Below are 56783 nucleotides of genomic sequence, written 5' to 3'. Positions count from 1 at the left end.
CTCCCGTGGGAGAGGGATTTTCCGCAAAGCGGACATGAAAGGGAGAGGGCAAACCCCTTGCTAACACACAAAAAATGGTGAATCAATGAACAATTAACAATGAACAATTAACAATTAAATCCTGTAGGGGCGGGTTATACCCAAATCTAGAAATCTCATCCATAACTTCCCTAAACCCGCCCCCACCCTATCGCAAAATCACCAAAAATGGTGCGTTAGATTTCATTATACGAGTTTACGATCTAATGAAGTACAGCAAGAAAAGATCCCCCCAACCCCCCTTAAAAAGGGGGGCAGTAAAAGTCCCCCTTTTTAAGGGGGATTTAGGGGGATCGAGATGCTGTAACGCACCCAACAAAATTATTGGAGGAAATCATCATGAAATCACTACCTGGAAAACAAGGATTTTGGGGAACGGTTTTAGGAACCGTCGGAGGTGTCCTGAAATCCATTTTCTTGCCTAACAAAAATATTGCGGATACCCAACGGGAGAATACAGCAATCATGGCTGCCAATCAACGGGAGATTGCGGAAAGGCGCGAGGAGGTGCAACTGGAAATTGCTCACAAGCAGCAACAAATCCAATTGGAAAGTTTGAAATTGCAATATGTGCAGCAAGAACAACGGCGCACATATGATGCGGAACAAGCTGCATTATCGAGGGAGTTTCACGCTCAACAATCTGGTTTAGCCAGATCTCATCAATCCCAAGAAAATCGGCTCTCGCGGGAATTTCAGGCTGAACAATCGGCTATAGCCAGATCTCATCAATCCCAAGAAAATCGGCTCTCGCGGGAATTTCAAGCCGCACAAGCCGAACTCTCTAGGGAACATCAAGAAGCCCTGACTCGATATATTCAAGACTCGGAAAACCGCCGGTTAGCCTCGCGCATCGAACACGAACAGTGGCTAGAGGCGCAACGGCAAGAATTGCAACGGGAACTGCAAAAAAGCCAGCAGGAATTTAGCTTGTTTATGGCATTCTTAACGGCTAAAATCAATCGAGATAATGATGAAGAGCGGCGCATTTTAGATAACCAACCTTGGCGGACTCCACCTAAACCCCTGATGCAATATTATGAGCAATATCAAGACCGTTTGCCGATTCCGCCTTTGGTGGTGGTTTCGCCTCCGGATGTGGAATTTGACCGCTATCCGAATGCGGGTTCTGGACTGCCGCGAATGGCGAATGATATTGAGGATGAATTGAGCAATTTTTTGGGTCGCCATTATCCGGAACGGGACTCGGAACGCCCGGCAAAACCGATTGCGGGACTGTGGGATACCAACCGGATGAAAGATGGGGCGGCGGTGCTTTCCTTACATTATCTGTTTGCGGCTGTGCCGACGATTATTTTAGAGTCGAAAGTGGCGGGGGATTTGCTCAATTTTTCTCTGTTTTCCTGGGATGCGGGACAACGGGATTGGCAGAAGGAATCAGTTTTATTCCAGTTTTCCCACAAGGAGTTTATTTATGAAGCGCAGCGAGAGTTGGCGCGGGAGTGGCAGCAGAAGAAAGAGAAACTCACAGAAGCGGAGGTTAAAGAAGCCATAAGTGATGCTAAAGAAAATGAAATTGACGATCATAACTTACAGAAACTGCTGAGAGAAGAAAAACGCATAGCCTCAAATGTCAAAGTTGCAGTTGAATATCGCCCCACGCCTTCGGGTATTGCGCGGCTGAAGAAATATCTCAGTCAACTCCATTGTCTTGCCGCAGGGATGGCGCTGGATGACTATCATTTGCTGCGTCATGGCACTGTGCCGAAAATGCCGGAGTTGCTGGCTGAGTTTATCAAGGGGATGCCTGACTATGAGATGCAACCGCTCCTGGAAATTGTGCTGACTCACTATCAAGCGTTGATAGAAGCGTCGGCTGAAGTGGGGTTGGATGTGCCGAGTTTGCTGTTGGATGTGGCTTTGGCGTTCTCGAATTTACCCGACTCTAGCCCAAGTCAGCAGTTGATGGCAGCGTCTATTGCCCGTTGGCTTTCCCAGCGCCAACTTCCGGTTACGGGTGAAGCGCTGGAGACTCTGGGGAGTGCCCTGAATATTGCCGATGAGGGGTATGTGGCGAAGTTGAATCGGTGTTTGTCGGTGCTGGGAGACTCGCGGCAACTGGATATTGCCCAATCTTGCTATCGTCGCGGGGTGAAACGTCTGCAAGCGCAAGATTATGAGGGGGCGCGGTATGATTTTGAGCAAACGATTACTCTGGCTCCTCGCGCCATTGCCTATTATCAGCGCGGTTTAGCCTATCAGGGGTTGGGAGAACTCCAAAAGGCAATTACGGATTTGGATAAGGCGGTGAAATTGCAACCGAATCAGGCTAAGTTTCATGAGGCGCGGGGGGATGTTTATCGGCAGTTGGAGGATGTGGAGACAGCGCTGGCGAATTATGCCCAGGCGGTAGAGTTGGGTTCTGAGAGTGCAGCGCAGAAGTATGAGGAGTTGCAACGCTGGTGGACGGATGAGCGACGTAAAGCGAGGGAAGCGGAGGAAGCACGGCAACGAGCGGAAGCGGAACAAAGGAGACGGGAGGAGGAGCGACGGAAGGCACTGAGTATTCCGATTCCAGAAAGTAACCTGACTTTGGAGTTGGTGTATGTGGAGGGGGGGACTTTCCAGATGGGAGGAAATCACGCGGTAACCGTGCCGGAGTTTCGCATGGGCAAGTATCCCATCACTCAGGCTCAGTATCAGGCGGTGATGGGGACTAATCCTTCTCATTTTAAGGGGGATAATCGTCCTGTGGAAAAGGTGAGTTGGCATAAGGCTCAGGCGTTTTGTCAGAAGCTCTCAGAACTGATTAAGCAACCGGTGCGGCTGCCAAGCGAGGCGGAATGGGAGTATGCGGCGCGTGGAGGAAACCGGAGTGAGGGTTATGAGTATGCGGGCAGTAATAACCTGGATGAGGTGGCTTGGTATGGTGGTAATTCTGGCAGCGAAACCCATGATGTGGGGGGGAAGAAGGCGAATGAGTTGGGGATTTATGATATGAGTGGCAATGTGTGGGAGTGGTGCGCGGATGAGTGGCATAGTAACTATACAGACGCACCTAACGATGGGAGTATATGGTCAAATAGTGATGAAGGAAATAAAAACCGGCTGCTTCGTGGGGGTTGTTGGCTCGACAATTCTGATAATTGTCGCTCTCGGTATCGCTACTCGAAGGCGGCGGACCCTGGGAACGGCTACTTCGGTTTTCGCGTGGTTTGTCCCTTGGCGATGACTCCGTAGCCCTTTTCTCTTTATTCCTTTTTTCCTTTACACTTGCGTGGAGGGCGGGTTTACAGGATTGATTTGTGAGTGTTCTAGATTTTGGTGAAACCCGCCCCTACGGGGAATGGTTGATAGATTTTGTAGGGGCAGGTTTAGCCAATAATTGTGTTTCCCATCTGCAACTTTTGTGAACCTGCCCCATTCACGTTTGTCCTGGGGTGGGGGCGGGTTTTGAGGATTGATTGGTGGGTGTTCTGGACTTGGGTAAAACCCGCCCCTACGGGGAATTGCATTTACAGCGCTTTGCGCGGTAATGAGGTACAGCAGGGAAAGATCCCCCCTAACCCCCCTTAAAAAGGGGGGAACCAGAAAGTCCCCCTTTTTAAGGGGGATTTAGGGGGATCAAAATGTACCTCATAGCAGCGAAAACTGCTGTATGTTTGATGAGATTTTAAGAGATATTCGCCAAAAAGTTTCCTCTTATCAGTATGTGATGACGACCCATGCAGAAGAAGAGATGGCTGATGATGGATTAAGCATTTATGATGTTGAACAAGGGATTCTTACGGGTGAAATTCTTGAACGTCAACGAGACCGAAATACTTATGAATCTAAATTCCGAATTCGAGGCACGGGTTTAGACAATCAAGACCTAGAAGTGGTGGTTAAATTGGGTCGGACAGGGAAAGTTGTTATCATTACAGTATATGTTTTGTAGCACTCAAGGATAAAAGATTATGTTCTGTGATATTTGTGGCAATGAAGGAGTTAATATTCAAGAGGTCACCCGAACTTATGGGAAAGGAGAGGATTTATTAATTATTGAAGGGATTCCCATCATCAGTTGTCCCCATTGTGGAGAACGGTATCTGAGTGCAGAAACGTTGCACAAGATTGAATCTATTCAGCAACACCGGCAAGAATTGGCGGTTGCTCGTTCTGTAGAGGTGGCCGGGTTTTCTTAAAACTGGCAACTGTTCATTGAACTACAGAGTGGGGGTGGGTTTAGGGAATTGATTGGTGGGTGTTGTAGATTTGGGTAAAACCCGCCCCTACGGGGATCTGGGTGGTTTTCAATTTTTAATTTTTAATTTTTAATTGAACTACAAAGTGCTGTGGCTAAGGGTTCCGAAAGCTCGATAGGCATAAAATACCCTTGAGGATACAAATAATCTTCTCCAGATTCATCAATCACACGAATCATATCCTGCAAATTGGCTTGCCGATCTGGAAGAGTTTGATAAATTTTCCGTAATTCCAAAGAAGCCGGATAACCTTGATTATTAATGCACACTACAAATTCCATAAACTCATTTACTCCAAAATATATTTAATCTTTATTTCTTTTTTACCAATCCCATGAGCTTCATACCAGTGCAATTCAGCCTCACATATGGTTCCATTCTCTAATTCAATGGTAGCAATCCCCTTTAACTTACGCCAGCGACCCGATCCATAAACTTTTCGCAATCGTTCAAGCTCCCGAATAGAGTTGCCAACAGCAATAATTTCAATATTTTGAATTTCCCCAAATATCTCAAAATTCATTTCAGGAATTTATCTTGCAGATTCGACCAGATATCTCGATTAATTTGCTCTGCCAGATTTTCTGCATCTGTTTCGCTTAACTGGCTACGGTTTCTGATGATTTCTAGTTCCAGATAATCTAAGAATTTTGTCATTCGATCCTGACTGATTAAATTGCGATCGATCTTGACCACAATATCTTGATTCTCAAGTGTTATTTCATATAAGGATTTGTTACTCATCCAAACCTCGCCATTATTGATGGTATTTTAAGGATAACATTGTAGGTAATGTTCGCGAACATGAGGCGAAAGCAATTTCCTGGTGGGGTGGGGGCGAGTTTTGGGAATTGATATCATGTCCAGCTAAACAGTTGTCATTGCGATCGCAGATAATCTAAGAATTTTGTCATTCATTTACTAAAAAGGGGGAGTTGAGCAACTCCCCCTTCAAAATCGACCCCAGGTTCAGGACGAACCAAGGGCAAGGCAATGATGAATCTGCTTTTAGTAAGCTAGACCCATACTGCGGGTGGTTTCCGCGCCTAAGTAAACCCGGATACTTAAAAAGTCAGTCGGACAGGCGGTTTCACAGCGCTTGCAGCCCACACAGTCTTCTGTGCGAGGGGAAGAAGCAATCTGTCCAGCTTTGCATCCATCCCAAGGAACCATTTCCAGCACATCTAAGGGACAAGCACGCACACACTGGGTACAACCAATGCAGGTATCGTAGATTTTTACTGAATGAGACATTGAATAAGAACTCCCAACAACAGTTTGATAGTGATATGCTCTCACACTTTATCGACAAACGATAAGGTGTAGGGGGTTGAGTCGGTTCTAGATGGCTCCAGAGAGCTAACCGAGTCATTGAGAACGGAATGCTTGAGCCGCTCTATGGTTTGACAAGTTTAAGTCAGTCCAGTGTTATACCGGATCAAAGCTTAGTTTAGCGCAGGGGTTCAACTGAAATAAACAAAAGGATGAGAAACTTTAAACAACTTGACAATTGCCGATCGCCGCAAACCCAAGAAAAATCTCCCAATCTCCTGCTCCGACTAGGATAGAGGTTCACTTGTCCCTTCAAGCCTAAAATGAATGGCGATCGCCCCTAGCCCTAAAATTAGGGGAACAGGACTGAAGATTTCACCCCAAGGGTCAAATTTTGGGGGTAAACCGCGATATACTCCTGTCGGTAGTGTGGTTGATTAGTCATGGTAGCAGTAGCAATCTTAGCCGCAGGACGGGGAACTCGGATGAAATCTGAGTTGCCTAAAGTCTTACATCCCCTAGGCGGACGCTCTTTAGTTGAACGGGTACTTGAGAGTTGTCAGTTGATTTCCCCCGTGCGTCAGTTTGCCATTGTCGGATATCGGGGCGATTTGATTCAGGAAGCTCTTGCGGGTGTACCCGGATTAGAGTTTGTCACCCAAAGCCAACAGTTGGGAACCGGTCATGCTGTTCAGCAAATTTTACCCTATCTAGAAGGGTTTACCGGAGATTTACTGGTACTCAATGGAGATGTACCCCTATTACGACCAGAAACCATTCGTAATTTGCTGGAAATCCATCAAACCCAGGGTAACGGAGCGACCATTTTAACCGCTCAACATCCCCATCCTAAAGGCTATGGGCGCGTCTTTTCCGATAGTGATAATCTGCTGCAACAAATTGTGGAAGACCGCGATTGTACGACGGCCCAACGGCAAAATCGGCGGATTAATGCCGGGGTCTATTGTTTTAATTGGCCGCAATTGGCCCAGGTTTTACCCCAGTTAAAGTCAGAAAATGACCAGCAGGAATATTATTTGACGGATGCAGTCAATTATTTAGACCGGGTAATGACGGTGGATGTGGAGGATTATCAGGAGATTTTAGGGATTAATGACCGCAAACAATTAGCTACGGCCCATCAGATTCTTCAAGACCGGATTAAGGAGGAGTGGATGAAGGCGGGGGTGACATTGATCGATCCTGATAGTATTACGATTGATGATACGGTACGGATCGCTTCCGATGTGCTGATTGAGCCGCAAACCCATTTGCGCGGCAATACGGCCATTGGGACGGGTTGTCGCATTGGGCCGGGCAGTTTGATTGAAAATAGTCAGATTGGGGAGCAGGTGACGGTTCTCTATTCGGTGATTAGTGATAGTGTGGTGAACTCGAAGACGAGAATTGGCCCCTATGCCCATTTGCGAGGCCAGGCTGAGATTGGAGAAGGTTGTCGCGTGGGCAATTTTGTGGAGATTAAGAAGTCTGAAGTGGGCGATCGCACGAATATAGCCCATTTATCCTATATTGGAGATGCCCAATTGGGTCAACAGGTGAATGTGGGCGCAGGTACGATTACGGCCAATTATGATGGCTATCAGAAGCATAAGACGACGATCGGCGATCGCACTAAAACTGGCTCGAATAGTGTCTTAGTCGCTCCCATTACCATTGGCGAAGATGTCACCATTGGAGCTGGATCGGTAGTGACCAAAGATGTGCAAAATGATGCTCTAGTCGTGGCTCGCGCTCCCCAAAAAGTGCGTCCCGGATGGCGACCGAAGGGGGTTTCTCAGGATGGAGAGATGGGGGGATAGGGAGATGGGGGGATAGGGAGATCTCCTATTACCCATTACCTATTACCCATTACTTAAATTAAAGTGCTTAACTTAATACTTGGAACATCTGGGCTAAAACTGTGTTAGAAAAGAGGAAGCCTTCTGGATCGCTTAGACAGATCTGACCCGTTGAGGGTAGAGGTTGTCCAGGAAGCCAAGGTTGTCCATTCAGGGTGTAGAGGTTAATCCATCCTTGTTGATAGTAGGGATACCAACTCGGACTCAACTGTTGCAAGGGAGGATAACCAAATCGATTGGTTAAGGTCTTTAAAGATAGACCTTCTGCAAGGCGAAGACCGAGCATGAGAGTTTCTAAGAACTGTTCGGTGTCTGAGAGGGGAGGGGTATCTATCACTCCCCCATCTTGCAGCCATTGATAGTAGGTTTGCCGGGTACGCGGTCGGGTAAATCGGATACCATCGATGTAACTGGCAGCTCCCATGCCCCAACCATAGTAGGGCTGATTGTGCCAATAGACTAGGTTATGGCGACAGTGATATCCAGGAAGGGCATAGTTGGAAATTTCGTAGTGATCGTAACCAGCTTGCCTTAAGATTTGGGAGGTGAGGCGATAGAATTGGGCGCTGGTTTCATCAGTGGGCAGGTTGAGTTTCCCCGATTCATAGCGATGCTCGAAGACGGTCATGGGTTCAACGATCAGATCGTATACTGAGAGGTGGGGCGGGGAAATTTCGAGGGCAATTTGTAGGGTTTGTTGCCATTGTTCTAAGGTTTGTTCGGGTAAACCGGAGATTAAGTCGATACTGAAGTTATCGACTTGCGCTTGATGGATGAGATCGATCGCCTGGTAAATTTCGGTGCTAGTATGCGATCGCCCGCAGAGTTTCAACAGATAATCATCAAAAGATTGTACGCCTAAACTGATGCGGTTGATCCCCAGATCCAGAAACCCTTGCAACTTGTCGAGATCGAAGGTTCCGGGGTCAATTTCCATGGAGATTTCGGCGCTGGAGGCTACCCCAAAGTGGCGATCAAGGGTGGTTAAAAGTTGCTCCAGTTGAGCCACACTGAGTAAGGATGGGGTTCCTCCGCCAAAAAAGACCGTATCCAGGGGTAAACCGGGAGAGGGAGTCTGTTCAATTTCAGCGATCAAGACCTCGATATAGTGGGAAATGGCTGGGGAAGAGTCACCCCAGTGGCGATCGCCCACCACTGAAATAGCAAAATCACAATAGAAGCAGCGACGACGACAGAAGGGAATATGAAGATAAGCTGAACGGGGAATTGCCACAGATGGTTGTTGATGCTCCATGAGATCTAAGCCCCAATTCGGTTTACCCTTTTAATTATCTCTTAATTGAATCGATGGGGTTATCTGACAATCTCTTATAATATAGGTTATCTCTATCCTTTATGAGTATGAGTTTAGGCGGTCTCTGGAGGCCCCTGAATATCGATCCCTTCCCAATCAGGTCAAACTTATGATTGATGCAATTATTATCATATCCTTTATCCTAGCAGGAATCGGTATCGGTTTCTACGGCATTGAATTGCTCCCGACCACGGTTTTAGACCAAGTGAGCAATCAAGATGGTCTGCGATCGGTCACGGCTGGGTTTTCTGCCCTGATTATGGGAGCCGTGGGGCTATTTGTGCAAACCTACTATCGGCGCTTAGAGAGCTTTATGCGACAAATGCCCGTAGAAGTCCTGCTCACCCGTTCCATTGGTTTAGTTGTAGGTTTATTAGTGGCTAACCTGATGTTAGCGCCCCTATTCCTCCTACCCATCCCCCAAGAATTCGGCTTTATTAAACCCCTAGTTGCCGTTTTAGGTAGTATCCTATTTGCTTTCTCCGGAATTTCCCTAGCTGATACCCATGGCCGGTCGTTTTTACGACTGATTAATCCCCATAGTATGGAAAGCTTACTGCTGTCTGAGGGAACTTTAAAACCTGCCACTACTAAAATTTTGGATACCAGTTGTATTATTGATGGTCGATTGGAAGAACTCCTGAGTACCAAGTTTATTGAAGGGCAACTGTTAGTTCCTCAATTTGTCTTACAAGAGTTGCAACTGGTGGCCGATGCGGGTAACGATCAAAAGCGGATTCGGGGCCGTCGGGGTTTAGAAATTCTCAACCGGATTCGGGAAACCTATCCAGACAAAATTGCTATCCATCCAGCCGATTATGAAGATATTTCTACGGTGGATGCTAAGTTAGTCCATTTAGCCCAAGAAATTAATGGCACATTGCTGACTAATGATTACAATCTAAACCAGGTTGCCAGTTTACAGCAGGTTTCTGTCCTTAATATTAATGATTTAGCCCAAGCCATGCGCCCAGCCTATTTACCGGGTGACGATCTGGATTTGAAAATTATTAAGCAAGGTCGGGAACCGGAACAAGGGGTAGGATATTTGGATGATGGCACGATGGTGGTGGTGGAAGAAGGGGGGCAGTATATTGGGGTGGAATTGCGGGTGGTGGTGACGGGTGCGCTGCAAACTTCGGCAGGACGGATGATTTTTGCTCGTCCTCAAGCGACGGCGATCGCCTAGGATGAGGAAATTGGCCCTTTGTGTCTCTATTATTCTGATTGAATTATAAGGGTGCGCCCCTTCTCCGATCATGTTTTCAGTTCATCCCCAAATCGAGTATCCAGAAAGCGACGGTTTACTCTTGGCTGACAATACGATTCAGTTTCGCTATATCACTACCATTCAAGGGGGTTTAGATGCTCTTTATTCAGATAACCCGGATGTATTTATCGCGGGTGATTTGCTGTGGTATCCCATAGAAGGGGATAATGAAACTCGTATCGCTCCAGATGTAATGGTGGCATTCGGGAGACCCAAGGGCGATCGCCGCTCTTATAAACAATGGGAGGAAGGGGGTATTGCTCCCCAAGTCGTCTTTGAAATTGCCTCGCGCAGCAACACGCTCAAGGAACTGGAAGAGACGAAACTCAAGTTTTATAACCGTTATGGAGTCCAAGAGTATTATCTATTCGATCCAGAACGAGGAACGTTAAAAGGATGGATGCAACAGCAAGAGGATGAATTACTTCCTATTCCCTCAATGCAAAATTGGGTTAGTCCTTTGTTAAAGGTACGCTTTCAGGTCACAGAAAGGGGTGAATTGGAGTTGTATACCCCTAGGGGGGAAAGGTTTGCAACTTATGTGGAGGCGATCGCCCAACTGCAACGGGAACGAGAAAGAATTCAAGAATTAGAACAAGCTCAACGTGGAGCGATCGCCCCGTTAGCAGCAATGGGACTCGATGCTGAGGCGATCGCCAATATCCTCTCCTTATCCTTAGAGACTGTGCAGAATTATCTCGATTAATGGCCCCTATTCAATCTCAGCAACATTTGGGTATCCGTGAGGAATTAGGAATCATCGCGCTCTGTCTACTCGCAGGGGTGCTGATGGGAATAACTCCTGCTCCTGTCAATGCCTGGCCCCTAGCCTGGATCGCCCTCATCCCCCTCTGGGTGGTTATTCTTAGCTCCGACTCCTGGAAACGTACCCTTAGCTATGCTCTGGTTTGGGGCATCGGATTTCATGGAGTAGCCCTATTTTGGATGACCGGAATTCATCCGATGACTTGGTTAGGTGTTCCCTGGTTAGCGAGTTTGGCGATCGCCCTGGGGGTCTGGATTTTAATTACCCTCTGGGGCAGCGCCCTGGTTACCCTCTGGGCACTCCTATTGAGCCGTTTTACACAGCACAAAAATAGCCTCTACAGAGTATTATTCGGAACCACTCTCTGGTGTCTCCTCGAAGGACTTTGGAGCCGCTCCGATCTCTGGTGGAGTTCCCTATCTTATACCCAAAGTCCATTTAATTTAGCCATTTTGCATTTAGGACAGCTTTCTGGGCCCAATACTATTACCGCTACTTTAGTCGCTGTTAACGGCTTAGTTGCTGAATTTATTTATCATTACTTCTATCATAAAAAGCAGAAAAAGTCAACTCTAATTTGGGCATTTACCCTCCTCTTTTTTGCCCACACAACCGGTTATTTTCTCTGGCAGACATCCGCAGCCACAAAATCCGGAGAAACCTTCAAAGTTGGCATCATTCAAGGCAATATTCCCAATCGGATCAAATTCTATTCTCAGGGATGGCAAAACGCCTTAGCGGGCTATACCCAAGGATACGAAAAATTAGCCGCCCAAGGCGTTGATATTGTTCTCACCCCCGAAACCGCCTTACCCTTTCTCTGGACGAATCAGAACCGGGGTTATCTCCCTCTCATTCAAGCCATCCGGGAGTGGGGAATTCCGGTGTGGGTGGGTGCATTTGGACAAAAGGGCGATCGCCTCACCAACAGCCTCTTTACCCTTGACGGAACCAGTACAATTATCAGTCAATACAATAAAATTAAACTCGTTCCTCTAGGTGAATATATCCCCTTTGAATCCCTGCTTGGCAAACTGATTAATCGGCTTTCCCCCCTAGACGCAACCCTAGCCAAAGGTTCCCCCCATCAAATCATGGAAACCCCTGTAGGCCAAGCCATTGTCGGCATTTGTTATGATTCCGCATTTTCCCAGATTTTTCGCCGACAAACCGCAGAAGGAGGAGAGTTTATCATCACCGCCTCTAATGATGCCCATTATACCGCCCCCATGCAATGGCAACATCACGCTCAAGACATTCTGCGAGCCATAGAGAGCGATCGTACCACCATTCGAGCCACCAACACCGGCTATTCCGCCATTGTCGAACATAATGGTAAAACCCGGTGGATTTCTAATCGCAACACCTATGAAATTCATGCCGATACCATTGAGCGCCGAACCACCCAAACCTTATATATTCGCTGGGGAGATTGGATTGTCCCCCTACTCTGTGTTCTCACCCTAATCAGTAGTAAGGTAGATTTATAGCAAACCTAAAAAATCAACATTTCTCAAACACAACTGAAAGATTATTAGCGGGCATTTCAATCGTATCTAAATGATACAAATCATGAGTCTTAGCCACCTCAATCACATCCTCTAAATTTCGCACGCCCCAAAGCGGATTAGAAGAGCGTAAAGAGCGATCGAAAGCTGCATTACTCGCCGCCGTATGTTCCCCCTTTTGTTTATAGGGGCCATATAAATATAAAATCCCTTGGGAAGGTAATACCTGTTCAGCACCAGCCATCAACCCTAAGCACACTTCCCAAGGCGAAATATGAATCATATTAATACAAACGATAGCCGTAATTTCTGATTTATGGCCATTTAAATCCCAAGGTATATTTTGGGCATCTAAACAAATCGGAGGACACAAAAAATCACAAGGATCATCCGCTTGCCAAGCCTTGATACTCTCTAGTGACTGGGGATTGCAGTCTGAGGGTAACCAAGATCTCGGTTGTAAGTGAGTGGCAAAAAATACCGCATGTTCCCCCGTTCCACTAGCTACTTCTAGAATTTTTCCCCTAGGGGGTAAGACTTGTTGTAAAATCTCTAAGATCGGTTCTCGGTTCCGTTGAGTTGCGGGGGCGTGTTGTCGTAAATTAGCAGTCATGGATTCAGAATTGAGTTAACTTCAGGTAATCTTAATTTTAAGATTACTTGACTAATATTGACAATCCTTTTTAGCTGTGCCACAGTATGCAAAATCTCACCTAAAAATCCTTATTATGATTTCCCTAAAAAAAAATCGGTTTTTTCTTTGATTTTAGTTGCCCTGGTTTCCACACCTCTGTTAATTAGTTGTAACTCAGCATCCGATTCAGAAATAACCGCTACAGAAGCTGAAAATACAACCCTTAAATCAGGTGAGGCTTGCGCCCCAGAAATAACTGAGATCAAGTTTGGAATTTTAGCGGCTGAATCAGAAGAGACTTTAGACGAAATATGGACTCCCTTATTAGAAAAAATGCAAGAGGCGATCGGCCGCCCAGTTTTACCCTTCTACGGAGACTACAGTAACCTCATTAGTGGCATGGCAGAAGAAGAGATTCTAATCGCTTGGTATGGGGGAAAATCCTATATTGAAGCCGCAGAAAAATCCCAAGCAGAAGCCTTTGCCCAAACCGTCAGCAGTCAAGGTTATTTAGGCTATTATGCCCATTTAATTATGCATAAGGATGATCCCTTGCTGGAGCAAATCGATCTCCAAAAAGGCAATGGCGATCAAGTCGTTTTCCAAAATGGTCAGGATCTCACTTTTGCCTTTAATGACCGTCAATCCACATCGGGTTTTCTCGTTCCTGCCTACTATCTCTTTATTCAAAATAATCTTGAACCCCAAGATATCTTTAAATCGGTATCCTTTTTAGGTTCCCATGAAGATACTGCTTTAGCCGTTGCCAATCAAGAAGTCGATGTGGCAACGAATAACAGTGAAGCCCTACAGCGTCTAAAACAATCGAATCCACAAGCCTATGAAAATATCCGTATAATTTGGACTTCTCCCATTATTCCCGGAGATCCCTTAGCCTATCGTCGAGACTTACCGGAGTGCCTGAAAACGGAAATTAAGGACTTTTTCTATAAATTTACTGACCGAGAAATTCTAGAACCCCTAGTATGGTCAGGATTTGACCCAGCCACAGATCGCACTTGGAATGTGATTCGAGAATTGGAAGTGGCTAGAGAGATTGAAACCGTTAAACAGGATGATACCCTCAGCACAGAGGAAAAAGGGACTAAACTAGAAGCATTGCAACAACGGCTTAAAGAACTTCAGTAAACCATGTCTATCCGTATTAAATTTATCCTGGTTACCCTAGCCTGTTTGGTGGTTGTCATGGCCACTGGCGCTTGGTATATCAATCAATTGCAAACTCAGGTTTTGGAAAAAGAAGCCCAAAACCGGACTGAAATGGTGCTGCATTTTACACAAGCTACTCAAGACTATATGACCTACTCCCTACGACCTGCGGTAGAGCAACTTATAGAGGATTTACCCATTGAGGTTTTATCTGCCAATTTTGCTACTCGTGAAGTCGTTGAGGAGTTTAATTTAGCCTTGCCTGAGTATACTTATAAACCCGCAACTATTAACCCGACTAACCCGATAGATACAGCTAATGAATTTGAAATCAGTATTATTGAAAAATTCCGTCAAAATTCTCAGCTAGAAAAATTAACAGGGTACACAACTTTAGATAATGAAGAACGGTTCTATTCAGCTAGTCCAGTGCAGGTTTTTGCGAGTTGTTTGCGATGCCATGGAGATCCAAAAATTGCGCCAAAACCTATTATTCAACGCTATGGATCTATCAATGGTTTTGGCTGGCAAGTGGGCGATATTGTGGGTGCTTTAATGATTTATGTTCCCATTGCTGATTTGCGGGCTAATTTTGCTGCTACTTTGAATAATTTATGGATAACTTTTGCCCTATTAACTTTAATGGTTACTATGGTGATTTATTTTTGGTTTGGCCAATTGGTTGCTCATCGTTTAACTCGGATTTCTGGAGTGATGAGTCAAACCGCAGCTAATCCTACGTCTAAGTTAACTCTTCATGACCGTACTAAAGATGAAATTGGTCGGATGGCTCGGTCATTTAACCGTATGTCTGAAGGTCTGTATCTTCTCTATACTCAACTTGAAGATAAAGTGCGAGAAAGAACTGCACAGTTAACTGAAGCTAATGCCCAAATTAAAACTTTAAATCATAAACTAAGTGCCGAAAACTCCCGCATGAGTTCGGAGTTGGAAATACTCCAGAAAATGCAAGCGATGATTTTACCTAAGCCCGCAGAGTTATCGAAAATAAAGGATTTGGATATTTCTGGATTTATGCAGCCCGCAGAAGAGATTGGAGGTGATTATTATGATGTTTTAGAAACGGATGGAGGGGTGACTATTGGCATTGGGGATGTAACCGGTCATGGCTTGGAAAGTGGGATTTTAATGGTGATGACACAAACCGCGATTCGGACTCTGAAAGAAAGTGGTGAACAGGATTTGATTAAGTTCGCTGATATCCTTAATCGAACATTGTACGACAATGTGCAGAGGATGGAAGCGGATCGAGATTTAACGTTATCAATTTTGAATTATGAGCAGGGAAAACTACAAATTACCGGACAACATGAGGATGTTATTGTGGTTCGTGAATCTGGAGAAATTGAGCATTTGAGTACGGTTGATTTAGGTATTCCGATTGCTTTTGATCGGGAAATTATGCCGTTTTTAGATCGAGTTTCTCTTGATTTACACCCTGGAGATGGGATGGTTCTTTATACGGATGGAATTACGGAAGCAGAAAATAGACAACAACAGCCCTATGGAGTAGATCGTTTATGTGATGTCATTCATCGCTATTGGAATTTAAACGTTGAAGAGATTAAACAAGCGATCTTAAAGGATTTTTATGAGTTTGTTGACCCTCAAAATTTGGTGGATGATATTACAATTTTAGTGATTAAGAGGAAGGAACAGAACTGAGTCCCGTTAATTGGGATTTATGGGGGTTATAATAACAACAGAAAAGTGAATGGCGATCGCTGATGGTTGCTGATTATTTTTTTTAGTGCTATAATTGAGGATCAGAGGAATTTTGATGTCATATTGCAAGAGGAACAATGACGATTGCAGAAATACGAGAGGATGATTACTGTATTCAATATGATTCCTCATTAACTACAGTATACTTTGAGGGTAAACTGAGTCTCAGAGATCCTTCGGAGTACAGCCCTATCAGTGACTTTCTCGAAAATGTGGTCAATTCTAAATCAGGGGATTTAACTTTAGATCTTCAGAAGCTGGAATTTCTGAATAGTTCTGGAATTCGAGTTCTTTCTAAATTTGTTTCTAATATGAAAAAAAATAAGACAGATATTCAGCTAACGGTGTTAGGCTCGAAAGATATTGCCTGGCAAAGTAAATCTTTGAGAAATTTGCAGAAGTTTATGCCAAATTTAGTTTTGGCGATTGAATAGTCTAAGGGGTTAAGAGAAGGAGGATAAAAAACAAGGTTTTACATTGTTTGTTGGGTTTCACTACATTCTACCCAATCCGTCTATTATCTATCTCGTTTGTTCAATTTATTACTAAGATCTATGGTTAACTCCCTCGATTATCTTGAATTTTCCTCCTCTAGCCAATCTCCCCAGGGTGTAGTCATTTTTCTGCATGGTTGGGGAGCCAATGCTCCGGATTTATACCCGTTAGCTGAATCGCTGAATTTACGGGATTATCATTTTATTTTTCCCAATGCGCCCTTTCTCCATCCGCAAGTTCCGGGGGGCTTGATGTGGTATGACTTAAACTTTCCCAATCCTCAACAACTTGAAGCTTCCTATCAACAGCTTAAGGGGTTTTTAGAAGGCGTATCAGAAGAAATTGGAGTTCCTTTAGAAAAAATAGTTTTAGCTGGATTTTCGCAAGGAGGAGCCATGACTTTGCAAGTGGGGTTTTCTTTACCCTTAGCGGGGTTAATTTGTATGAGTGGTTATTTACATTCAGAAGTTGAGTTTTCTTATCAACCTCCTGTGTTCGTCTTTCATGGTCGTTTTGATCCAGTGGTTCCCGTCGCTAAAGGAAAAAATGCCTGTGAGGAGTTACAAAATAAAGGAATTGCGGTAATCTATGAAGAGTTTGATATGGCCCATCAAATTATTCCCGAAGAGTTGGAGCGGGTGCGCCAAGTTTTGGTTAATTGGTTGGGATAGTGTAGGAATTTGCAGGGGAAGTTACAGATGATGAATGTCAGACAAAGAATCTGGAGTTGGGGGGCGATCGCCGCTTTAGCACTCTCTTTTACGGCTTGCGGATCTTCTCCAGAGGAGATCGGCGCTTCTCCTACTCCCGTCGAACCAGTGACGCTGACTCCAGAAGAAGTGCAAAATTATGCCAAAGTCATTCTAGAAATTGAACCCATCCGCCAAGTGGCCCTTGGCCAAGTGCAAACCTTAGTTGATAGTGGTGTAGCGCCGATTATTATCTGTAACGATCCCCAGAGTCTGGCGGGTTTATCTTCGGAAGTGACAGAAGTTATCGTTAATTTTTGTACTCAATCTAAGGAGATTAATGCTAAATATGGCTTTACTGCTACGCGCTTTAATGATATCACCCGTAGCTTAACGACAGATGCTCAACTGAAAGCCCAAATTGATGGAGCGCTGTTAGTGCAAGTGATGAACCCGGAAACGCCTACTCCAGAAACTCCTACAACGGAAACGCCTACTCCAGAAACCCCTACAACGGAAACTCCTACTCCAGAAACCCCTGAAACGGAAACCCCTGAAACGGAAACCCCTGAAACGGAAACCCCTGAAACGGAAACTCCTGAAACGGAAACCCCTGAAACGGAAACTCCTGAAACGGAAACTCCTACTCCGGCAGCAACAGACTTAGGACAGTGATTTTAAGCTTGGAACTGTTCCATTAACCAAGCGGTAGTTGCTGACTGATTTTCTTGACGCGATCGCACTAAAGCTTGCTCTAGGATCTCTAACTGTAATCCCGGTAACACTTGCGACTCGCGAATCCGTCGAGAACTGCCATCAGGGGCGATCGCAAACGCGATAATTTCCTGCTCTTGCACATTCACAATCCAATATTCGGGAATTCCTAACTCCTCATATTGCAATCGTTTTGCTCCCAAATCATCCCCTAGAGAGGTATCCGAGATTTCAATCGCCAAACTCGGTAAAGGATACACCTCTACATCAATCACCCTCGTTCCCCAAGGAATGACATCTGCATTTTCCCCAATATAATAAGACACATCCGGCTGAAACTCAGATACTCCTGATCGACGATAGGAACAATTATCTTTTGCTGTCATTGGTATGCGCTGATGAGCCGCAAAAAAGGAAAGAGCAAACAAAATTAAAGCATGATCGTTAGAATGATCGGAGCCAGTAGCCATGGTTTCAAATCTCATCCTTCCCTGATAATAATAACTTTTGAGCTTGTCTGATTCTGGGGAATCAGCCTGTTGTACAAACACATCCCAGGGAGCAGATAGCCAAGTATTTAACGGGATTTCTGTAGTTAATTGCAATAGAGTCGTCATATCAATTAAAAATTAAAAATTAAAAATTAAAAAGCGCATCTTCATAGAAAAATGGTATAACCTGCAAGTATGATTAGGTTGATTATAGCTTCACTCCTTGAGGTTGGAGAAATGGAATAAGAATCTGGGCAGTGGCTGGAGCGAGTAATACCCCATTACGATAATGTCCAGTAGCCAGCCATACTCGATCGTGACCGGGAAGTTGACGAATAATGGGAGCGGGTTGGTTGTGGGGACGGGGGCGTAAACCTGACCATTGCTCGGTAATCTTTAAATCTTGGAGTCCTGGACAAAAGGCGATCGCCGCTTCAATCACCCGATCGAGTAACTGCTCATCTGCCATCACCTCACCCTGTTCGTCGGGGAATTCCACCGTAGCGCCCACCCAATAGCGCCCCTCTCCTGAAGGCACGAGATGGATATCATCGCAAGTAACGGCGGGTTGAAACTCCGGATCGCCTAGAATTTGCCCTTCATAGGCGATCGCCTGGCCCAAAACGGGACGAATATCTAGAGGACTCTGCAAATATTGAGCTAAAAACGGACTGCCCAAACCCGCAGCAATAATCACCCGATCCCCTTGCCATGCCTGAGATGCAGTTTGCACCCGATAACCTGTATCCTCTGCCACCAGGTTAACCACTTCCTCCCCAAACTCAAACCGCACCCCTCGAAGTTGAGCCGCCTTAATCAAACATTCGGTTAAAATTCTGGGGTGAACCTGGCGATCTTGGGGAGAATACACCGCTCCCAGACACGGCTCAACCACCAAATGGGGACACCGCTCTTGCAGGGTTTCTCGACTCCAAAGGTGCAACTCCCCTCCTTGACGCTGGCGAATTGCGGCTAACTCCTGCTTTTGCTGCCACTGTTGCTCATCCCTGCATAGCATCAAAATCCCTTGGCGGTTATAGGGAATTGCCTGCTGGCAGAGGGTTTCCAGTTCCGGGATTAAGGTATCGTAGCGGCGAATGCTGGTTTGTCGCATCTGCCAGGCTCTACCCTTGGTTTTCTGGCTAATGTATCCCATCAGCACTCCCAAGGCGGCGCTAGTACAGCCTTGCACTCCAGGGGTGCGATCGATGACGGTAATTTCCACTCCCTCTAGTGAGGAGAGTTCGTAGGCGATCGTTGCCCCAATTACACCACAGCCAATAATCAGAATTTTTGTCATCTCGGATTTTTCCTGTTTTATGGAATGAGCAGCAATTGCAGCTATGTTTCCTTAATCCCTTTTCAGGATAGAGTTTTAGCGGATTTATCGATCGCGTCAAATCTGAAATTTTGTAAAGATTTTCCGATTGAGGGAGCGATCGCCCCCAACGGAGAAACCGGGTTTATGAATCCAGATGTGGGTTGAGCGTCCAAAATTGTGGCACAAACCCGGTTTCTAGTATTTATTGTTCTATCGCCTAAGTAATACAGCGCAAAGCGCTATATCACTTCCGATCCGGTATTTTCGATTTTCCCACCATCTGAAAGACAGAATTCATTGAATAAATGGCGAGAGCTGTCCAAATAAGGCTAAATGAGATCAGGTGGGTGCGGGTGAAGGGTTCATGATAGAGGAATACGGCTAACATCAATTGGAATGTTGGCCCGATATACTGGAGAAATCCCAGGGTTGAGAGGTGTAACTTTTTTGCCGCCAGGTTAAACCAGATTAAGGGAAAAGAGGTGACCACACCACAGCCGATAAACAGGAGAGTTAGGGGTAAACTGAGGCCAAACTGACCGGAGCCGGTTCTGCCCCAATGGAAGACGAGGACAAGGGCAATGGGGGTCATCAGGAGGGTTTCCACAGCTAGTCCGGGCATGGCTTGGATGTCAGCAACTTTACGGATGAGACCGTATAATCCAAAGGTTAAAGCTAGACCGATCGCGATCCAGGGGACTTGTCCGAGTTCCCAAATCAGATTACCCACACCGATCATAGCCAGACTGACGGCGATCCATTTCCAAAGGTTGAGGGGTTCTCGCAGAAATACAAAACCGAGGAAAACACTAAATAGGGGATTAATAAAATAGCCTAAACTGGCTTCTAAAACGCGATCGCTATTCACCCCATAGATATAAATGCCCCAATTGAGGGAGACTAGGGTAGCCGTACCCAGGAGGATTGCCAGGGTTTTGGGCGATCGCCACAACCGCTTGATCTCTGTCAGTCGCTGCTGTATAGTCAACACAGCCAACAGCAGCAGAGCCGACCAAATCATCCGATGACAGAGAATTTCCACGGCTGGCACTTTCTCAAACAGTTTCCAATAGAGGGGCAATAAGCCCCAAGCCCCATAGGCCAAAATGGCATATAGAATGCCGATATTCAACTTCATTAGCACTCTTTGCCTTTAATTTTCAGTCAAGACCTCTTCAAAATCGAAATCCGGAGGAGCCAACACATACACCAGTGTGGGCAAGTTCGCCGTCTTATCATGCAAGGTTTCATAATATTGGGTGTATTGGTGGGCTGGAATTAAATCCGGTTTCGCCAGTCCCAAGAAAATTAAATCCGCATTTTGGGAACTTTCATGGAGGATATCTTCAAACAAGCGCCCTTCAGATACAATAACTTGGGCGATCGCCCCCAAACGCAATTGACCGATAAACTGCTCCAAATTCAACCGTGCAGACTCTGCTGCCGTTTCATCTGTCACAATAATTTTGACAAAAATTTGCGCCTGATGCCAAGCGATATCTATCCGCAACAGATAAGCCAACAGTAGCATCAATCCCCCATTAGCCTGCATTCCCCGCCACCAAATATCAATCCGTCGCCGATTGCCAAACCCTCTTTCTGGATTTTCCCGCAACACGATGACACTACGTTTAGCTTGATGTAATTGGGCGATCGTTTCACAATAGCGATCGCGCTGTTCAGCCGACTTACTATCCCCCAACAATACAGTATTAGGAACCAAAGGCCCCAACCCATAGGTTTCCACCAACCGCACAGCCCCCTCGAAGGGATCGGGGGCTGTAATCACCCGTACCAAGGCTTGCACCCCTCGTTTTTCCACATACTCGCGAATCATCACCTGCAATTCTGACTGCTGAGAAAGATCCCGCGATCCTTCGGGAAGCACGCTAGAAATGGTAATTAACCCCCGATTATGGGTGAGCGCATCGGCAAACTCAATCAGGGGCCAGCGCTTGCGGGGAATACCCGATAAAACTAATAAATGGGGCCGCCAGTTTTTGGGGTCTTCCGCATGATCCAGTTGTAGCAGTCCCTCCCGGAGAATCGCCATCCAAATGCCTCGTCGAGCATCCCCCCAAGTGGCTTCCATTTCTCGTCGTTGCAACCAGAGGAAAATGGCCAGGACAATAATTGCTGCCACTACGGTAGCGACTGCATCAATCAAGAACATGACGGCTAAACAGCCGATCGCCCCTAAAATTGAGAGATACCAAGGCACGCGAAAGGCCGGGCGATAGGATGGACTTTGCAAAAACCCTTCAATCCCTGCCGCAATATTGAGAACCATGTAGGTAGTGAGGAAAAACATCGTTAGAATAGGAGCGATCAGATCCAGGTCTCCTAAACAGACTAAGGCCACTGCTACGCCCAAGGTGACAATGGTTCCTATGCGCGGTTCATCTTCCCGACTGCTTCCCGTTCCCAAAAAGCTCAACCAGTTGGGTAGTACCCCATCTCTGGCTAAGGCTTGCAATACCCTAGGAGCGCCTAAAATACTGCCCAAGGCACTCGATAGGGCGGCTCCCCAAACCCCTAATAAGATGGCAGGGGCCCACCAGGACATTTGTTTCATAATTAGGGGATCGGCAATCAGACTTTCTGCATCAGAGCGCATGGCTAAGATGACAGGCAAGATCATATAGATTACATATCCGGTGGCTACAGCGGCCAGAGTGCCATCGGGGATCGAGCGTACCGGATTTCTCAAGTCTCCTGACATGCTCACCCCGGCCATAATGCCGGTTACTGCGGGAAAGAAGACGGCAAAGACTGTCCAGAAGGGGGCGCTATTGTCTGGAGGCGCTCCAAACCATCCCATGGGGGTGACATCGGGAAGGCCGGAACCCCAGGTAAAAGAGGCTAGGGATAGTAAAATTGCCCCCATGATGAAGTATTGGGCTTTAATGGCGACGCTGGCGGAAGTCAGAGCGACAACGCCGACTAAGATTACAGTGATGATGCCTACATAGAGCTGATTGAGTGTGGGAAAGGTTTTGGCCAAACTTTCGGCAAAACCGATGGTATGCAGGGCAATGGAAAGACTTTGGGCAAAATATAAGGGAATGCCTACTGCTCCTCCGGTTTCAATTCCCAGGGAGCGACTAATCATATAGTATGCGCCTCCGGTGCGGACGACGCGATCGGTGGCAATGGCAGAGATGGATAAGGAGGTTAGGAAGGTAATGGAGGTAGAGAGGGTAACGATCGCCAATGTGGGAATGAGTCCCACACTACCGACAACCCATCCAAACCGCAGATAAGTAATTACTCCTAGGATGGTCAAAATTGAAGGGGTATAGACTCCGCCAAAGGTTCCCAAACCGGTTTTTACTGGCTCATCTGAACCCGATATCTGCGAAACTTCGGCGCTGTTTTTTTTCATAGGAAAAAATGAACAATTAACAATTAACATGAGTCACTAACCGATCCCCCATCTCCCCATCAGCTATTATATGGATTCCAAAAGCCGGTCTTGGGGAAGGAAGGAGCGATCGCTAGGGAGTGAGGCAACCGGTTCAGTGAGGGTAAAATCGCCTCTATTCATCCAATTTTTGAGGGCGATCGCCACTTGACGCGATAGGTGCAAACTCGCTAAGGAAGCGCTACGCACTGAGGTTCCTTCGATGGTAATTTTACCACTTTTGAGTTGGGCATAACTGACTAAACCGAAGGTGGGGCGGTTGCGTCGGGGAATGGAAAAATCGACAATGGGAGCCACTAGGTCTTTATCTTGCACGGCACAACATCTAACGACTTCTTCATTCACCACGGGTAGGGGAATACCCACTCCTAGCATGAGGGAAGGGCCATAGTTTTTAAAGTAACAGCCTCTAACCCATTCTCGGCTCATATTTTTAGCATCTCCCACTAAGGCCAGGGTAGCAGCCGGGCCGATGGGGGTACGATTAGGAAGGCGCTTTTGTAGGGGGAAGTGTTGGGTTCCTTCCCAGGTAATATAACCGATCGCTCCTCCAATAAAGATCCGGGTTCCAATGCCGATCCAGCTTAAGTCAGGGTCATTGAGCAGGGGAGAGAGGGCCCCGGTATTGGCGTATACGGCATTACCGAGACGGGGCAGCAGGGGGCCTAAATAGGTATAGAGGGTGCGATCGCCTCCATTGACTCCGACGATAAAGTTTTGGTAGAGATTGCGAGGATTATAGAGATAAAATTGGTTGATGCTCTCTTTGCTAATGGTGGTTTCAAAGGATTCTCTTGGGTAGCAATCTGTACCTTGTCCTAGGGCACGCAAGGGTAAGGATTTGCCTGCAATCAGGTCTTCGATCACCTGTCCTCCGCCTCGTTCTTTGAGGGTTTCACCTTCTCGCGCTTCAGGGATCTGGGTTGCCCCTAAATAGAGGTCTACCGCTCCAAACCCAGAGTAGGCAGGCACGCCATCAATCCAACACTGACGAATTTTAATCGGTGGATCGGTTTGTCCTAGGTTGATCATTGCTCCGGAAGATTCCATGGGTTCAAAGGTTCCGGTGGCGATCGCATCGACCTGTTTGGCGACTTCAGTTACTGTGCTTTCGGCAACTCTAGCTTTCAGTTCTTCTACGGTAACGATCACCGCTTGTTGGCGGCGAATTTTATCATTGATTTCGGCAACGGTACGCATGGGTTAAGAGATATCCAAGATAGCGATCGAGGGGGCATTCTGGGTGGATAGGGGAGGAGCAGGAAGCATTTCACCTCGAAAATCTAACAGTTGTACGACAATCAAGTAGGCGATCGCCAAAAACAAGGAGATAGCTCCAGTTAGAATAGCCACCAGTTGAGAACGGTTCATGGTGAGGTGATCCCGAATCAGTTTGCAACAGCTATGATAGCCTAATGTGAGATTTTCATCCTTTACTCAATCTCGATCGCAGTGGGAGAGGGATGAGAACTAGGAGGAGATTGGGATTTACGGATACTAGAATACAGGCGATCGCGCCATTCAAAAAAGGGCTGATAGGAAGGATTATCGGCTAATCCGGGAATCCCTTTACCTTGCAAAGATTCAGGGATATTCAGATAATTGCCTTCCGGAAACTTAATTAAAATACTCAGTCCAGCTACGGCTAAATCAGCTAGGGTGGGGCGATCGCACACCAAATAGGGATGATCGACCAAAATTAAACTTAAGGCTTCTAAATCCTGTTTTAAGCTCTCTTGGGCAGTATTAATTTCTTCTGGACTCAGACCTACTCCATAGCCTAAAACTTGAAATAATTCCTTGGGAACTGTGCCCACAAAAGCTTTGACAAAATCAGGAATGGGACTGGGTAAAATGGCGGTGCGGAAACTGGGGTCTTGACTCAAACCGCCGTATAATGCCTTGCGACTTTTGACTCCAATGGACTCATCTGCCCATTCTTCCATCATCAAGCATAAACCGCGCTGCCGGGGTTCGGTGGGCATAATTGGCTTTTCTGGATACTGGCGATCTAAATAGAGGGCGATCGCCGTAGAATCCGCAATCACCGTATTGCCATCCTTAAGTACGGGCACTTGCCGTTGTCCAGACATCCTCAACAGTTCCAGTTGTCCCATCCCTGGAGTGACTTCAATGGTACGGTACTCTAATTCCTTGTAATCGAGAATCAGTCTAACTTTCTCAGAAAATTGGGAAAATTCAAATTGGTATAGTTCTAACATAATTCCAACCCATGCAACACCAGTCTCAAGATTTACCCTATCACGATCTGCATTCAGAAAAAGCCATTTAAAATGGAAACACGATCGATCCATTTCGAGGTATCCAACCATGTATGCGGTCATTTCTAGCGACGAAATTCAACTGCCGCCAGGCAGTGTGGTGCGGCTACCAGGAACCTGGCAAGAGTATGAAATATTATGCGATCGCCGAGGGGACAGTTCCATTCCTCGCATTAAGTACCATTCTGGAGAAATATTGCTCATGTCTCCCTTACCCAAACACGGACGAGATGCCCACTTACTCGCTGCCATCATCACAACGTTGCTGGATCATCAGGAACAGGAATATGATGCCTTTACTCCAGTGACCATGCAACTGCCAGAAGAAAGCGGTATCGAGCCAGACTATTGTTTTTACATTGACCATTGGCAAGCTGTTTCGGGTAAGGAACGGATTGATTGGCTCCAAGATCCCCCGCCCGATTTAGTATTGGAAATTGATGTCACCAGTTATTCAGATGCCCAGGATTATCTCCCCTATCGAGTGCCGGAAGTTTGGTTATTTCGCCAGCAAAAGCTCTTGATTTACCAACTGCAAGGGGATGAGTATCATGTTCAATCCCAAAGCCAATATTTCCCAGAAGTCAATCTTCCCGATGTGGTTGCCCAATGTTTGGCGATTGCCTATCAGCGCAACACCAGTGCGGCAATTCGCAACTTGAAGCAGCAGTTGGTTGACAGAGATCAAACGAGCAGTTAAAGATCGAGACGACCCGCGCTTAAAGAAGGCGATCGCCAATCCTATAACTGCCCATGACAAACAGTCTGCATCAAAAACCAGGAGATGGATGGTCTCTAGACGAACGGAACCCCAAAATCATTGAATCCTGGATGCCGATTTGGAGCTGGTTTTATCACTACTATTTTCGCGTCCAAACCGACGGTTGGCATCATCTTTCCAACAATGAACCCGTCCTAATTGTCGGCTCCCATAACGGCGGCTTAGTCTCTCCAGACATGATTATGATGATTTATGACTGGTTTCGTCATTTTGGCACAGAACGCCTCGTCTATGGGCTAACCCACCGGCATATTTGGGATCTCAATCCCGGTTTAGCCAAAGAAGCGGTAGCCATTGGTTCGGTGCGGGCGCATCCGAAAATGGCGATCGCCGCCTTCCAGAAAGGAGCCAGCGTCCTCGTCTATCCTGGAGGAGCGCAAGATGTTTTCCGTCCCCATTCTCAACGCCATCAAATCGAATTCGCCGGCCGTAAAGGCTTTATTAAACTTGCTCTGCGCCAAAATGTCCCCATTATCCCCGCCATTTCCTACGGGGCCCATGATACCCTCATGGTCTTAGGCGATATTTATCCCCTGATGAAACAACTCCATCAATGGGGACTCCCTTGGCCCTATAACCTCGATCCCGAAGTCTTTCCCGTCTATCTTGGACTTCCCTGGGGCATTGCCTTTGGCCCCCTACCCCATATTCCCCTACCCATCCCAATTCATACCCGTATTTGTCCCCCCATTCACTTTGATACCTATGGACGCAAAGCCGCCAGCGATCCCGATTATGTCGAGTCCTGTTATCAGCAAGTCCTCACCACTATGCAAGGGGAACTTGATCGACTTATTATCCGTATCACCCCTTAACCCAACCCCAGGCAAAAATCTGCCCAATGTTTAACTCTATCCTCCAGTTTTTGGGCAAATTTTCCCCATTAAATCCCTAAAGCATAAACTTTTCATAAAAAATACATAATCAGAACCCAAATTCTAGTGATAAGATCGCCAATGAGTGCGCTTCGAGGGTTTGTCGTGATCCGTTCTGCGACTTTGGCGATACAGCCAACGCTACCATCCGTCAATGAAAATAACCGCCTTCGGTTATTTGCTGGCTCTGCTAACTTGCTCTTGGCTCAGGAAGTCGCCCGCTATCTAGGGGTGGACTTAGGGCCAATGGTTCGTAAACGGTTCGCTGATGGCGAACTTTATGTTCAAATTCAAGAGTCAATTCGCGGTTGCGATGTTTATTTGATTCAACCGTCTAGCTCCCCCGTCAACGACCATTTAATGGAACTGTTGATTATGATAGACGCTTGTCGTCGAGCATCTGCCCGCCAAATTACAGCCGTTATCCCCTACTATGGTTATGCCAGAGCTGACCGTAAAACTGCCGGTCGTGAATCAATTACCGCTAAATTAGTGGCTAATTTGATTACTGAAGCTGGAGCGAGTCGCGTTCTGGCTATGGATTTACATTCTGCCCAGATTCAAGGCTATTTTGATATCCCCTGTGACCATGTTTATGGTTCTCCTGTTTTAATTGATTATCTTTTAAATAAGCAATTACCCGATCTGGTCGTGGTTTCTCCTGATGTAGGTGGAGTCGCTAGAGCGAGAGCCTTTGCTAAAAAACTTAATGATGCTCCCCTAGCTATCATTGATAAGCGTCGTCAAGCCCACAATGTGGCTGAAGTGTTGAATCTGATTGGAGATGTGGAAGGCAAAACGGCTGTCTTAGTTGATGACATGATTGATACAGCCGGAACTATATCGGAAGGGGCGAGAATGCTGCGCGAAAAAGGAGCAAGACAAGTTTATGCTTGTGCTACCCATGCGGTTTTTTCCCATCCAGCCGTTGAGCGTCTCTCTAGTGGTTTATTTGAAGAAGTAATTGTGACCAATACGATTCAATACCCTGAAGCTAAACATTTCCCACAACTGCGGGTGCTTTCTGTGGCGAATTTAGTTGGGGAAACCATTTGGCGTATCCATGAGGATAGTTCTGTTAGCAGTATGTTCCGGTAAGCATGTAGGGGCGAAAAGTTTTTCGCCCCTACTTAATCAAGTGTAAAATATGAAAATTGTTGTTAATTGTTAATTGTTACAGCAGTTTCCTCTGCTATGAGGTACATTAATGACTGTTTTTAACGATAGCTAAAATGGCTCAAAGCGCTACCCAATCTGTTATTTGTTCCCCCATTCCCCCACTCCCCCACTCCCCCACTCCCCCACTACAGCGCTTCGCGCTGTAATTGTTAATTGTTAATTGATATACTCTAAAAATTCTGGGGGAACGACTCGCACTTCTCCAGATTTACACGGCTCAATATTGATCCAGAGGGCGGTTTTGCTGCGTTTGTTTTCTTGGAAGGTAAAGCGAGTTTGCTGATAAAATTTGGGGTCTACAAATTGGGCGCGATAGAGTTGAATGATTTCATGACTGGGTTGATTCTGATAAGTAAAAATACTTTCGATGCAGCCTAAATATTCGATGTGGGTTAACTTGGCGTTTAATTCTTCCTGAAATTCCCGTTTTAGGGCTTCGCGGGAGGTTTCCCCAAAATCAACTCCCCCTCCTAATGCGCGATAGAAGGTTTGGCCTTTATCTGGATCGTAACCTTCCGAGAGGAAAATGCGATCGCCGTCTCGAATCAATCCCAGAGCAATTACCCGGATTTTCGGCTTCTTCTTGGACATGGTGATTAATATTGCACAAATGTATCTTCAGTGTCCGGAATCGGCCAATCTGCGTTAACCCCACCAATTACTAGGGTTTCAATGGCTACAAACTCCTGACTGAGTTGCCGCAAAGCGTTAATGAGGATATCTAGAGCGAGAGCATCGCTGGTTCCTAAGTCAAACCAACAGCGTCCCCAATTTCCCTCATATTCAAATTCTCCCATATTATGCATCAATGCCATCAGGGAGCGATCGGCTTGTTCCCCATCATAGGTCATATAGCTGAGATCCAAGCCTTCCTCCTGCACTTGCAGATTTTCGGCATTAAATCCGCCCAATTTACCCAGATAATACCAGGCATCAAAGGCTTCTTGTAAATAGAGCTTTTCCGCATCACTGGGGATGGTGCTAAACTCGATCCAGATCCAAACATCAAAAGGGTTAAATTCGCGAAAGATAACATTCATGGCAATTAACAATTAACAATTAAAAATTTAGGGGTTCTTGGTGGATTTTGTGTTGGCGATAATCGCGCCGAGAATGGGGGTGACTTCTTCTGTTTCTGCTTTTAATCCTTGTAAACGGGATTCAGAAATGATGTCAGTCGCCAGCAAAAGACGTAACCAATAGTCTGTCTCGCGGGCTTCTTTCAAGGCGATATTGAGTTTGTTCACAAAATCCGCCTTACTTTGAGCCGCTTGTGCCTCTTCTACATTAGCACCAATGGATGTACCAGAGCGGAGCAACTGCTTCCCCAAGGTTTGCCCGACTCCTGAAGCCTGTTCCTCTAAATACTGGCACAGTTTGACAATCCTTAATGCTAACTTAAAAGTGCGATCGCAAATATCCTTCTTCTACATTCTTATTTAATCGATCTCTAAAAATCATTTTTAATTTTTAATTTTTAATTTTTAATTTTTAATTGACTCGTAGGGGCGGATTTCACCAACCATTCATAAATCCCAAGCGTAACCTCTGTATTCATGTCGCGCAGCGAAACCCGCCCCCACACGACATCGAGACCATCAATCAATTAAAAATTAAAACCGTTTCTTTTGGATTTTTGATATTTTTTTTGCAACCGATAACTTTGGTAAACCACTTCATATTCATCCGCCAACTCTCCCTGGAGTTTCTGCCATAACTCCAGACCTTTTGACTCAAATAAATCCGCATCTTCAGAGCATTTAAACCCGGATTTTGCTGGATCGTCCCAATCTAAAATATTATCATACATTGCTGCCCATGCTTGCAAATCTGCACGGGTTTCTGGGCTTAAAGGTAACGTCATCGGATCGATATCTCCCACCTCACCATCCATATTCCACAATGGATAGCATTCATAATCAGCCATTAGCTTAATGCGTTTAAACATATCTACGATCCTCCAAAGTCTTTCCCACTTCTAGGATTGGCACAAACAATATATCCATTATTGCCTACCGTAACCGCAATATAGCAAATTTGACTGTTAAATGTCAATCGATAAACGGGGCGATTAGCCGTTTGATAGCCAACAGTTTTTCCCTCTAAAACAGCTAGAATGACTGCATCAGCTACTCGATCTTCTGCAATGCCAAGATCAGAAAACTGGTCTTGATGATTGTGCAAAATATGTTGTAATCCAGAATTCAGATCGCCGCTCTCTAGAAAAATTATCTTTCCTGCTGAATTCTTGCCAATTTTGATGATTTCATCGGCGTTATGCTTAATTCCTAACACTTGCAGTTCAGTAATTAAATCCCTATTCATTTCTCATGGTAATGCATCGCAACGTCTTCATATCGGCTTCAAACGCCTCAACATCATAGTTCAGATACAAATTCCGCTTGGCGAGTTCATGCTGAAATTCAATCACCGTTAAACCCGTCCATCCACGGACTTTTCCACTACTGATTTTTCCTTGGTCATAAAGCAGTAGGGAAATTTCCAATTTTAACTCATCCTCAGTCATTGCACTCGCTTCGAGGATATCGTCAGGAATCATTAAACTCATAAGCGATCGAATAATAATGAATCATTCTTTGTATTTTATCATCCATAAACCCAATCCCAAACCCCCGTAGGGGCGGGTTTTACCAACCATCCAGAAATCCCAACCATAACCTCTGTAAACCCGCCCCCACACGATATCGATACCATCAAATCCGGTGGGTTTTTCGGTGGGTTTGGGCGGGTTTACATGATTGATTTGTGGGTCTCCTCAACTTGGGATAAACCCGCCCCTACAATATTTTTAATGGAAATGCTAACTTAAAAGTGCGATCGCAAATATCCTTCTTCTGCATTGTTATTTAATGAGTCTCTAACCCTCATTTTTAATTTTTAATTTTTAATTTTTAATTGACTCGTAGGGGCGGGTTTTACCAACCATCCAGAAATCCCAACCATAACCTCTGTAAACCCGCCCCCACACGATATCGATACCATCAAATCCGGTGGGTTTTTCGGTGGGTTTGGGCGGGTTTACATGATTGATTTGTGGGTCTCCTCAACTTGGGATAAACCCGCCCCTACAATATTTTTAATGGAAATGCTAACTTAAAAGTGCGATCGCAAATATCCCTCTTCTGCATTTTGATTTAATGAGTCTCTAACCCTCATTTTTAATTTTTAATTTTTAATTTTTAATTGACTCGTAGGGGCGGGTTAACCCAACCATCCAGAAATCCCAACCATAACCTCTGTAAACCCGCCCCCACACGGCATCGAGACCATCAGATCCGGTGGGTTTGGGCGGGTTTATATCAATTAAAAGTTATTAGCACCAACTTAAAAGTTCGCAATGGGGTGACAAGTCAGGTGGATATGCTATACTAAGGTTGGAGTGTAAATGAATCGCTCCTATCAGTCTATATTGATTAAAACATCAACTTCAGCGAAAAAAATCGACTCGCCGGAGGCGAGAACCGGCAAAGGGCAAAAAGGCAAAAGAGCAGATGGCTAAAAAGTCCTGGGGGGGAGACGGACAACCCGCAGACCAAAGACGCTGAACTGATCGTCGGGATTGTAGCTGCTCCGAATCGCAGAGCGACAGAACCTAGGATTGTAGCTCCAAGAACCACCGCGTCTTACTCTGTCTTTTTTACTATTCCTTTCATCGCTATTTAGCCATATAGTTCCATCGCTAGGCGCTCCTTCATAACTCTCATGCCACTCATCCGCGCACCATTCCCACACATTTCCATGCATGTCATAAAGACCAAACGGATTTGCCACCTGGAAATATCCCACGGGTGTAGTTTCTCGTCGATATTCTCCTTTTGGCTCTTCGGCATAAGTAGTGTTGCCATTATAGTTAGCTAGTTTTGTGGTTATCGTCTCCCCAAAATTAAACGGCGTTGTTGTTCCTGCGCGACAGGCATATTCCCATTCGGCTTCGCTCGGCAGTCGGTACACCTTTCCCGTATATTGGGACAACCGGGCACAAAATTCCACCGCATCATACCACGTTATGGTTTCCACGGGTCGGTTTTCTCCTTTAAATCTGGATGGCTCAGGCTTTAAATCTCGCTCCACTTTCGGCAACCTCGCTACCGCTTTCCATTGCGCCTGGGTTACTGGATATTTGCCCATGAAAAACGGCTGTACCGTTACTTCATGTTGGGGATGCTCACTACTATACCCTTCTCCTTCTGGACTTCCCATCAGAAACTCTCCCCCTGGTATCGCCACCATCTCCAGGTTCGCGCCATTACACTCTTCACTAAAATATTGCGCTTGTTTCCGCTCCCGGTTAATTTCCTCCCCTCTCCGATTCACCGTCACCACCTCAAACGAGAACCAGCGCAACGGCGTTGTTGCCCGCTTCCGGGGATACTCCAACCGCACCCCTGCCACCTCTTCCGCCCCTTCCTGCTCCGAAGGCACGCCGCGCCCATAGGCTCCATACTCCCGCCCCACCACCAACAACGGCTCAAACCCCCGGCGCAACGGTTCCGCCAGCGTCTCCACCAGCGCCGCCAACTGCACCAACTGCCCCTTATCCTCCGCTAAATACGCCCGTCGCAATGCTTGCGCCAACTCCTGCGCTGCCTCCGTCGGCTGCACATACGCCAGCGCCACCCATCCCTGACGCTCTGCCAACTTCCGGTTCTTCACCTGCTGCTGCACATACTGAACCAAAAAGTCAGATAACGCCCTCAACTCCCCATCATTCAATCCCCGCAACAACTCCTCCCGAATCGACAACTCCATCCGGTACACTTCCTCTAACTCCTGCTGCTCCCCTTTCTCCGACTCCCCCAACTGCATTTGACAGAGATTCGACAACAACACATCCGCCACCCCATACCAAGGAACCGAGGAATCTTTACCGCCATCCTTGCCAAACCGCTCCCACAACCGATACAACAAATCCGGTGTCAGCACCAAGGGAAACGCCCCACACCGCGCCAACCGCAACCACCCATCCCCATACCGCCTATAAAATCCCGCAATTCTGCCCTCTGCGGAAAAGGCATCAAAATTCCCCATTGTTATGGATGTATCCATTGATTGTAGGGGCGAACGGCCGTTCGCCCCTACGGGTTTCGCCTCCCCTCCAGCCACCAACCAATCCCCCAAATCCTGCAACTCCTCCAACCCAAACATCCCCATCCGCCCATCCACCTGGGCAAACCGGGCAATCTCCTCGGCAGACGTATCCCCCCAACGCTGGCGGGGCAACGGATTCAACCAGCCTATCCGCGCCACCGACAACAACCCATACTCCAAAAACCGCTCCGTCTCCTCTATCCGCTCCTCCACATAGCGCCCCCGCGCCGCCCCCGCATCACTGAAAATCACCACCACCTGCTGTTGCTGCCCTTTCCCCAATATCTCCCTCACCCGCACCTGCCGCCAACATTCGGCATCCTCATACACCCGCAACCCCGGCACATTGCGAAAATACCACACCCGCACCCCCTGCGCCGCTTTCAGCAACAGCCGACACAAGGGCTGAAACGGAACCATGGAAGCCGAGCTATCCACCAACAGAATCACCTCAAACCCCTCGCGCCACTGCCGACGATACACCGGAGCGGTAAAAAATCCCCGCCGCGCCACATCCGTCACCGTCGCCACCACATCCACTTCCCGCGATAACTCTTCTGAGAGCATCGGCGACTGTAACCGACTCCAAAACCCCTCCATCTCCCGCCGACTCACGGGAAAATAATTGCGCTCTTGGGGCGACTTCCGCACCGCTTCCCCCACTTCAGGGGCGCTATACCTCTGACTCAACCAGCTCTCAACCGTCTCCCCCGTCTCCTCCCCATCGGGAAACTGGCGCTTATCTACAAGGGGAACAACATTTCCCTTCTCTTCCTCTCCTTTCCTTTCCCCTTGCTCTTGCCCTTGCTCTCGCTGCACCCACTCTCCCAGCGCCACCGTCACCTGCTCCGACTCCTGTTTGCGCCATTGGGCAAAGGCATCATCAAAAATGCGCTGCTCCTGGGGCGACTTCGCCCACACGATGCGAAACAACCGCCCAATTTTATCGGCATCACTAATATCTAACCCCTGTTCCAAGGAACTCACCAATCCCTCCAGCGCCAACCGATACTGCTCAGTCGTCAGATGGAGCGGCTCGCGCAATTGCAAAAATAGGTTCAATAAGGGTGGATTTTTCATGATTTTATTGTACCCGCCCAGGGTCGAGAAACCCGGTTTCTGTATTTCTCACATCAAATTTAAAGATCCCCCTAAATCCCCCTTAAAAAGGGGGACTTTTACTGCCCCCCTTTTTTAAGGGAGGTTGGGGGGATCTAGAGTGTAGGGCAGTGCCCACCCTACAGTAAACTGTAGGGGTAATTCATGAATTACCCCTACAATTTATAAAAAATCTTGCCGTTCTTCTCGCTCTTTCAACAACGCAGTCGCATAGGGTAAATCTTTTTGTCCTAATTTCTCTAAAACCTTGTCCGGTTCATAGCCAATTAACGCCTGAAACCAATCAATCAACTCGCTGGTACTCACCTTGCGCTCGTCCATCTGTTCTCGCAATTCTAAGAATTTATCAATGGCTTGAGTTACCACTTCTTCCGGTGCTTCCTTAAACCGTCCCTCAAGAATTCTCTTCAACTCTTCTTGATTCGGCAATTCAATATAATGATACAGACAACGCCTGAGAAAAGCGCGGGGTAATTTCTTCTCCTGATTGCTGGTAATGATGATAATGGGCGGCTTTTCTTTGTCAGCTTCCCACCACTGATTAATAGGCTTAACAAAATAGCGCCCTTCTTCAATTGTCAATAATAAATCATTGGGAAAATCCCGGTCAGCCTTATCAATTTCATCAATTAACACGACTGTCCAAGCCTCTTTATCCTGAAAAGCATCCCCTAACGGCCCATTTTCCAAAAAATCGCTGGTATTAGCCGGATTTTTTTGACTCTCTTTAATCCCCGTTTGCTGTAACTGCGCGGCTTGCAATCGACCAATATAATCATAGGTGTAAAACCCTTCTTCGGCTTTGCTAGTCGATTGAACATTCCAGAGTCTAAATTTCCAATTAATCTGTTTATATCGTTGACTCAATTCATAAACCAAGGCATAAGCTAACCGACTTTTCCCACATCCCGGTTCCCCCTCCAACAACAGGGGACGCTTGAGCAATAAGGCTAAGTTAACCGCTTCAATCAATTCTGGACTGGGATAATAGGGATAGAGTGTAGTCTGGACTAGCTCGCTCCATTTCCCCGGTTGCGGTTGTTCGTCTCCAGTATATTTTAAGGGTAGTTGAACCATCGTGTTTCTCCGTCAAAGTAATGGCCAAAATTAAATGTTTTATAGATTGTTCTTAAAATAATTTCTACAATGCTTGTAGGGTGGTTTTCATTAGGACTTTGCAACCTACTCTGAGACAAGTTTAAGATTTCCTCAGATAATTGAATCGGATCAAAATTAAATTGTAGATGGGCACAAATTTCATCGAGTTTTTCCTTCAGATGATTGGTTTCTAAATTGATGGCTGGGAGATCGGTAAAATATCTTCTAAGATTTTTATTGCTCCACCAATTATTTGTTTTTCCATGATCCAAGACAATAATCAAGAAGAAAAAAGGGCTAGGATTAATTCCTTGAAGAATATCACGCTTATACCAATCTAAGAAAACGTTCTCTAATCTATGTAAGTCTAAACAATCGATTTTGTCGAAAATTAGTAGAATATTTTTCGATGGATTTACATCTTCAATTCTTTTCACCCCTAATATAGATGGGATATTCCCTAAACATGCAAACAAATTCATATGTTCTAAGTCAAAGTTTAAAGTAACTACATCTTGACTATTTTGATACTCAATAACGTTTCTTTGAATACGTTGCAGCATCCATGCTCTAGTACATTGGCATGGGCTAGATATTTTTAGTAAACCAAGGCGGCGTTTTTGTTTAGCGATCTCGCGAATACCAGAATCAACCTGTTGACAATCTATACCAAGTACCAAGTTATAAAAATTTTCGCGATCGGAATTAGAATAATTATCCTGTGAAGTTTCAGATAAATCATATCCGATAACTCTACAAAACGCTTTGAAATTATCATTATTCTTATTCAACTCTCCCTTCTTAAATCTGTTCCAGCTTGGCTCACTAATTCCCCAGGCTGAAACAATGCCTTGAGTAACTAAGTCCTTTAATAAGTCTAGATCTATTGTTGGATGTTCTCTTTTGAATTTTCCAAATTTCTGGTAATCAATTCTTAGAAGTTCGCCAAAGCGGTCATTTTCAAGATCGGATATCGGGATAGTACAGATATTTGGTGGAAAAATTTTATCAATTATTCCCTTTAAACAGCTTTGTTCATCTCCAAAGATTATCAGCCTGCTGGCTTCCGTCAAAATAGATTTTTTTTGTGGTTTTGTACATCGGTTTAATCCAACTTCTTGGATTTTGTCTTGAATAGCTTTGTGTTCATCCTCTGATGGTTTTGGCATTGTTTGTCAATGTGTCGATGATAATCTGGGACTTTCTATCATATGACCTTGTTTTTGTCAAGTTAGCGATCGCCTTTTTGATCGCCCGATCAACAACCCGATCATCACTACCCATCGCTTTGATCCATGCATTGTAATAGGTGATGAACCCAAGAAATGCTGCTCGCAGTCGCGGGGAAACCCAACCACTGCAAACAACAACAAGGCTATCTCTAATTTAACCATGAGCAGCATCTGGGAGATCATTTATCCGGTATAAATCGTGAAAAATCAACAACGGATCAAAAAGGAAACTGATCGCCAACTAACTGCCCATCTGATTGGTGATGCAGCCAATAACCTCGATACGGTGGTAGATCAACGGTTTGAATTTGTACAAGTCCCGGCAAATGTGGACATCCCCCAAGGCTCCGATCTGCTCATTACCAGCATTCAGGCTGAATATGGGCTGATGATCCTGCTACAAATCCTGGTACTGATGACGATTTGGTTTCGTCGTCGCTAATTCCCAGACTGCAAGAACGTTTGCACCGTTCCATCTGGGTTAAAAACGACACGCAAACGGGGTTGCAGATTACCCTCCAGGGGAGAAACCAACTGTTCGCCGAGTAAAGGCATTCCCGTGCGATCTAAGTAAGTGGATGCGGTTTCTCCTAGGGGGGTAATGCCTTGAACTGTACCATCAGAATTCAGGGAAATATTATACTCAATGGTTCGATCTAAACTTTCTGGGGGACTCCAACGCTGTTCAAAATAGCGCCGGGCTTCAGCAACTTGAGGAATGTTATCAAACAAGCGACTGTCCCCAGTTGCTCTCTCTACCGGAGGAGAGGCGCTTTGAGCTTCTGTAGGCGGAATCACATCATCAAGTTCCGTGGGGGGACGCTCTAAGGAAGGAGGGGGTGCAAGGGCGGGAAGTTCGGCTTCAGAAGCGGGCAAAATAGCGGCTTCTTCCGGTTCTGCTATGCTAGGCGGGGGGGGGATCGAAATGCCCTCGGAAGGGGCGCTCAAGACCGATTCAGGGGGCGGAAAATTAGGTGCAGTAGGGGGAGCAGAGGGCGGAAAATTAGGTGCAGGAGGGAGATTCGCCCCTTCAGGAGTAACGCCACCAATGGGGGGAGGAGGAGGCAGTTTTTCATCGGAGGTCATGGGAGAGGGTGAGGGTGAGGGAACCTCAGAGGGAGCGGGGGGAACGGCGGGAGATTGGGCGATCGAGGCGTTATCATAAAGCTCTGGACTGGGAGCTTGAGTGGCAGTTTCAAAGCTGGCTTGTGAATAAGGATAAAGGTCTTTGAAGACGATGACACTGCTGGCTGTGATGCCAATTCCAAGGAGTAAGCTGGCGGCAAATCTGAGGGGATGGCTGGTTTGAGTGATGGATTTGGCCGTTCGGACTTCTTCCGGCAGAGCCAGGAGATCTAAGTTATATTGTTCGATCGCCGTAGCCAGATCGAAAAGTTGCAGAGCGCTGAGGGTAACGGTAAGGTCATTCTCATCTTCTCCCAGAGGGCCGAGGTTGAGCTGATGTTGGGTGAGGCGTTTGGGTTCGGTTGACGGAGACTGGGTGAGGAGGTTCTGCACCGTAGTGGTGACCGTATCACAGAGAGTTTCCAGTTGAGTGCGATCGCCCTTAACGGTTATTTTAGCTTCCATCCCTTCCCGTGGGTCATCGAAGTGTAACCGAAAGCGCAGATTTTTAATCACCGGTTGTTTCGTCCATCGTGAGAGAGGGGAAGACTGGCCGATAATTTCTAGGGTGCAGGTAGGTGGGGTATAACGTCGGACGACGGAGGAACTCATGGGGTCAATTAAAAATTAAAAATTAAAAATTAAAAATGGGTTTATAGGGAGCGGTCGAGGAGGGCTAACCAAAGACGACGGGGGCCTCCGGGACTAGAGTAAAACAGGAGATCGATTAGGAGTTTGAGGGCTAAGGGGGTAAGCTCATCGGGGGGGATATCTTCACCATCAAGCATTCGCTCTTGATAGGTATTGGTAAAGGTATCGAGATAGTCTCCTAGGAGGGAGATGCTATGGAGGGGGCGATCTTCGGCCGTGAGTTGTTCCAGTAGCCCGACGGCACGGCGAATCAGTTCTTGGTGATTTTGGGCTAATTCACAACAGATTAACACGAGCGATCGCGCCTCTTCCACATCCAGCTTCTTCCGGCCACCACTCCCTTTGCGTAAGGGGTTCGCTTGACGCAAACGCCACAAGTTAACACGATCCGTTACTCCTTCTAGATTCAGTTTACTCGCCGCTTGTAACATAGCTTCCGAGCCAATTCCCGCTAAGGCCTCCAGTGCCAGTAAAATCAGATCTAACTGGGCTTTAATATTATCAAGTTGCTCTGGTTCGGGGACTCGATCCAAAGGCAATGGGGACTGTGATTTAGGTGACTTCACGGGTGAAGGCATACTTTAAGCATAGGGGATGGTATTGATTTTAGTGTGAGTGTTACCGGTTTGGAAACCACATAGCAGAGGAAACTGCTGTATTTGTGGGAGGTCAAAACAGATAAAATTCTCCTAGGGTTAAGCCTTCTATGAGTCCAAAGGCGAGGATAGCGCTACCGAGGGGGACGGTTAGATTATCAATACCAAAGCGAGAAAAGGCTTCTAAGAAGGTGGCAAACAGGGCAACAATCGCCGCACTGATCCAGATTAAGCCCACATTGCCATAAACTGGTAGCAAGATCGCCACACAGATCAGATAGCTGACGGCAAACATGGTAGCCGTTCCTTCCCAAGTTTTTTGTATCGTTCCCAGAACGTAGGGATGAGTGCCAAAATTTTGCCCCACTAAGGCTGCTAGGGCATCGCCCCAAGTCATAATCAAGATCCCCAGAGCGGCATAATAGGGTTGATGCAGGGGCCAAAAGAGGGCAATAAGCAAACCTATACTCACCGCGTAGAAAAATGTGCCCCAACTTTGGCGACCGATGCCATTGATGCCCGGTAGGATGGGAAAAGAGTAGGATAACAAGGCGATCGCACTAAAGACAATCGAAGCCGCTATTCCCACCCAAGCGGGAATATCGAAGAACCAGGCTAACAGGATCGCATTTCCTGAGCCAATATGGACAACTTTGCGAATGATTTCCGCATTAGCCCAAGAATAACGACTCAGCCAGACCGAGGCAAAGAAGATCAAACCTAGCCATAGACTGATGGTGAGAAATTTTAGCTCTAAAGTAAAGACGGGGGAAATGGACACGATCGCCTAGGGTTTCCAGTTCTTGACTGCTCTATGTCTGATTCTGCCAGAATTCGGCCCCCTCTGACCTATATTTTCTGGTTATCCTTAAAATACTCGCGTTCCATGCCAACCCATGAGCGGCAAACTCCGCGTCCAACCGTGAAACTTAAAGAACTGGTTGTTGAAATTGTCATCGATCCTCGCAAGCTCACTCACTATGCCCTAGACCCAGAAAATCCCAAAGGAAAAAATAAAGCGTTGATGTTTGCTCAACATTTAGGTTACACCAAAGATAACTATCAAGCCTTACTCGACCAAATTTACCAAAAAGTTCTCAATGCAGAAGCGATCGCCCAAAGTCAAGACCAATATGGTACAAGATATCAAATCGATCTTGAAATTCAAGGAATCGAACCCGAACAACTCGAAACCGTGCGGACGGGTTGGTTAATTCCCGAAAATGGCCAATACGCTCGACTGACTACCCTTTTTATTAAAAAGCGATCGCCATGAAACCCGAACTCTTCGACCTTGTAGAACTGCTGATCGATTTACCAGAATATCACCTATTCATCGGCGATCGCGGTGCAGTTGTTGAGTGTTTAGACGACACTCACTTTGAAATTGAGTTTTCTAACCCAGACGGAGAAACCACTGCCCTTTGTCCTCTGTCCACTGAGCAATTTATGGTGGTTTGGCAGAGTGAAACTAAACAATGGCTGGCTACTGGCGATAAAATCAAATGGATGAGCGATCGCTTATCTGAAGAAAAACAGGAAGAACTCTTGAATTTTGCCCGCTTTCTCTATCAAAAAGCTTGACACCTTTGACTGAAGTCGCGATCGCCTACTCTTCAGTTTCGGGTTCTTCCCTCTCCTCCATTTCCAATTCTCCAAGAATGCGGGCTAAGGTTGCTTTTAAGGTAGCTGGATCTTGGGGAAAGCCTTCATGGGAACGAGCCGCAGAATGGAATGGAGCGCCCTGGGAGCTGGTATTAGGGGCTAAGATCCAATCCACTTTTCCCGAAGCGATCCAACTTTGCAGTTGCTCATCTTGGCGGATAAATTTCTCCATACCAGAAATTGCCGTTCCTTGTGCATGGGTGGGGGAAAAGGGAATGCGGGGTTTTTCTTCTAAACTGTGGGCGATCAGATACAACAGAGAGCGGTTATAAATGTTAGCGCATTGGTCATTATTTTCCGCTTCATCGGTGAGGGTAAACAGGGTGAATGTACCGATTTTGTCGTCGGCGATCGCCTGGCCGTAGCTTTCATGAAACGCCGACAGGGTGGAGGCTGGGGCCCACAGGGTGCAGGAGGTGATGGGCTTATCATAGCCCACATCACCAGCCAGGAGAGAACCACTAATTAAATCCTTTGTGGTTAACAATTGTACCAAAGGTGCTAAGAGGAGACTCCCTAAACTATGGGCGATGACATGAATTTCTAGATTTGGCTCTTGCTTTTGCAATTGGTCAATATATTGCAAGGTTAGGCGAATCCCCCCATTATAGACCTTGGCTGCTTGCAGCGCTTTGGTTTTCAAGATGCCCCATTGCTGGCTACCCTCTGAACGCACCAGGGGTTCTAGGGCATCATCAAGGCGATCGAGCATGAAGTCCTGATTTTCTGCTACTGTACCTTCCGGTCGGCGCTGCTTCAAGCCATTTTGCAGAATCTGGGTTAAGGTTGCCCCATAATCATTATTCCAGAGGAAGGCGAGGGGATAAATTTCTTGATTGAGGAAGACTTGCCGTAAGTTGGTCATTGCTTCGACTACTTGCTCTTGGGATTTTAAACCTCCTGGGGCGAAGAGACAGAGGCGTTTTTTCTGCCAAGATTGGGTAATGCGGGAGAAGTCTTCAGTTAAAATTCTTTGCAGGGCTTCCGGGGATGTACCATAGGTTCCACTACCCGTTAATTCCCCATCTGCACCAATGCTAATCAGGTGAGGACGCAAGTCTTGATAGGTGTAGGCGCTGCTTTTGTGCCGACCACTGGATTGATTGAGTTTTCTGGGAATGGGGTTATTGAGGATCACGGGCACGCCCAAACGCGCTACCCAAACATCTGTACCGTTGATCAGCCAATCATCGTAGGTGATCAGGGCAAAGCCGTTTTTTCCCCAGGTATTGCCCCAGGAATTTTGGAACCAAAAGCCCCGTTCATCATAGCCGACGAGGGCAAAGGCATGGCCGCCTCGGATGGTTTCTTTGAGGGGGATGACTCCATCGGAGCCAATGCTTTCCCAGCCTTCATGGACGAGACCGGTGGCATAAAGGATACCCACTTCGGCGATCGCACTATGCATGGCTACCAGGTCTTTATGATTGACCCGATAATAGGCTCCCAAGGGCCGTTGGGCGGCATCTGAGGCTTGGGAGTCGTTGAGATCCCGTTTCACTTGGCCGGAGCGATGAGTCCAGATGCGATCGCTACAGACTCCGTGTTTATGCCAGGCTTTCACGGCTCCTCTGGCACTCGATCCTTCGTAGTCTTCTCCCGGCCATTCATCGTAGCGCTTGGCCATAGCATATAACATCCAGGGACTTACCTGAGTGAGATTTTTTAACCCATAGCGTTTGACGAGCAAATAATGGGCAACTGTGGCTAGGGCAAACCCGGTACAAGCCCCTTCCTTGCCTTGATCGAGGATGGGAATATTCCACTTGGTATAGTTTTCTAGGTCGATACGAGCGGGGACTTCGACTAGGGTGGCTTGGTAGAGTTGGTCGCGAAAGTCGAGGGTGTCGGGACGGGTGTCTAGGATGCGATCGACGACTTTGAGGATACTATGCATGAATGGGTAGTTGGTAAAGGGGAATGGGTAGATTGGCCACTGAAGTTAATTTTATGAGGAATTTTAGGGTTAATGGCCATTCATTTGCAAATCTAAACATTTTGTAAAACTGTAGCTGAGATCACAAAAAAAAGCTTAAAAAAACCATAAATTGGATGAGTATATGATAGGGTATCCAAAAACTATGCAGAATCACGGTAACTCCCTCATTGAGAATTTACAAATCCTATCAAAATACAGTGCGATCGCTGTATTTTGGATTGGGTGCATCGTGATATTTGGCTGGTGCTTTGATATTAGTTTACTTAAAAGCGTGCTACCCGGTCTAGTCACCATGAAAGCCAATACTGCATTTGGCTTTGTTTTTAGTGGTCTTTGCCTGTGGGCATGGCATCAAAGCCCACAGACTCTAAAGACTCGGCAGGTCGCTCAAGGCTCGGCTATCTTAGTATTTTTAATCGGTTTTTTAACCCTAATTCAATATGGGTGGAACCTGGATTTAGGCATCGATCAACTGGTCTTTAAAGAGTCCTTAGATGCAGTAGCAACGGCTTCTCCGGGACGGATGGCGATCAACAGTGCCTTAAACTTTTTGATTGTTGGGTTGGCTTTAATAGCCATTGTTTTTAGGCGCAAAAATTATCTCAGTTCCCAAATTTTCACTCTCATGGGCTTTTTAATCGCTTATTTGGGTTTACTGGGTTATCTTTACGGCAACGCCTACTTTTATCAATATGGTTCCGCATTTACGGCGATGGCTCTACATACGGCGATCGCCTTTATTCTGATTACCCTAGGCATATTCCTGGCCAATCCCCACCGAGGATTAGTCTCATTAATTACCATGGAAAATGCAGGCGGAATTTTGGCGCAGCGTCTAATTCTCGCTGCGGTGATCATTCCGCCCTTAGTCTGTTGGGCGATCCTCTTGGGCTATCGTCACCAAATTTACACCGCAGAATTAGGCATTTGCTTATTAGGCATCATCAACGTGATTGTATTTTCGAGTTTAATTGCTTGGAATGCCAGAGCGCTGGGCAAAATCGATCGCAAACGTCATCATGCAGAAACTTCATTAAAACAAGCAAATGAAGAACTAGAACAGCGAGTGCAAGAAAGAACGCAAAAACTCGAACAAACCCTATTTGAATTACGCAGTACCCAAACCCAATTGGTGCAAACGGAAAAAATGTCTAGCTTAGGGCAATTAGTGGCAGGAGTTGCCCATGAAATTAATAATCCAGTCAATTTCATCTACGGCAACTTAAACCATGCCCAAGAATATACCCAAGATGTTTTAAATTTAATTGAACTTTACCAGCAGTATTATCCCCAAAGCGAAGCAGAAATAGAAGCAGAGATCGAAGCTATCGATCTAGAATTTATCAAAGAAGATTTACCCCGTTTAATCAACTCCATGAAAGTGGGTTCAGAGCGGATTAAGGAAATTGTCAAATCATTGCGTAACTTCTCGCGCATGGATGAATCTCAAGTGAAAGCAGTAGATATCCATGAAGGGTTAGATAGTACCTTAATGATTTTGCACAATCGTCTCAAAGCTAAACCCGAACATCCGGGAATTCAGGTGATTAAAGACTATGGAGATATTCCCCTAGTAGAATGTTATGCAGGACAGCTTAATCAAGTCTTTATGAACTTAATTGCGAATGCGATTGATGCCTTAGATGAATATAATCAAGATCGTACCTATGCAGAAATTGAGCAAAATCCTAGCTATATCCGCCTTCAGACTTACCAAGAACAGAATCGAGTAAAAATTGTGATTGAAGATAACGGTTTAGGCATTCCCGAAGAATCTGTTCTCAAGCTATTCGATCCTTTCTTTACCACCAAGCCTGTGGGTAAAGGTACAGGTTTGGGTTTGGCAATTAGCTATCAAATTATTACGGAAAAACATCAAGGGGAATTGGTTTGTATTTCCCAGCTCGGAAAAGGGGCTAAATTTGAGATCACCTTACCTCTAGCCCTTGAAAAATTGCGTTTCTCGGAGAATTTTGGATAGAAAGAGGAAGAAGATCGAAACCCGTGGGGTTGCTAAAGTTTAAAGGGTTTGAGCCAATTTTGGGCAAAGTCGATCGCCTCAGCTTCGGTGGTGACTTTGCCTTGAATTTGGGCGATCTGAATCTCGGTTAATAATGTACCGATTAATTTGCCTTTGGGTAGGTTAAGGGCTGCAATTAAGGTATTGCCAGAAATCGCCGGTTGGGGATAAACCAGGGAATCGTCAGGATTGAGGTAGCGATCGCATAAGGGGGCGATCGCCTCCAGAGCCACCCCTGCCACCCGTGCTAACAGCATCAAAGTGGGAAACACGGGGCGGATCGCCTGAAAGAAAAAATACTGGTCTCGCAGGCTCATTTTCTCCGGGTGCAAGATATCGGGTAACCGTTGCAAAACAGAGAGTGCTGCCCGAATTTCGGCGCGACTCAATTTCAGATTTTTGAGTTCTGCCTCGGCTTTTTGGACTTCTGGAGCAATAAACAGGATTAACTTAGCTAAACTAATTCCATGGGTGGGTTGACTGGCGAGAATGGGTTGATTAAAGTATTCGGGTAATTGAGGCCAGCGATCGCAAAATTCCTGCACCACCCAATCCACCTGATGCACTTGGCTGACGCGCTCGGCACAGGTATGGGGAAACCAACCGGTTAACACCCCATCCTTCCAAGCCCTTTCTAAGGCTTCACTACCAGAAGGCAAATTGAGTAAATAGCCCAACTCCATCCGTACCCGTTCGGCGGCTACCTGACGCAATTTTGGCGCTAACACAATCAGTGTTTCTTGGGTTTGGGAGTCAAGAGTAAAGCCCAGTTGACTCGCTTGGCGATAGGCTCGTAAGAGTCTGAGGGGATCGTCGGCCAAATTTTGCGCCGATACCATGCGGATGACTTGCTGCTGTAAATCTTGACAGCCATCTAGGGGATCAATTAACCTGCGGGTAAAGGGATTATAGGCGATCGCATTAATCGTAAAATCCCGCCGCTTTAAATCAATCTGTAGGCTTTCCCCCTCCTGTTGGGCAAAATCTGCCGTTGCCTTTTCAAACACCACCCGCGCAATTTGCCGCCCGGCATCCAACACCACAAACCCAGCCTGATAAAATCGAGCAATCTGACGAGCCGTTTCTACCGCCTTTTCCGGCAGCACAAAATCTAGATCTAGATAGTCCCGTTGCCGTTGTAGCAAGCTATCCCGCACCGCTCCCCCCACTAAACAGGTATCTTCAGGAAGCCATTCTAAACCAAAGGGCCAAGTTTCTGGACGAAGAGCAGCTACGGTTAAGTCAAGCATGATGGGTTACAATCTGAACATATTTGGGCAACCTAAAGAACGAATAGGTTAGATTAGCAAAAAAGCTGAGGGAAGAGGAGTCTGCTTTATCCTTCTCTTTTTCTATTGTGACGTTTTAGCTTGATGTTGGATTATGTGCATTTGTGTCAATTGCGAATATGTAGACCGTTGCCTTACCTATCATGCCGTGGAAGGTCAACACCAACAACCCCATCTGACAGAAAATCCCGATTTTGAAGCCATCAACCCTGAAATTAATGTCAATATCCGCCATCGGGATCATGAAATTGAGATGGAATGGGATGTCGTTGGGTGCGAGAGTTTTAAGCAAGAACAGGGAAAATGGGCAAGGTTGCGCCCAGGGGAGTTGATTCCTACTTAGCATAGACACAGGGATGGAGGGACGCGCAGATGCGGAGAATTATTGAAGAACTCTGAAATTATTCCCCATTCCCCCATTCCCCCACTCCCCCATTCCCCCATCCCCCCATCTCCCCATTCCCCCATCTCCCCATCTCCACCATGAGCTACTGCTTCAATTTAAACTGTAAAACTCCCCAGAATCCTGGTGAAGCCCAATTTTGTCAAAGTTGTGGCTCGAAATTACTGGCGGGCGATCGCTATCGGGCGCTGCGTCCCTTGGGTTCAGGAGGGTTTGGGCGGACTTTATTGGCGATCGATGAGCATAAACCGTCACATCCTAGTTGCGTGATTAAGCAGTTTTTGCCCCAACAACAGGGAACCCAGAATAGCAGTAAAGCGGCGGAATTGTTCCGTCGAGAAGCCATTCAGCTCGAACCCTTGGGGGAACATCCGCAAATTCCCCAACTCTATGCCTATTTTACGGAAGGCGATCGCCAATATCTGGTTCAAGAATACATTAACGGCCCCACCTTAACCCAAGAACTGACGGAAACAGGAGCCTTTAGTGAGGAGAAAATCAAGCAACTGCTGACGAATTTACTGCCCGTGCTGCAATTTATCGGCGATTGCCACATCATTCACCGCGACATTAAACCCGATAATATTATCCGTCGTCAAGAAGACGAGCAACTCTTTTTAGTCGATTTCGGTGCAGCGAAATATATCCATCTCACCCCCCAACAACAAACCGGAACCATCATCGGTAGCGCCGCCTATACTGCCCCCGAACAACTGCTCGGTAAAGCCACCTATAATAGCGATATTTACAGCTTAGGCGTAACTTGCCTTTATTTACTCACCCAAATTCCGCCCTTTGAACTCTTTGACAATGGAGAAAATAATTGGGTATGGAAAGACTATCTACCCCAACCCATCGATCCAGAATTAACTCAAATTCTCGATAAAATGGTTCATACCGCCACCAAATATCGCTATCAATCTCCCCAAGAAATTCTGACCCAACTTAACCCTTCCACCTATATCAATACTGCCGGATTTTTACCCTTAGAAAAATCTCAATCCAATTCTGAATATGCCCTTTCCATAGCTCCCGCCCCCACCAACCAAACCCAAACCACCCTACAAACTTCAGACGTAAAAACAGAAGTCGAAAACGCTTTAAAATCTACCCTAGATCCCTATTGGGTAAAACTAAAAATTTATTGGGGAAAAAAGCATTTTACCCTATTTCTGATTCGCGATGAAGATACTCCAGTTAATTATACTTATCTGGTTAAAAAAATCGAGGAAACGATCGCTAAATTTTCCTTAGACAGCATAAAAACAGTGAAAATCTATGGACGATTAAGTAAAAACCAATCACCAGAATGGCAAAATATTCTTAATTTAACTTCACCCTTAGAATTCTTCTGGCTACATAAAGCTAAACAAAAATTATCCCATTACTCCGATCAAGAGTTTTGGTTATCCCAATTAGAGAAGAAAGAATTTTGGTTAGATCTACTGTTGTTTAGTTTGATCTCTTTTGTTTTTACTGCCAGAATTATACTACTTAACCCGATTTTGGGTTTTCTAACAGCATTGGGATTTATGTTTGTGCGAAATCTAATGCGCGATCATCCTAAATTTCAAGAAGAACAATGCTTGAAACATTGGGTAGTCATAGGTGGCCTATTAGGATTAATGAATATACATATCTTTTTATCAGATACCTTTGCCTTGATCCTGTCTGCTTTTGTGATTGCTTCCCCCATATTCTATATCAAAGGTGTTTTTAAGTCATAAGAGATTAAGGAACCGGACTTCTCTTTAAACATTCCATCACTAACTTAATGGTACGATTATCAGCTAACATCCAGGGATGAATGAGAACGGGAACAGTGATATTTTTGCCCACGGGAACTTGGGAACTTTTGGCGGGCAAAATCATTAAATCGTTTTTCGTCCAAATGGAGGTAAACTGAATCGAGTTCAATTGCTGGAAATCACGGTTTAAATCCTTTAAAAACTTGCTCTTGGGACGCATTTGCACGCAACCGGGATTTTGGCGCACATAGGCCATTAAACTGCCATAATGGGGAGAGGATAGGGTAATAAAGCGATCGCATCTTTGCAACCCTCCCAAGCGCTGCAAGTAGTACCGGCTAATGATTCCTCCCATGCTAAACGCCACAATATCGAAGCGGGTATCTGGACTAAACCTTCCCTCGACATACCCTTGAATTTGTTCGGCCAATCGATCTAAACCCACCTTACCATTATTGGGCACTAGATCTAGAGCATGGGTCAACCATCCTTGACGCTCTAACACCGCAGACATTTTTCTAAATACGGCTCCAGTATCATCAATACCATGAATGAGTAAAACAGGATTGCGAGTCGCCATAAAAAATCCTCAGCCAGAGAAAATCGGAGTGTTACTAAAAGTGTAACCTGGGCTAATCCCCCTTGCAGTTATGCCATTCTGGGATAAGATTGGGGGGACGTGACAATGAGCGATAATTCTCCTGTGGATGAGCAACTTTTGTTTATAGTCGATACTCCAATTGGCTTTCAAGTTCAAACAACAGTGAGTTACTGGGAATTGATTACTACAATTAAGCATCCGATTATGGAGGGAAGATTAGAAGATGTGAAAGAAACATTGACTCATCCTGATATCATTCATTTGAGTAAGAGTGATTCCCAAGTTTATTTATTTTATAGAGCCGATGGGGATAGAAGATGGGTCTGTGCAGTCACCAAACGATTAAATGGTAATGGATTTTTGATTACGGCTTATCGTACCAGTGCAATCAAAGAAGGAGAAAAGATATGGCAAAAGTAAAAGTTTTTCATGACACCATTGGCAATACTTTGGTAGTTTGGTTCGATGAACCAGAAGATGAATATGAAGTCGAAGAAACCGGAGATGAAGTGATTTTGATGAAGAATCGAGAAGGTCGAGTAATTGGGTTTGAAAAGTTGAATTTTGTTAGAGGTGATACTGATAGAACTCAGGTTAACTTTGAGGCAATTACGGTTAATTAACTGGGGGTTTGACGCAAGGGGATCGGAAATTCACTGTATAACAGAGTAAACTATTGAGATCTCTGAGCCATTATAAAAAATCCTCAGCCAGAGAAAATCGGAGTGTTACTAAAAGTGTAACCTGGGCTAATCCCCCTTGCAGTTATGCCATTCTGGAACATGGGGACATGGAGACGCGAGAAGATATCCCATTACCCATTACCCATTACCCCTATTCTTATGACTAAACCGATCTATTTTCTACCCCTATCCTTGCTACTTACCGGATGCTTGCAAACGACTGCAAACATCTCTGTTATTCCTTCTACTTCACCTAATACCATGATCCAAGCCGCTAACCCGATGGAACCCCCTGCTGATTTGACCACCAACGGCCTCTGGGTGACCTCAAAAGAGGGTCAAACCCAAGTTTTCCCCTTAAAAAACACTTCAGTTAATGCCAAGGTTTCTGGCAATGTTTCCCAGGTGGAAGTAACCCAAACCTTTGAAAATCCATTTGAAGACCCCCTGGAAGCGGTGTATGTGTTTCCCCTGCCAGATGAGGCGGCGGTGTATGATATGGAGATTAAATTGGGCGATCGCATCATCAAGGGTAGCATTAAGAAGCGGGAAGAAGCCCAACAAATCTACGAACAAGCGAGAGCAGAAGGACGCACTGCGGGACTTTTAGAGCAAGAGAGGGACAATATTTTCACCCAATCTTTAGCCAATATTCGACCAGGGGAAAAAATCGAGGTCACTATTCGCTACACGGACTCCCTCACGTTTGAAGGGGGAAATTATGAGTTTGTCTTTCCCATGGTGGTAGGGCCGCGCTATATTCCCGGTAACTCGATTCAGGGAACAGAAGATACAGATCAAGTGCCTGATGCTTCTCGGATTACGCCTCCCGTACTGAAGCCGGGGACGCGATCGGGTCATGATATCCAAGTTTCCGTTAACATTGATGCTGGAGTTCCCATCAGCAATATTAGCTCGACTTCCCATAAAATCTTAGTGCGAACCCAGCGCAATATCACCGAAGTTCAACTCTCGCCAGAAGACCAAATTCCCAACAAAGATTTAGTGTTGCGCTATCAAGTTTCTGGACGAGAAACCCAAGCCACTCTCCTGACGCAAAAAGATCAAAATGGGGGACATTTCGCCGCCTATTTAATTCCCGCTTTAGATTATCAACCCAAGGAAATTATCCCTAAAGATGTGGTATTTCTGATGGATACTTCCGGTTCCCAGTCGGGCGCACCCATTGCCCAATCTCAAGCCTTGATGCGAGCATTTATTCAGGGTTTAAATCCGGATGATACGTTTACAATTATCGATTTTTCCGATACAGCTCGCCAGTTGTCTGCTTCTCCGCTCACCAATACCCCACAAAACCGCCAAAAGGCACTCTCGTATATTAACCAACTCAATGCCGAAGGGGGAACGGAGTTAATGAATGGCATTAACGCGGTGATGAACTTTCCCCCACCTCCAGAAGGACGATTAAGGAGTGTCGTTTTACTCACTGATGGTTATATTGGCAATGATCAGGAAATTATTGCGGCAGTGCAAAAGAATCTCAAACGGGGAAATCGCTTGTATAGCTTTGGTGTCGGCAGTTCTACCAATCGATTTTTGTTGGATAGACTGGCAGAAGTGGGCCGGGGAACCGTGCAAGTGGTACGCCAGGATGAGAATATTGATCCAGTGGTGCAGAAGTTTTTTAGCCAAATTAATAACCCAGTATTGAGTAATATTGAGGTAACCTGGAGCGGTGCAGGAGAGGCTCCAGAAATTTACCCCCTCGCGCCTCCAGATCTGTTTGCTAGTCAGCCGTTGGTGCTGTTTGGACGCAAGGCAGATAGCCAGCCAGGGACGTTAAGTATTCAGGGGGTTTCGGCAGGGGGAAAACGCTATGAACAGGTGTTCTCGGTCAATTTTAGGGGGGATAGTGAGGCAATTTCCCAGCTCTGGGGTAGGGCGAAAATTAAGGATCTGATGACGGGGATGTATGGTGGGGAAACGAAGTCTGGAGTCGATGCAGTGACGCAGACTGCTTTAGATTATCGCCTGTTGTCTGAATATACGGCATTTGTGGCCGTGAGTGAGGAGGTGCGCGTTAATCCGAATGGCGAACGGGTGCGGGTGGAAGTGCCCGTAGAATTGCCCGATGGGGTGAGTTATGAGGGTATTTTTGGTACACCACAAGATCTAACTCTTTCCCAAAGTTCTGGAGCGGTGACTAGAGGAGGATTTGCACCGGCGGCAAGGGTTGCAGCGCCTATGCCTGGTTCTGCGCCACCCCCTCCTGCTCCCCAAATGAATGCTGCGGAAATGGAGGTTGCTGAGGAACAGAAGGTACAAGTAGAGCCGCGCATTGAGGTGGTGAAGGCTGAGGGATTAAGTGAGGAGGCGATCGCCGCTTTAACTCAATATATTCAGTCGATCGCTATTGCTGACGGTATTTCCGGAGATCTCACCTTAGAAGTCTGGACGAATAATGGGCGCGTTCGTCGGGTGCTTCTCGATGAGGAGAATTCCACGATCGCAGACGAAAATGTGATTCAAGCGGTGCGATCGGTTTTACTCGGCTGGCCAGTTCCCCGTTCCGTTCAGGGTACAGTGTCGGTAACCTTGCGAATTCACGGGAATTAACCGATCTTAGAGACAGGGAAACCTGTCTCTTGTAGCGATTGCCCATCTTCGCTCAACGGCGATCGCTCAAAAACTGACACAAAGATGGGAGAGAAATGGGTTTAGCCTTGTTCCCACTGACGAACTTCTTCAACAGACAGTCCCAAGACTTCAGCCACTTCTTCGCTACTCATACCCATACTCAAAAGCCTAGGAATCGCTGCTTTCTGCGCCTGTTCGGCAGCATTAGCTCGTTGATTAGCCATCTCCGCCTCTTCCTCTGGCGTGGGTATCCAATTGCCCTCTGCATCATACCAGCGTAACCATTGTCGCTTTAATCCATGGTATTTCCCGAACCATAATCCCAGTCCTAATTCTAATTCTGGAAACCAGAATCTCGATTCAGTCAGTTCTTGCTCTTGATAGCGATTTCCTTGCAGTTGAAAGACCTGCAACTTGTCTCGATAGCGGTCAAAAACAATATAGTAGGGAATACCGAGAATTTGCTCGTAGACTTCCCATTTGGTGGGCTGTTTGCCCCGTCGCTCCGTTCGACCTAAGTCTTCATTACGGGTTCCTGGGGAAAGCAGCTCCATCATCACTATGGGTGGCACTTCTTCTTGCCAGAATACATAACTTAATCGAGGTTCGGTTTCGTTATACAGGTGAGGCACTCCCACGACAGCATACCAATCCGGTCGCTTGTACCATAGGGTATGTTCGGGGTCATAGTACAAATTTAAGTCACCAGCAACTAGAATTTGTTCGGGGGGATAGATGGGGGGATGAAATGTGGCGCTACAGAGTTCGGCTTGCCACAGATGATACAGGTCAGGCAATCCAGAATCTCCTATTTCTTCACTCGGTAAATCGTACATGGTGGGGAGGGTTTCTTTTTCGGGAAAAGGAGGAGAAACCCGCTTGAAAATAGTTTCGGTGGGAGGCATAGCAATGGAGTTTAGGTTGGGTGGTTGTATTCTAACAATGTAAAAGAGGGGTTATCTTCATAAACATTGGTTTGATGCTTTTTTTAGAGTATTTGCGATCAAAAAAAACAGTTCATCAAGCATCAGCATAAACCTCTTGCAAAGCCTCTTGGGCTTCTTGACGCAATCCACGGGCAATGCGGAACAATTCTAATCCGGTATGTAAATAATGTTCATCATAATTATGAGGAAACCAGGAGAATTCATCAAGACCATCACTAACTTGGTTCAGACAATAGTAGAGATGGGCGGCAATACTGGCAACGGGCCCAGGATTGGGTAGAGAGCGAAACCTAACTTGAGCTTCATCTAATAAGGCGCGACAATTTTCTAAATACAGTTGAAAATTTTCGAGCAATTGCTCATCAAAAGGATCGGCAGAAAGATCATCAATTTCTGCTTCGATAGAGTTCAGAATTTCAAGTAAGGAAATATTGACGGGATGATAAACTCTCACGAGCCATTGTTGCCAATGTCGATCGGGATCTAGATTGGGTTTGCCAGAACGGGGGGGAGATTTGGGGGATTTGGGGCGATCGCCCCCTGGTGTATAAGGAAAATTTTGGCGATCGTAGACTCGGCGACTATGGGGATCGCTCAGGGTTTCATAGGCTAGATTAATCTCCACCATCCGGTCAGCATTACCCGCCATGGGATCGAGATCCGGATGATAAAGTTTCACCAAACGGCGATAGGCTCGGCGAATCTCCTGTGTCGTTGCTGTTGGCTCAATTTCTAGGGTTTGATAGTAATTCACATCTTTTGGTAATGGGTAATTGGCCATTTCCCCCTATCCCCCTATCCCCCCATCTGCTTATTCCGGGTCTTGGAATAACGGCGTACTCAAATAACGTTCGCCAAAACTCGGTTGAATCATTACCATTAATTTACCTTCATTTTCGGGACGCTTACCAACTTGAATAGCCGCACACAGAGCTGCACCACTGGAAATCCCAGAAAGTAAACCTTCTTCTCTGGCTAAACGCCGACCATAGGCGATCGCCTCCCGATCAGAAACAGTCACCACTTCATCAATTAAATCTACCTTCAAAACCTCTGGCACAAAGCCCGCTCCAATTCCTTGAATTTTATGAGGCCCCGGTTGGCCACCCGATAATACAGGAGAAGTGACCGGTTCCACGGCGATCGCCTTAATTTTTTCATTTTTCTGCTTTAGCACCTCTGCCACTCCAGTAATTGTGCCACCAGTCCCCACACCCGCAACAATCATATCCACCTGGCCATCCGTATCTGCCCAAATCTCCTGAGCCGTCGTTTTCCGGTGAATTTGAGGATTCGCTGGATTTTGGAACTGCTGCAACATATAAGCATTAGGGGTTTCTTCCGCCAATTCCATCGCCCGGCGAATACATCCCCCCATACCTTCCGAACCCGGAGTCAAGATTAACTCAGCCCCATAAGCCTTAAGCATCGCTCGCCGTTCTGAACTCATGGTTTCTGGCATTAACAAGATTAACCGATAGCCTCGCGCAGCCGCCACCATGGCCAAGGCAATCCCCGTATTGCCAGAAGTCGGTTCCACCAATACCGTCTTTTCTGGAGAAATTAACCCCTCTTTTTCCGCCGCATCAATCATATTCACCCCGATTCGGTCTTTCACCGATGCGGCTGGGTTCATACTTTCGAGCTTGACCACAATTCTGGCTACACAGCCCTCTGATTGGGGGATGCGGTTCAGTTGAACTAAGGGCGTATGGCCAACTAACTGGGTGATATCTTGTGCGATTTTCATGTTGAACAGGTGAAACGATTAGATAGAGAACTGTTGCCCATTGTCCCAAAGCCTATGGACAACCGGCAAGTTTGAGGTAATAAGTAATCAGTAAAAGCGTAAACGATTAATCCTCACTGCACTATTGTCAAAAAACCGGGTTTCTAGAAACCCGGTTTTTTGTTGCACCTTCCATTAAGAAGCCAGAGAATTAGACATCGGTAGATAGCTTAAATCAACCTGTTCAACTTGGGGCGTGTATCCTAACCAAAACACAGAACGAGACCTAAACTGTTGAGGAGAACCACTAACACCAAATTGGGTGGGCTTAGGAGCCTGGGTATTTCGCCAACCCAGCAAATCCAGCTCCTGTGCAGTAGCATTAGCTACATGAACGGCAGGATTAACAATTTGTACGGATTTGGGCAACAGTTGGCGAATGACCGAATCTAAAAGGGGATAGTGGGTGCAGCCATAAACCAGGGTATCAATATTTTGTTGGAGTAGAGGTTGCAAATAGGAGCGGGCCACCTCATAAGTATAGGGATCGTTAATGCGATTTTGTTCAATCAGGGGCACAAACTCTGGGCATCCCACTTGCCAAACCTGAACCGTTGGGTCTACTTCAATCATCGCTTGGCGATAAGCTTGACTGGCAGCCGTAGCAGGAGTAGCAATCACCCCAATCCGTTTACCCACAGAAACAGCCGCTCTCGCGGCTGGTAAAATCAACCCCAGGATAGGAGTTGAAAACTCACCATTAATGGCTTCTAAGGCTAAGGCATTACTGGTATTGCAGGCCATAACAACCATTTTCACCTGTTGCTCTTCCATCCAGGTGATAATTTCCCGTACAAATTGAATAATCTCTTGAGGCGATCGCGTACCATAGGGCAAGCGTGCCGTATCTCCAAAATAAACAACCGATTCTTGGGGAAGCTGACGATAGAGTTCGCTTAGAACCGTCAGTCCACCCACACCGCTATCAAAAACCCCAATTGGCCGATGATTGATGGTCATGCTTCGTATTTACTCCAAATCACTCACTCACACCATGGGGTTTAGCAGGATACGCTTCCCCCCATTAATAGTTTTGCTGAATATGGCGCAAAATGCCATTAGCAATCCCTTGAGCCATCTGACGACGGAAGACCGGACTCGCTAATTTAGCCGAGTCTTCTCGACCCGTGATAAATCCAGTTTCCACCAAGACAGAAGGCATGGATGTATTGGTCAGCACATAAAATCTAGCACGACGAATCCCGCGATCGCGAATATTTAAAGTTTGCAGAATACTATTATGGATATCGCGAGCTAAAGCCTGACCCGCTTCATAATAGTAAGTCTCTAACCCATTGACTTCCGGACGGCTTAGACTAATGGCATTGGCATGAATACTCACAAACAACGTCGCATTCGCCCGCTCGGCCGTATCCACCCTAGGCCCTAAATCAATTTCCCGGTCATCCCGACGAGTCAGCACCGCTTGCACCCCATTTTGCTCTAGGATAGCCGCCACTTGATTGGAGATATCCATCACAATATCCTTCTCCCGCAGTCCATTCCCCACCGCTCCAGGATCAGCCCCCCCATGACCGGGGTCTATGGCTACCCGAATACGAGTATTGCGAGGAGGAGTTGGAGTAGACGGACGAGGATTCGTCGTCGGAGGTGGCAAAGGTTGGGGACGAGGGGGAGTCGGAGGTAAAGGATTCGCTGGTGGCGGCACATTAATCGTAATGCCATCTTGAGGCGGTAGAGAAGATGGGGGCTGTGTCGGTAGTGGCCTTACAGAAGCATTAGCCGATACCAGTTCCTGATTCACAGGCCAAGATGGCTGTGCTTCTTGGGTAGATAAAATACTACTACCGGGAACTGGCATGAGAATAACGGCATAGGATTGGCTAACTGCTTTCCAATCTGAACTGGCAGGAGTTACATCTAAAGTCACCCGCACAATCGAATCCTCCAATTGGCTCATCTGGATTTGGCGCACCCCTCGACTATTAATCGGTAAAGGTTTTTGATGTAAATCTGGCGCTAAGGTGACTCCCTCAAAATCAATCGTGATTTCTTGTTGATTAGAGGTGCGTTTGACAGACTTCACTTCTGGATTATCTCCATTCACCCGTAAAAAAAAGCCATCACGGGTCACCCGAAGAGCTTCTACCACTGATGCAGCGCTGCTAGAAG

Annotated in this window: 58 protein-coding genes (1 of these 58 running past the window's edge); 25 read left to right on the top strand and 33 right to left on the bottom strand. The window is 46.3% G+C overall.

What is annotated here, in order from left to right:
- Positions 1–378: 378 nt before the first annotated feature.
- The 3 genes from AC3FZD_RS20655 (at position 379) to AC3FZD_RS20645 (ending at position 4187) form a co-directional block, all read left to right on the top strand.
- A complete protein-coding gene (locus AC3FZD_RS20655; RefSeq protein WP_488737826.1) occupies positions 379–3240 on the top strand; it encodes an SUMF1/EgtB/PvdO family nonheme iron enzyme in 2862 nt (953 codons plus the stop codon).
- Positions 3241–3658: 418 nt separating this feature from the next.
- Positions 3659–3940, top strand: coding sequence for a DUF4258 domain-containing protein (locus AC3FZD_RS20650; RefSeq protein ID WP_488737825.1), 282 nt, complete (start codon positions 3659–3661; stop codon positions 3938–3940).
- A 19-nt stretch (positions 3941–3959) separates the two neighbouring features.
- A complete protein-coding gene (locus tag AC3FZD_RS20645; RefSeq protein ID WP_283764849.1) occupies positions 3960–4187 on the top strand; it encodes a type II toxin-antitoxin system MqsA family antitoxin in 228 nt (75 codons plus the stop codon).
- Between the two features lie 122 nt (positions 4188–4309).
- Here AC3FZD_RS20645 and AC3FZD_RS20640 read toward each other — a convergent pair whose 3' ends face one another.
- From AC3FZD_RS20640 to psaC, 4 genes are all read right to left on the bottom strand, one after another.
- Positions 4310–4528, bottom strand: a complete 219-nt coding sequence (locus tag AC3FZD_RS20640) for a hypothetical protein (protein WP_488737824.1) — start codon at positions 4526–4528, stop codon at positions 4310–4312.
- Positions 4529–4536: 8 nt separating this feature from the next.
- Positions 4537–4770: a hypothetical protein gene (locus AC3FZD_RS20635; protein WP_488737823.1), complete on the bottom strand. Its 234-nt coding sequence runs from the start codon at positions 4768–4770 to the stop codon at positions 4537–4539.
- On the bottom strand, positions 4767–4991 hold the full coding sequence (locus AC3FZD_RS20630) for a hypothetical protein (RefSeq protein ID WP_488737822.1): 225 nt from the start codon (positions 4989–4991) through the stop codon (positions 4767–4769). Before AC3FZD_RS20630 ends, AC3FZD_RS20635 begins: the two co-directional genes overlap by 4 nt.
- 264 nt (positions 4992–5255) lie before the next feature.
- The gene (gene psaC, locus AC3FZD_RS20625) at positions 5256–5501 is read right to left on the bottom strand and encodes a photosystem I iron-sulfur center protein PsaC (RefSeq protein WP_012307203.1); all 246 of its coding nucleotides are present in this window, start codon (positions 5499–5501) and stop codon (positions 5256–5258) included.
- 461 nt (positions 5502–5962) lie between these two features.
- Here psaC and glmU point away from each other — a divergent pair, with 461 nt between their 5' ends.
- Positions 5963–7339, top strand: a complete 1377-nt coding sequence (gene glmU, locus AC3FZD_RS20620) for a bifunctional UDP-N-acetylglucosamine diphosphorylase/glucosamine-1-phosphate N-acetyltransferase GlmU (RefSeq protein WP_488737821.1) — start codon at positions 5963–5965, stop codon at positions 7337–7339.
- A gap of 67 nt (positions 7340–7406) precedes the next feature.
- Here the strand turns inward: glmU and hemW are convergent, their stop codons facing one another.
- Positions 7407–8633 (bottom strand): radical SAM family heme chaperone HemW, encoded by a 1227-nt coding sequence (gene hemW / locus AC3FZD_RS20615; RefSeq protein ID WP_488737820.1) that lies wholly within the window; start codon positions 8631–8633, stop codon positions 7407–7409.
- Between the two features lie 169 nt (positions 8634–8802).
- Between hemW and AC3FZD_RS20610 the strand changes: the two genes are divergently transcribed.
- The 3 genes from AC3FZD_RS20610 to lnt all read left to right on the top strand — a co-directional run bounded on the left by AC3FZD_RS20610 (position 8803) and on the right by lnt (position 12219).
- On the top strand, positions 8803–9882 hold the full coding sequence (locus AC3FZD_RS20610) for a PIN/TRAM domain-containing protein (RefSeq protein ID WP_488737819.1): 1080 nt from the start codon (positions 8803–8805) through the stop codon (positions 9880–9882).
- A 70-nt stretch (positions 9883–9952) separates the two neighbouring features.
- Positions 9953–10669 (top strand): Uma2 family endonuclease, encoded by a 717-nt coding sequence (locus tag AC3FZD_RS20605; RefSeq protein ID WP_488737818.1) that lies wholly within the window; start codon positions 9953–9955, stop codon positions 10667–10669.
- Entirely contained in the window at positions 10669–12219 is a 1551-nt protein-coding gene (lnt, locus tag AC3FZD_RS20600) for an apolipoprotein N-acyltransferase (protein ID WP_488737817.1), read from the top strand. Before AC3FZD_RS20605 ends, lnt begins: the two co-directional genes overlap by 1 nt.
- Before the next feature lie 13 nt (positions 12220–12232).
- Here lnt and AC3FZD_RS20595 read toward each other — a convergent pair whose 3' ends face one another.
- Positions 12233–12850, bottom strand: a complete 618-nt coding sequence (locus AC3FZD_RS20595) for a DUF938 domain-containing protein (protein ID WP_488737816.1) — start codon at positions 12848–12850, stop codon at positions 12233–12235.
- Between the two features lie 57 nt (positions 12851–12907).
- Between AC3FZD_RS20595 and phnD the strand changes: the two genes are divergently transcribed.
- The 5 genes from phnD (at position 12908) to AC3FZD_RS20570 (ending at position 17646) form a co-directional block, all read left to right on the top strand.
- Positions 12908–14020 carry a phosphonate ABC transporter substrate-binding protein gene (gene phnD, locus AC3FZD_RS20590; protein ID WP_488737815.1) on the top strand — a complete coding sequence of 371 codons (1113 nt, stop codon included), beginning with the start codon at positions 12908–12910 and terminating at the stop codon, positions 14018–14020.
- Between the two features lie 3 nt (positions 14021–14023).
- Positions 14024–15727 (top strand): c-type heme family protein, encoded by a 1704-nt coding sequence (locus tag AC3FZD_RS20585; protein WP_488737814.1) that lies wholly within the window; start codon positions 14024–14026, stop codon positions 15725–15727.
- A gap of 137 nt (positions 15728–15864) precedes the next feature.
- Positions 15865–16221 (top strand): slr1659 superfamily regulator, encoded by a 357-nt coding sequence (locus tag AC3FZD_RS20580; RefSeq protein WP_488737813.1) that lies wholly within the window; start codon positions 15865–15867, stop codon positions 16219–16221.
- A 120-nt stretch (positions 16222–16341) separates the two neighbouring features.
- Positions 16342–16953 (top strand): alpha/beta hydrolase, encoded by a 612-nt coding sequence (locus AC3FZD_RS20575; RefSeq protein ID WP_488737812.1) that lies wholly within the window; start codon positions 16342–16344, stop codon positions 16951–16953.
- Between the two features lie 27 nt (positions 16954–16980).
- Positions 16981–17646 (top strand): DUF4168 domain-containing protein, encoded by a 666-nt coding sequence (locus tag AC3FZD_RS20570; protein WP_488737811.1) that lies wholly within the window; start codon positions 16981–16983, stop codon positions 17644–17646.
- Positions 17647–17648: 2 nt separating this feature from the next.
- On the opposite strand, the gene AC3FZD_RS20565 is transcribed toward AC3FZD_RS20570, so the two are convergent.
- Positions 17649–18302 (bottom strand): Uma2 family endonuclease, encoded by a 654-nt coding sequence (locus tag AC3FZD_RS20565; protein ID WP_488737810.1) that lies wholly within the window; start codon positions 18300–18302, stop codon positions 17649–17651.
- Between the two features lie 82 nt (positions 18303–18384).
- The gene (locus tag AC3FZD_RS20560) at positions 18385–19476 is read right to left on the bottom strand and encodes an NAD(P)/FAD-dependent oxidoreductase (RefSeq protein ID WP_488737809.1); all 1092 of its coding nucleotides are present in this window, start codon (positions 19474–19476) and stop codon (positions 18385–18387) included.
- A gap of 24 nt (positions 19477–19500) precedes the next feature.
- Between AC3FZD_RS20560 and AC3FZD_RS20555 the strand changes: the two genes are divergently transcribed.
- Entirely contained in the window at positions 19501–19662 is a 162-nt protein-coding gene (locus AC3FZD_RS20555; protein ID WP_488737808.1) for a hypothetical protein, read from the top strand.
- 79 nt (positions 19663–19741) lie between these two features.
- Here AC3FZD_RS20555 and rarD read toward each other — a convergent pair whose 3' ends face one another.
- From rarD to AC3FZD_RS20530, 5 genes are all read right to left on the bottom strand, one after another.
- On the bottom strand, positions 19742–20635 hold the full coding sequence (gene rarD / locus AC3FZD_RS20550) for an EamA family transporter RarD (protein ID WP_488737807.1): 894 nt from the start codon (positions 20633–20635) through the stop codon (positions 19742–19744).
- 15 nt (positions 20636–20650) lie between these two features.
- Positions 20651–22882, bottom strand: a complete 2232-nt coding sequence (locus AC3FZD_RS20545) for an APC family permease (protein ID WP_488737806.1) — start codon at positions 22880–22882, stop codon at positions 20651–20653.
- Between the two features lie 66 nt (positions 22883–22948).
- Entirely contained in the window at positions 22949–24121 is a 1173-nt protein-coding gene (locus tag AC3FZD_RS20540) for a homocysteine biosynthesis protein (protein ID WP_488737805.1), read from the bottom strand.
- Between the two features lie 3 nt (positions 24122–24124).
- Positions 24125–24292 (bottom strand): hypothetical protein, encoded by a 168-nt coding sequence (locus tag AC3FZD_RS20535; protein WP_488737804.1) that lies wholly within the window; start codon positions 24290–24292, stop codon positions 24125–24127.
- Between the two features lie 62 nt (positions 24293–24354).
- Positions 24355–25143 (bottom strand): glutathione S-transferase, encoded by a 789-nt coding sequence (locus tag AC3FZD_RS20530; RefSeq protein ID WP_488737803.1) that lies wholly within the window; start codon positions 25141–25143, stop codon positions 24355–24357.
- A gap of 109 nt (positions 25144–25252) precedes the next feature.
- On the opposite strand from AC3FZD_RS20530, the gene AC3FZD_RS20525 reads away from it, so the two are divergent.
- From AC3FZD_RS20525 to AC3FZD_RS20515, 3 genes are all read left to right on the top strand, one after another.
- Entirely contained in the window at positions 25253–25903 is a 651-nt protein-coding gene (locus AC3FZD_RS20525) for a Uma2 family endonuclease (RefSeq protein ID WP_488737802.1), read from the top strand.
- 53 nt (positions 25904–25956) lie between these two features.
- Complete coding sequence (locus AC3FZD_RS20520) at positions 25957–26799, top strand: lysophospholipid acyltransferase family protein (protein WP_488737801.1); 843 nt, start codon at positions 25957–25959, stop codon at positions 26797–26799.
- A 141-nt stretch (positions 26800–26940) separates the two neighbouring features.
- Complete coding sequence (locus AC3FZD_RS20515; protein WP_488737800.1) at positions 26941–27957, top strand: ribose-phosphate pyrophosphokinase; 1017 nt, start codon at positions 26941–26943, stop codon at positions 27955–27957.
- Between the two features lie 237 nt (positions 27958–28194).
- Here AC3FZD_RS20515 and AC3FZD_RS20510 read toward each other — a convergent pair whose 3' ends face one another.
- The 9 genes from AC3FZD_RS20510 to AC3FZD_RS20470 all read right to left on the bottom strand — a co-directional run bounded on the left by AC3FZD_RS20510 (position 28195) and on the right by AC3FZD_RS20470 (position 36533).
- Positions 28195–28629, bottom strand: a complete 435-nt coding sequence (locus tag AC3FZD_RS20510; protein WP_488737799.1) for an NUDIX hydrolase — start codon at positions 28627–28629, stop codon at positions 28195–28197.
- 5 nt (positions 28630–28634) lie between these two features.
- Positions 28635–29078, bottom strand: a complete 444-nt coding sequence (locus tag AC3FZD_RS20505; protein ID WP_488737798.1) for a DUF3531 family protein — start codon at positions 29076–29078, stop codon at positions 28635–28637.
- A 27-nt stretch (positions 29079–29105) separates the two neighbouring features.
- Positions 29106–29456, bottom strand: a complete 351-nt coding sequence (locus AC3FZD_RS20500) for a four helix bundle protein (protein WP_488740399.1) — start codon at positions 29454–29456, stop codon at positions 29106–29108.
- Between the two features lie 188 nt (positions 29457–29644).
- A complete protein-coding gene (locus tag AC3FZD_RS20495; protein ID WP_488737797.1) occupies positions 29645–29986 on the bottom strand; it encodes a hypothetical protein in 342 nt (113 codons plus the stop codon).
- A 2-nt stretch (positions 29987–29988) separates the two neighbouring features.
- Positions 29989–30363 (bottom strand): hypothetical protein, encoded by a 375-nt coding sequence (locus AC3FZD_RS20490; RefSeq protein WP_488737796.1) that lies wholly within the window; start codon positions 30361–30363, stop codon positions 29989–29991.
- Entirely contained in the window at positions 30356–30607 is a 252-nt protein-coding gene (locus AC3FZD_RS20485; RefSeq protein ID WP_488737795.1) for a UPF0175 family protein, read from the bottom strand. Before AC3FZD_RS20485 ends, AC3FZD_RS20490 begins: the two co-directional genes overlap by 8 nt.
- A 947-nt stretch (positions 30608–31554) precedes the next feature.
- Positions 31555–34227 (bottom strand): formylglycine-generating enzyme family protein, encoded by a 2673-nt coding sequence (locus tag AC3FZD_RS20480; RefSeq protein ID WP_488737794.1) that lies wholly within the window; start codon positions 34225–34227, stop codon positions 31555–31557.
- A 201-nt stretch (positions 34228–34428) separates the two neighbouring features.
- Positions 34429–35343 (bottom strand): AAA family ATPase, encoded by a 915-nt coding sequence (locus AC3FZD_RS20475; protein ID WP_488737793.1) that lies wholly within the window; start codon positions 35341–35343, stop codon positions 34429–34431.
- The gene (locus tag AC3FZD_RS20470) at positions 35325–36533 is read right to left on the bottom strand and encodes a hypothetical protein (RefSeq protein ID WP_488737792.1); all 1209 of its coding nucleotides are present in this window, start codon (positions 36531–36533) and stop codon (positions 35325–35327) included. The genes AC3FZD_RS20475 and AC3FZD_RS20470 overlap by 19 nt, the downstream gene beginning before the upstream one ends.
- Before the next feature lie 262 nt (positions 36534–36795).
- On the opposite strand from AC3FZD_RS20470, the gene AC3FZD_RS20465 reads away from it, so the two are divergent.
- Entirely contained in the window at positions 36796–37038 is a 243-nt protein-coding gene (locus AC3FZD_RS20465) for a hypothetical protein (protein ID WP_488737791.1), read from the top strand.
- Here the strand turns inward: AC3FZD_RS20465 and AC3FZD_RS20460 are convergent.
- From AC3FZD_RS20460 to AC3FZD_RS20450, 3 genes are all read right to left on the bottom strand, one after another.
- Entirely contained in the window at positions 37035–38333 is a 1299-nt protein-coding gene (locus tag AC3FZD_RS20460) for a DUF4335 domain-containing protein (RefSeq protein ID WP_488737790.1), read from the bottom strand. The genes AC3FZD_RS20465 and AC3FZD_RS20460 overlap by 4 nt on opposite strands.
- 41 nt (positions 38334–38374) lie before the next feature.
- A complete protein-coding gene (locus tag AC3FZD_RS20455) occupies positions 38375–38950 on the bottom strand; it encodes a DUF3038 domain-containing protein (protein WP_488737789.1) in 576 nt (191 codons plus the stop codon).
- A gap of 91 nt (positions 38951–39041) precedes the next feature.
- Positions 39042–39749 (bottom strand): diacylglycerol/polyprenol kinase family protein, encoded by a 708-nt coding sequence (locus AC3FZD_RS20450; RefSeq protein ID WP_488737788.1) that lies wholly within the window; start codon positions 39747–39749, stop codon positions 39042–39044.
- Positions 39750–39890: 141 nt separating this feature from the next.
- Between AC3FZD_RS20450 and AC3FZD_RS20445 the strand changes: the two genes are divergently transcribed.
- Positions 39891–40244, top strand: a complete 354-nt coding sequence (locus tag AC3FZD_RS20445; RefSeq protein WP_347179287.1) for a DUF6883 domain-containing protein — start codon at positions 39891–39893, stop codon at positions 40242–40244.
- Entirely contained in the window at positions 40241–40552 is a 312-nt protein-coding gene (locus AC3FZD_RS20440) for a DUF4926 domain-containing protein (protein ID WP_283754289.1), read from the top strand. Before AC3FZD_RS20445 ends, AC3FZD_RS20440 begins: the two co-directional genes overlap by 4 nt.
- 25 nt (positions 40553–40577) lie before the next feature.
- Here AC3FZD_RS20440 and AC3FZD_RS20435 read toward each other — a convergent pair whose 3' ends face one another.
- Positions 40578–42530, bottom strand: coding sequence for a C1 family peptidase (locus AC3FZD_RS20435; RefSeq protein WP_488737787.1), 1953 nt, complete (start codon positions 42528–42530; stop codon positions 40578–40580).
- Between the two features lie 184 nt (positions 42531–42714).
- Between AC3FZD_RS20435 and AC3FZD_RS20430 the strand changes: the two genes are divergently transcribed.
- Positions 42715–44553 (top strand): sensor histidine kinase, encoded by a 1839-nt coding sequence (locus AC3FZD_RS20430; RefSeq protein ID WP_488737786.1) that lies wholly within the window; start codon positions 42715–42717, stop codon positions 44551–44553.
- A 32-nt stretch (positions 44554–44585) separates the two neighbouring features.
- Here the strand turns inward: AC3FZD_RS20430 and AC3FZD_RS20425 are convergent, their stop codons facing one another.
- Positions 44586–45842 (bottom strand): tRNA nucleotidyltransferase/poly(A) polymerase-related protein, encoded by a 1257-nt coding sequence (locus AC3FZD_RS20425; RefSeq protein WP_488737785.1) that lies wholly within the window; start codon positions 45840–45842, stop codon positions 44586–44588.
- A gap of 133 nt (positions 45843–45975) precedes the next feature.
- Between AC3FZD_RS20425 and AC3FZD_RS20420 the strand changes: the two genes are divergently transcribed.
- Both AC3FZD_RS20420 and AC3FZD_RS20415 read left to right on the top strand, forming a co-directional pair.
- The gene (locus AC3FZD_RS20420) at positions 45976–46224 is read left to right on the top strand and encodes a Ycf34 family protein (protein ID WP_488737784.1); all 249 of its coding nucleotides are present in this window, start codon (positions 45976–45978) and stop codon (positions 46222–46224) included.
- 140 nt (positions 46225–46364) lie between these two features.
- On the top strand, positions 46365–48011 hold the full coding sequence (locus tag AC3FZD_RS20415; RefSeq protein WP_488737783.1) for a protein kinase domain-containing protein: 1647 nt from the start codon (positions 46365–46367) through the stop codon (positions 48009–48011).
- 4 nt (positions 48012–48015) lie between these two features.
- Here the strand turns inward: AC3FZD_RS20415 and AC3FZD_RS20410 are convergent, their stop codons facing one another.
- Complete coding sequence (locus tag AC3FZD_RS20410) at positions 48016–48612, bottom strand: esterase/lipase family protein (protein ID WP_488737782.1); 597 nt, start codon at positions 48610–48612, stop codon at positions 48016–48018.
- A gap of 105 nt (positions 48613–48717) precedes the next feature.
- On the opposite strand from AC3FZD_RS20410, the gene AC3FZD_RS20405 reads away from it, so the two are divergent.
- From AC3FZD_RS20405 to AC3FZD_RS20395, 3 genes are all read left to right on the top strand, one after another.
- Complete coding sequence (locus tag AC3FZD_RS20405; RefSeq protein ID WP_488737781.1) at positions 48718–49053, top strand: DUF4258 domain-containing protein; 336 nt, start codon at positions 48718–48720, stop codon at positions 49051–49053.
- A complete protein-coding gene (locus tag AC3FZD_RS20400; protein WP_283754282.1) occupies positions 49041–49256 on the top strand; it encodes a DUF2283 domain-containing protein in 216 nt (71 codons plus the stop codon). Before AC3FZD_RS20405 ends, AC3FZD_RS20400 begins: the two co-directional genes overlap by 13 nt.
- Before the next feature lie 219 nt (positions 49257–49475).
- Positions 49476–51893 (top strand): VIT domain-containing protein, encoded by a 2418-nt coding sequence (locus AC3FZD_RS20395; RefSeq protein WP_488737780.1) that lies wholly within the window; start codon positions 49476–49478, stop codon positions 51891–51893.
- Positions 51894–51994: 101 nt separating this feature from the next.
- Here the strand turns inward: AC3FZD_RS20395 and AC3FZD_RS20390 are convergent, their stop codons facing one another.
- The 5 genes from AC3FZD_RS20390 to AC3FZD_RS20370 form a co-directional block, all read right to left on the bottom strand.
- The gene (locus tag AC3FZD_RS20390; protein WP_488737779.1) at positions 51995–52819 is read right to left on the bottom strand and encodes a Uma2 family endonuclease; all 825 of its coding nucleotides are present in this window, start codon (positions 52817–52819) and stop codon (positions 51995–51997) included.
- A gap of 115 nt (positions 52820–52934) precedes the next feature.
- Positions 52935–53642: a J domain-containing protein gene (locus AC3FZD_RS20385; RefSeq protein WP_488737778.1), complete on the bottom strand. Its 708-nt coding sequence runs from the start codon at positions 53640–53642 to the stop codon at positions 52935–52937.
- Between the two features lie 30 nt (positions 53643–53672).
- Positions 53673–54611, bottom strand: a complete 939-nt coding sequence (gene cysK, locus AC3FZD_RS20380) for a cysteine synthase A (RefSeq protein ID WP_488737777.1) — start codon at positions 54609–54611, stop codon at positions 53673–53675.
- Between the two features lie 174 nt (positions 54612–54785).
- The gene (gene murI, locus AC3FZD_RS20375) at positions 54786–55610 is read right to left on the bottom strand and encodes a glutamate racemase (protein WP_488737776.1); all 825 of its coding nucleotides are present in this window, start codon (positions 55608–55610) and stop codon (positions 54786–54788) included.
- A 64-nt stretch (positions 55611–55674) separates the two neighbouring features.
- Positions 55675–56783, bottom strand: partial view of an N-acetylmuramoyl-L-alanine amidase gene (locus tag AC3FZD_RS20370; protein WP_488737775.1) — the 3' portion only. It continues 490 nt past the right edge of the window; 1109 of the gene's 1599 nt are visible here — the last part of the coding sequence; its start codon lies off the right edge, out of view; the stop codon is at positions 55675–55677.

This window comes from Roseofilum sp. KMC-1 (genome assembly GCF_057802075.1).
Note: the sequence above shows the minus strand (reverse complement) of the source record. Positions and strands in the feature narration are given on the sequence as shown.

Excerpts from the sequence above, each read along its gene's own strand:
- AC3FZD_RS20535 (WP_488737804.1), bottom strand. The coding sequence starts at position 24,292 with ATGAACCGTTCTCAACTGGTGGCTATTCTAACTGGAGCTATCTCCTTG.
- AC3FZD_RS20455 (WP_488737789.1), bottom strand. The coding sequence starts at position 38,950 with ATGCCTTCACCCGTGAAGTCACCTAAATCACAGTCCCCATTGCCTTTG.
- AC3FZD_RS20565 (WP_488737810.1), bottom strand. The coding sequence starts at position 18,302 with ATGACGACTCTATTGCAATTAACTACAGAAATCCCGTTAAATACTTGG.
- AC3FZD_RS20575 (WP_488737812.1), top strand. The coding sequence starts at position 16,342 with ATGGTTAACTCCCTCGATTATCTTGAATTTTCCTCCTCTAGCCAATCT.
- AC3FZD_RS20435 (WP_488737787.1), bottom strand. The coding sequence starts at position 42,530 with ATGCATAGTATCCTCAAAGTCGTCGATCGCATCCTAGACACCCGTCCC.
- AC3FZD_RS20410 (WP_488737782.1), bottom strand. The coding sequence starts at position 48,612 with ATGGCGACTCGCAATCCTGTTTTACTCATTCATGGTATTGATGATACT.
- AC3FZD_RS20530 (WP_488737803.1), bottom strand. The coding sequence starts at position 25,143 with ATGTTAGAACTATACCAATTTGAATTTTCCCAATTTTCTGAGAAAGTT.
- AC3FZD_RS20405 (WP_488737781.1), top strand. The coding sequence starts at position 48,718 with ATGAGCGATAATTCTCCTGTGGATGAGCAACTTTTGTTTATAGTCGAT.
- rarD (WP_488737807.1), bottom strand. The coding sequence starts at position 20,635 with ATGAAGTTGAATATCGGCATTCTATATGCCATTTTGGCCTATGGGGCT.
- AC3FZD_RS20440 (WP_283754289.1), top strand. The coding sequence starts at position 40,241 with ATGAAACCCGAACTCTTCGACCTTGTAGAACTGCTGATCGATTTACCA.
- AC3FZD_RS20415 (WP_488737783.1), top strand. The coding sequence starts at position 46,365 with ATGAGCTACTGCTTCAATTTAAACTGTAAAACTCCCCAGAATCCTGGT.
- AC3FZD_RS20605 (WP_488737818.1), top strand. The coding sequence starts at position 9,953 with ATGTTTTCAGTTCATCCCCAAATCGAGTATCCAGAAAGCGACGGTTTA.
- lnt (WP_488737817.1), top strand. The coding sequence starts at position 10,669 with ATGGCCCCTATTCAATCTCAGCAACATTTGGGTATCCGTGAGGAATTA.
- AC3FZD_RS20595 (WP_488737816.1), bottom strand. The coding sequence starts at position 12,850 with ATGACTGCTAATTTACGACAACACGCCCCCGCAACTCAACGGAACCGA.
- AC3FZD_RS20645 (WP_283764849.1), top strand. The coding sequence starts at position 3,960 with ATGTTCTGTGATATTTGTGGCAATGAAGGAGTTAATATTCAAGAGGTC.
- AC3FZD_RS20425 (WP_488737785.1), bottom strand. The coding sequence starts at position 45,842 with ATGCTTGACTTAACCGTAGCTGCTCTTCGTCCAGAAACTTGGCCCTTT.
- murI (WP_488737776.1), bottom strand. The coding sequence starts at position 55,610 with ATGACCATCAATCATCGGCCAATTGGGGTTTTTGATAGCGGTGTGGGT.
- AC3FZD_RS20585 (WP_488737814.1), top strand. The coding sequence starts at position 14,024 with ATGTCTATCCGTATTAAATTTATCCTGGTTACCCTAGCCTGTTTGGTG.
- AC3FZD_RS20570 (WP_488737811.1), top strand. The coding sequence starts at position 16,981 with ATGATGAATGTCAGACAAAGAATCTGGAGTTGGGGGGCGATCGCCGCT.
- AC3FZD_RS20510 (WP_488737799.1), bottom strand. The coding sequence starts at position 28,629 with ATGTCCAAGAAGAAGCCGAAAATCCGGGTAATTGCTCTGGGATTGATT.
- AC3FZD_RS20505 (WP_488737798.1), bottom strand. The coding sequence starts at position 29,078 with ATGAATGTTATCTTTCGCGAATTTAACCCTTTTGATGTTTGGATCTGG.
- AC3FZD_RS20475 (WP_488737793.1), bottom strand. The coding sequence starts at position 35,343 with ATGGTTCAACTACCCTTAAAATATACTGGAGACGAACAACCGCAACCG.
- AC3FZD_RS20460 (WP_488737790.1), bottom strand. The coding sequence starts at position 38,333 with ATGAGTTCCTCCGTCGTCCGACGTTATACCCCACCTACCTGCACCCTA.
- hemW (WP_488737820.1), bottom strand. The coding sequence starts at position 8,633 with ATGGAGCATCAACAACCATCTGTGGCAATTCCCCGTTCAGCTTATCTT.
- AC3FZD_RS20610 (WP_488737819.1), top strand. The coding sequence starts at position 8,803 with ATGATTGATGCAATTATTATCATATCCTTTATCCTAGCAGGAATCGGT.
- AC3FZD_RS20580 (WP_488737813.1), top strand. The coding sequence starts at position 15,865 with ATGACGATTGCAGAAATACGAGAGGATGATTACTGTATTCAATATGAT.
- AC3FZD_RS20635 (WP_488737823.1), bottom strand. The coding sequence starts at position 4,770 with ATGAATTTTGAGATATTTGGGGAAATTCAAAATATTGAAATTATTGCT.
- AC3FZD_RS20640 (WP_488737824.1), bottom strand. The coding sequence starts at position 4,528 with ATGGAATTTGTAGTGTGCATTAATAATCAAGGTTATCCGGCTTCTTTG.
- AC3FZD_RS20395 (WP_488737780.1), top strand. The coding sequence starts at position 49,476 with ATGACTAAACCGATCTATTTTCTACCCCTATCCTTGCTACTTACCGGA.
- AC3FZD_RS20555 (WP_488737808.1), top strand. The coding sequence starts at position 19,501 with ATGAGCAGCAATTGCAGCTATGTTTCCTTAATCCCTTTTCAGGATAGA.
- AC3FZD_RS20470 (WP_488737792.1), bottom strand. The coding sequence starts at position 36,533 with ATGCCAAAACCATCAGAGGATGAACACAAAGCTATTCAAGACAAAATC.
- AC3FZD_RS20545 (WP_488737806.1), bottom strand. The coding sequence starts at position 22,882 with ATGAAAAAAAACAGCGCCGAAGTTTCGCAGATATCGGGTTCAGATGAG.
- AC3FZD_RS20520 (WP_488737801.1), top strand. The coding sequence starts at position 25,957 with ATGACAAACAGTCTGCATCAAAAACCAGGAGATGGATGGTCTCTAGAC.
- AC3FZD_RS20490 (WP_488737796.1), bottom strand. The coding sequence starts at position 30,363 with ATGAATAGGGATTTAATTACTGAACTGCAAGTGTTAGGAATTAAGCAT.
- AC3FZD_RS20515 (WP_488737800.1), top strand. The coding sequence starts at position 26,941 with ATGAGTGCGCTTCGAGGGTTTGTCGTGATCCGTTCTGCGACTTTGGCG.
- AC3FZD_RS20540 (WP_488737805.1), bottom strand. The coding sequence starts at position 24,121 with ATGCGTACCGTTGCCGAAATCAATGATAAAATTCGCCGCCAACAAGCG.
- AC3FZD_RS20480 (WP_488737794.1), bottom strand. The coding sequence starts at position 34,227 with ATGAAAAATCCACCCTTATTGAACCTATTTTTGCAATTGCGCGAGCCG.
- psaC (WP_012307203.1), bottom strand. The coding sequence starts at position 5,501 with ATGTCTCATTCAGTAAAAATCTACGATACCTGCATTGGTTGTACCCAG.
- AC3FZD_RS20420 (WP_488737784.1), top strand. The coding sequence starts at position 45,976 with ATGTGCATTTGTGTCAATTGCGAATATGTAGACCGTTGCCTTACCTAT.
- AC3FZD_RS20495 (WP_488737797.1), bottom strand. The coding sequence starts at position 29,986 with ATGTTTAAACGCATTAAGCTAATGGCTGATTATGAATGCTATCCATTG.
- AC3FZD_RS20400 (WP_283754282.1), top strand. The coding sequence starts at position 49,041 with ATGGCAAAAGTAAAAGTTTTTCATGACACCATTGGCAATACTTTGGTA.
- cysK (WP_488737777.1), bottom strand. The coding sequence starts at position 54,611 with ATGAAAATCGCACAAGATATCACCCAGTTAGTTGGCCATACGCCCTTA.
- AC3FZD_RS20390 (WP_488737779.1), bottom strand. The coding sequence starts at position 52,819 with ATGCCTCCCACCGAAACTATTTTCAAGCGGGTTTCTCCTCCTTTTCCC.
- AC3FZD_RS20385 (WP_488737778.1), bottom strand. The coding sequence starts at position 53,642 with ATGGCCAATTACCCATTACCAAAAGATGTGAATTACTATCAAACCCTA.
- AC3FZD_RS20630 (WP_488737822.1), bottom strand. The coding sequence starts at position 4,991 with ATGAGTAACAAATCCTTATATGAAATAACACTTGAGAATCAAGATATT.
- AC3FZD_RS20525 (WP_488737802.1), top strand. The coding sequence starts at position 25,253 with ATGTATGCGGTCATTTCTAGCGACGAAATTCAACTGCCGCCAGGCAGT.
- AC3FZD_RS20430 (WP_488737786.1), top strand. The coding sequence starts at position 42,715 with ATGCAGAATCACGGTAACTCCCTCATTGAGAATTTACAAATCCTATCA.
- glmU (WP_488737821.1), top strand. The coding sequence starts at position 5,963 with ATGGTAGCAGTAGCAATCTTAGCCGCAGGACGGGGAACTCGGATGAAA.
- AC3FZD_RS20650 (WP_488737825.1), top strand. The coding sequence starts at position 3,659 with ATGTTTGATGAGATTTTAAGAGATATTCGCCAAAAAGTTTCCTCTTAT.
- AC3FZD_RS20655 (WP_488737826.1), top strand. The coding sequence starts at position 379 with ATGAAATCACTACCTGGAAAACAAGGATTTTGGGGAACGGTTTTAGGA.
- AC3FZD_RS20560 (WP_488737809.1), bottom strand. The coding sequence starts at position 19,476 with ATGACAAAAATTCTGATTATTGGCTGTGGTGTAATTGGGGCAACGATC.
- AC3FZD_RS20485 (WP_488737795.1), bottom strand. The coding sequence starts at position 30,607 with ATGAGTTTAATGATTCCTGACGATATCCTCGAAGCGAGTGCAATGACT.